Source organism: Clostridium sp. BL-8 (genome assembly GCF_002006495.1).
In the GTDB taxonomy this organism is placed as follows: Bacteria; Bacillota; Clostridia; order Clostridiales; family Clostridiaceae; genus Clostridium.
This window is the reverse complement of sequence record NZ_LZZL01000017.1, coordinates 1-57,671: the sequence shown is the minus strand read 5'-3', so window position 1 is coordinate 57,671 and position 57,671 is coordinate 1. Positions and strand designations below refer to the sequence as shown.

Below are 57,671 nucleotides of genomic sequence, written 5' to 3'. Positions count from 1 at the left end.
GATTGAATTAACAGAGCTTAATGGAAAAGGAAAACTTAAAGGTTATGATGTACTGTCATTAGTTCAATATGAGGTTTAGAAATTAAGATTATTTAAAGATTAGCAGAAGTCACACAATAGAGATGTTATTTCTTTTTAATGTCGTATTGAAAATAATTCTAAAATAATATATAATTATTAGAAAGTTAGGCTGGTTATTAGACCAGCCTTTGAATTTACTACTTTAATGAATATATAAAGGGGAGCAGTCCTTATGATTGATAAATTGCTGGAAAAAATCAATACAAACTGTAATAATGTCGATGTGGATATGGTAAAAAGAGCATATAATTTTGCTGAGAAAGCTCATAAGGAACAAAAACGTGAATCAGGAGAACCATATATAATTCATCCAATAGCAGTAGCGGAAATTTTGGCTGAACTAGGGATGGATACTAATACTATAGTAGCTGGTTTATTGCATGATGTAATAGAAGATACAGATTGTTCTTATGATGAGACAGTTAATCTTTTCAATGCGGAAGTGGCGGATCTTGTTGAAGGCGTTACAAAACTTACTAAATTGGGGGAAATGGAATATAAAACAAAAGAAGAGCAGCAGGCAGATAATGTTAGAAAAATGTTGCTTGCTATGGCAAAGGACATAAGGGTAATAATAATAAAATTGGCAGATAGACTTCATAATATGAGAACGCTTAAGTTTATGCCAGAGAAAAAGCAAAAAAACAAAGCTAAGGAAACCCTTGATATTTATGCACCTTTAGCCCATAGATTAGGTATGTCTAAAATTAAATGGGAACTTGAAGATTTATGTTTTAGATATTTACATGAAAAAGAATATTATGAATTAGTAGATAGTATTGCGGAAAAAAGAGTTGAAAGAGAAACTTATATAAAGGATATAGTAAGTGATTTAGAAGAAAAACTTGAAGCAGCAGGAATTCAATCAGATATTGATGGGAGACCAAAACATTTTTATAGTATTTATAAAAAGATGGTTAATAAAAATAAGAGTATAGAGCAGATTTTTGATTTGACTGCTATAAGGGTTTTGGTTAATTCTGTAAAGGATTGTTATGGTGTACTTGGAATTGTTCATACCATATACAGGCCAATTCCGGGCAGATTTAAAGATTACATTGCTATGCCTAAGCCTAATATGTATCAATCACTTCATACAACTGTAATCGGGCCACAAGGGAAAACTTTTGAAATTCAAATCAGAACTTTTGAGATGCATAAAACTGCAGAATATGGAATTGCAGCTCATTGGAAGTATAAAGAGGGCGATACAGCTAAAGGGGAACAAGACAAACAAAAGGATTTTGAAAAGAAGCTAGTATGGCTTAGAGACATGTTAGAGTGGCAAAAGGAAACATCAGATGCTGAAGAATTTATTGAAGGCTTTAAAATAGATTTATTTTCAGATGAAGTTTTTGTATTTACACCTAAAGGTGTTGTAATAAATTTATGCAGAGATGCAACTCCGATAGATTTTGCTTACAGAATACATACAGATATAGGAAATAAATGTGTTGGGGCAAAAGTAAATGGGAAAATAGTGCCTCTTGATTATAGTCTTAAGACTGGAGAAATTGTTGAGATATTAACTTCCCCTAATGCAAAAGGCCCTAACATGGATTGGTTAAATATTGCAAAAAGTAATCAATCTAAGAGTAAAATAAAACTTTGGTTTAAGAAGGCTAAAAGAGAAGAGAGTATATTAAAAGGTAAGGAACTTCTTGAAAAGGAATTAAAGAAGCAGGGAGTTAATTACGCAGATATAGCTAAAGGCGAAATTTATGAAAGATTAATGAAAAGATATAATATTCATTCAATGGATGATTTGTATGCTTTAATTGGTCTAGGTGGTTTTTCGGTATCCACTCTTATTTCAAGACTTAAAGAGAATAATGGCATAGGTGTGGATAAATCAAGTAAAGAAAATAAAGAAATCTTGAGTAAAAGCATTGAAGAGCAAATTGCTAAAACTTCAAGGCAGCCAGAACCTAACAGTTACGGAATAACTGTAAAAGGTGAGAGCAATCTTATGGTAAGATTTGCGAAATGTTGTAGTCCAGTTCCTGGAGATGATATTTTAGGATATATAACTAAAGGCAGAGGAGTATCAGTACATAGAAGAGATTGCAGTAATTTACAAAATCTTATTGATACAGATGGAGATAGAGTTGTTGAAGTTAACTGGGGCTCATCTAAAGGAACAGCTTATTTTGCAGAGATCCAAGTGCAGGCAGACGATAGGGAAGGGTTGCTTGCAGATATAATGAGTGTTATAACAGAGCTAAAGTTACAATTGAGTGCAGTGAATGCAAATTTATCCAAACAAGGTTCTGCGCTTATTAATGTTAAATTTAAGATTACATCAGTAGATGATTTGAAAGATTTAATGAAGAAAATAAAAAGATTAAAAGGTGTAACTGATGTATATAGAGTAAATAGTTAAAGTTAAGTGCATAAATATTTTTTGTGTTGTAAAAATATAAGGAAGGGGAGATATCATGAGAGCAGTAGTGCAAAGAGTATCCTCATCTAATGTCTGTGTAAATGGTAAAGTAATTGGAGAAATTGGAGCAGGTTTTAACGTATTAGTAGGGATATCTAAAGATGATACTTTAGAAGATTTAAAGTATATAAAGGATAAGATCATTAATTTAAGAGTATTTGAAGATGAAAATGAGAAAATGAACTTATCACTGCTAGATGTTAAAGGAGAATTACTTATTATATCTCAATTTACGCTATATGGAGATTGCAGAAAAGGCAGAAGGCCAAATTTCATGGAAGCTCAAGGCGGTGAAGAAGCCAGAAAGCTTTATGAGGAATTTCTGAGACTTATCAGAGAATCTAATTTAAAAGTCGAATGTGGAGAGTTTGGTGCTGATATGAAGGTTCAAATTAACAATGATGGACCAGTAACAATTCTATTGGATAGCAAGAGAAACTTTTAGTTAGATAGAACATAATTTCTAAATATATTATGGAGGGGTTTATATTGATTATAAAAACAATAGTAGCTGGTATGTATGAAGAAAATTGCTATTTAATCATGGATGAGGACAGTAAGGAACTTGCAATTATAGATCCAGGTGGACAGGCAAATTTATTGATAAAGGAAATTGAGAGATTAAGTGCAAAAACTAAATTTATCCTTTTGACTCATGGTCATATGGATCATGTAGGAGCTGTAGTTGATTTAATAAATAGATTTAATATTCCATTTTATATGAATGCAAAAGAAGAAGAATTTATGGGAGATAATTTTGTATTTGGTGAATTGCCAAAGTCTTCGGGTGACCTAAAAGAAGGAGATACCATAAGACTAGGAAAACACTTAATTAAAGTTATTGAAACACCAGGGCATACTGTAGGTGGAGTTTGTTTCTTAGTAGATGATAAGTTGTTTACAGGAGATACTCTTTTCCAAGGATCTATAGGAAGGAGCGATTTTTCAGGTGGAAATGGAATGTTGCTTGTTAAGAATATAAAAGAAAAACTACTTCCTCTTGGAGATAATATTAAGGTTTTTCCAGGCCATGGAGGAGCATCCAATATAGGCTATGAGAAAAGAAATAATCCGTTTTTATAGGAAAAAATTGTGCTATAAATATCTATAGCACATTCTTTAAGGAGCAATGATGAAAGTTAAAGTTTATTTAAATGATCTTAAATTTAGATATGAAGTATATCAATTATTTAATGTCTATTTTTCAATGACGGAAATTGATTTCATAGATAAAGATAATGCAGATTATATTTTTTATATTGATGATAAAGGTTTAAGATTTGAATATAAAGATTATTGCAGAGAAGAATCTTTAGGAGAGGATGTTAAGAACTCTCTGAGAAGATTTCTTTTTCTGTGTTTAAGAGATTTAACCAATGATATCTATCCATGGGGAATTTTAATTGGTATTAGGCCTTCAAAGATAGCCCTAAAGCTAATAAAAGAAGGGAAAAGTGAAGAAGAAGTTATTAAGATATTTAAAGAAAAATATTTGGCTCATGAAGATAAAGCAAAATTATGTATAGACGTTGCAAAAGCTGAAGAGAGAATAGTAAATAAAGATAAAAATAATATTGCTATCTATATAGGAATGGCATTTTGCCCAACTAAATGTCTTTATTGCTCATTTACTTCCAATCCAATAGGTGTCTATAAAAAGATGGTGATGCCATATGTAGAAGCTTTAATAAAAGAGATTAGAGGCATAAGTAAATATATAGATAAGAAAAATCTTAACATAGAATCTGTATATTTTGGAGGGGGAACTCCAACATCTGTAAGTGACGGCGAATTTATGATGGTTATGGATGAAATATATAATAGTTTTATTAAAGGACATAAAGTTAAAGAATTTACCGTGGAATGCGGAAGGCCGGATACTTTAAATAAAAATAAGTTAATAACTATGAAAGAGTGCAACGTAACTAGGATAAGTATTAATCCTCAAACTATGAATGATAAAACCTTAAAGCTTATAGGAAGAAGTCATTCCTCAGAAGATATAAAAGAAAAATTTATGATGGCAAGAGAATTGGGATTTGACGATATTAACATGGACATAATAATAGGGCTTCCAGGAGAAACTCATAAAGAAGTACTGCATACTAAAAATGAATTAATGAAATTAAAGCCAGATAGTGTTACAGTTCATGGCTTGGCTCTAAAAAGAGGGTCTAGAATGTATGAAGAATTTATTCTTAAAAAGGGAATAAGTTTAGTTTCTCAAGAAGAAATAATAAAAATGTATGAGGAAAGTAAAGATTTGGCGGAAAAGTTAGATATTTCACCATATTATATGTATAGACAAAAAAATATGGTTGGAAATATGGAGAATTTGGGGTATGCTAAAGAGGGGAAAGAATGTATATACAATATTCAGATGATCGAAGAAAGACAGACTACAATTGCACTTGGAGCTGCGGCAGTAAGTAAAGTTATATTTTTAGAAGAAGATAGGCTTGAAAGATTTCCAAATCTTAAAGATCTTCATGAGTATATTTCGAGAATAGATGAAATGATAGAAGGTAAAAAGAAATTATTAGATACTTTATATTAAGAATTAATAACTTTGAACTTTTAAAATTTATATAAATAATGTACAATTGTCTATGGATAATTATGCTTAAACTTACAAACTGTAATAAGTTTAAGCATAAGAATGGAAATTCTATTAGAATTTCGTGTTATAGCAGTTAACTGTATGCAGGATACCATAACAGGCAGAAGGTGTGTTAACTGTGAACTTAATAAATATCGTGATTTGGAGGAATTTAAATGGCAATGGAAATGCAAGCACCAAAGGGTACAAAGGATATGCTGCCTGAAGATGCGTATAAGTGGCAGTACATAGAAAATGTATTTAGAGATGTAGCTAAGACGTATGGAATTAGAGAAATTAGAACTCCAATGTTTGAACATACAGAATTATTTCTAAGAGGTGTTGGTGATACAACTGATATAGTTCAAAAAGAGATGTATACGTTCAATGATAAAGGGGATAGAAGTATAACTTTAAAGCCAGAAGGAACTGCGTCTGCAGTTAGGGCCTTTGTAGAAAACAGACTATTTAATGAAGCGCAGCCTACAAAGTTATATTACATAACACCAGCTTTTAGATATGAAAATGTTCAAAAAGGAAGACTTAGACAATTTCATCAATGTGGATTAGAAGTATTTGGATCAAGTGCAGCTTCAATGGATGCGGAAGTTATTGCTGTAGCTATGGATACTTTAAAGAAATTAGGATTAAAAAGCTTAAGCTTAAACATAAATAATTTAGGATGTCCTGAGTGTAGACCTAAGTATAATGAAGCTTTAAAGAAATTTTTGCAAGAAAATTATGATGGCCTATGTGATACATGCAAAACTAGATTTGAAAAAAATCCAATGAGAATATTGGATTGCAAGGAAAAGAAGTGCCATGAAATAACAAAAAATGCGCCAACAATTTTAGAGTATGTTTGTGAGGATTGTGCTACGCACTTTGATAAGGTTAAAGAATATTTAGATATTCTAGGATTACCATATACAATAGATCCAGGTATAGTAAGAGGATTGGATTATTATACAAAGACAATATTTGAGATCTTAACTTCTGATTTCACAGTATGTGGAGGAGGACGATATGATAAACTTATAGAAGAGCTTGGTGGACCAGATATGCCTGCAGTAGGTTTTGGCATGGGAGTTGAAAGGTTAATCATGACTCTAGAAAAAGAAGGTATAGAAATACCAAAGGAAAACTTGTTTGATTTATATATAGGTGCCAGAGGCGAAGAAGAAAGCAAATTTGCCTTTAAGCTTGCTAGCGATCTTAGAAATCTTGGAGTTAAATGTGAAATAAACCATATGGGTAGAAGCGTAAAAGCTGAAATGAAATATGCCAATAAGTTAGGTGCAGCATTTACAACTATTTTAGGTGAAGATGAATTAGCAAACAAAAAGGTTAATTTAAAGAGAATGAGTGATGGAGAAACTTTTGAAGTATCTCTAGAAAGCTTAGAAGAAATAGCTAAAGTAGTTAAATAGTAATATGACTATTATAAAGTAAGTGATGAATTGACAATTGATGATTAGTGCCGCATATAGGCTGTCGCATGCCAATTTATAATATAAATAAATGAAATCCTGTTGGGGATTTCATACAACTGTAAAGAGTTAACTGCCCACGGGGTAACCGAAGGGGCATAAACTGTTAACTGATTAAGTAGGGAGGATTTTAGTAATGGGTGAATCTTTAAATGGATTAAAGCGTACTATGATGTGCGGTGAACCTAGAGAAGAACATGTAGGTAAAAAAATAACTTTAATGGGATGGGTTCAAAGAAATAGAAAGCTTGGAGGACTTGAATTTATTGATTTAAGAGATAAAACAGGTATTATGCAGGTAGTTTTCGGAGAGGAAATAAATGTAGAAGCTTTTGAAAAAGCAAAATCAGTAAAACCGGAATACTGCATAGCTGTGACAGGTGAAGTAGTTAAAAGAGAAAGTGTTAATGAAAACATGCCAACTGGTTTTGTTGAATTAAAATGCGAAACTATAAAAATTCTTTCAGAATCAGAAACACCACCAATATATATTAAAGAAAACTTAGATGCAGCAGAAAATATAAGATTAAAATATAGATATTTAGACTTAAGAAGACCAGATATGCAAAAAATATTTGCAATTAGAAGTAAAACAACAAAAGCTATTCGTGATTACCTAGAAGAACATAATTTCTTAGATGTGGAAACTCCAATTTTAACAAAGAGTACTCCAGAAGGGGCTAGAGATTACTTAGTGCCTTCAAGAAATTATCCTGGGATGTTTTATGCTCTTCCACAATCACCACAAATATTTAAGCAATTATTAATGGTATCTGGATTTGATAGATATTATCAAATTGCTAAATGTTTTAGAGATGAAGATTTAAGAGCAAACAGACAGCCAGAATTTACTCAGGTAGATATGGAATTAAGCTTTGTAGAACAAGATGATATAATGGCCGTAAATGAAGGGTTAATTGCTCATGTGTTTAAAAAAGTAGCAGGTGTTGATGTTAAGCTTCCAATTAAGAGAATGACATTTAAAGATGCTATGGAAAAATACGGTTCAGATAAACCAGATTTAAGATTTGGAATGGAAATCACTAACATCACAGAGGATGTTAAAGATTTAGATTTTGTAGTATTTAAATCTGCAATAGAAGCTGGTGGATGTGTTAGAGCCTTATGCTTAAAAGGTGGAGCAGAACTAGGAAGAAAGCCATTAGATAAGTTAGGCGAGTTTATTAAAACTTATAAGGCAAAGGGTCTTGCTTGGATTCAACTTAAAGAAGATGGTGTTAAGTCATCAATTGCTAAGTTCTTGACTGATGATGTAACTAATTCTATAGTAAAGACTATGAATGCTGAGAATGGTGATGCAATTCTTATAGTGGCAGATAAAGATTCAGTTGTATTCCAAAGTTTGGGTGCTTTAAGATTAGAGCTTGCTAAACAATTTGATTTAATTAAAGATAAAAATGAATTTAACTTTACATGGATTACTGAATTCCCACTATTTGAATATAGTGAAGAAGAAGAAAGATATACAGCTTGTCACCATCCATTTACAGCACCAATGGATGAAGATTTAAATTTCATTGAATCTAATCCAGGAGCTGTTAGATCTAAGGCTTATGATTTAGTATTAAATGGTGAAGAATTAGGTGGAGGATCTATAAGAATTCATGATATGGCTCTTCAAGAAAGAATGTTTAAAGCTCTTGGATTTACACAAGAAGCAGCATGGGAAAGATTTGGATTCCTGCTTCAAGCATTTAAATTTGGACCACCACCACATGGCGGCTTAGCATTTGGTCTTGATAGAATGATAATGTTTTTAGCTGGAACAGAAAATATTAAGGATGTTATTGCATTCCCTAAGAACCAAAATGCGTATTGCTACTTAAGCGAGGCTCCAAATATAGCTGATGAAAAACAACTAACAGAGCTTGGAATTGGAATACTTCATAAGAAAGACGAAAATTAAAAAATATTAAAAATGCATTGAGGAGTACATTTATCTGGCACTTTAGGCTAACATAAATAAATACTCATTACTTGCTAAGGCATAGAGAATATTATTAGAAGAAGCTCCTATACTAATTAAAAGGTTTAGTATAGGAGCTTTTTTATAGAGAAATATAATTGAATTTTCATAACATAAAAATATAAATAATAAACATGTTATATTTATTAGGCGTATGACTATACTAATGTCTATATTTATCTAAAAATTACAATGAGCAATTAGAAAAGTATAGGAGCATTAGTATTTAATATGTCAATAAATCTTTTATTTAATAGAGGTTCTTCAATAGCATTGTCACAGGCGAATTTAAAGGCATCAAAGGTCATAGAAATATCTTCTTCAATTAAATCTTTTGAATCCTGCTCTATGGAATTTTTCACAAAACTAAAGGTATCTCTAGGATTATTAAAAATCTTTACAAATAGTTTTTGATTAGAATGATTATCCCAAGTATTATTGAAAGTATCACAAAAAATATTTAATTTTGAAATTAGTAAATCATAATCTACAGACCATAAGTCATTTAATAGGTCATATGTTTTCTTCATAGAATTTACAGATTCTAGATTTATGTTTGAATCATTAAATTTTAATGTTTTGTTAATTATAGTATCAAAGTTTAACATTGGAATATAAAGATTATCAGATTTACGATCAAACCAAATAAAGAAAGAGGTAGGCAGATACACATATTTCAAAAATCCGAGTAGGCTGTAAATACAAGGGTAAACTGCCCAACCGCATTGTAAGATATTTTTATTTACGTCTAAAATACCTGTATAAACTATTTTAGAGTCTTTAGATATTCCTTTATTATCAAAATATCCTTCCCATAAATTGTTGTTCTTAATAATTTCATTTTCCCAAAAGGATAAATTATTATAACGATTTTTTTTAAAAGTATTTAGCGTCATAGTAGCTTCCAATGATAAATTCCTCCTCTCAATAACTATATAATAATAAATTAAATCTAGATTATTGTGAATGAACTAATTCAGAATTAGTTTGCTCAATATATGTTATTTGACTCATTGTATTTTTTGGAATTAATTAAATAGTAAAAAATATTATACGGTTTAATTATATGTAATAGTAAATTACAGTTAAGAGGAAGTATGCTATAATTAATCAGTACATACTCTGATAGGCGAAATAAAAGTTTTGATATTTTTGTTTTGTATTTGGAACTAGAATTATTAAATGATTTTAATATAAATTAATTTGATTATTGAAAAATTATATAGATAGAGCATGGAGGAAGTAAAATGTTAGGAACAATAGTTAATTCGTTAGCAATAATAGGTGGATGTTTAATAGGACTTATTGTAAAAGGAAGGTTAACAGAAAAGATTAGCAAGACTATAATGAATGGATTGGCTTTATGTGTACTATATATAGGTATAGCAGGAGCACTTAAGGGACAAGATACATTGCAAATAATAATCTGCATAGCAATAGGCGCATTAATTGGCGAAATCATAGATATTGATAATAAGTTAAGCAATTTAGGGGAGTTTATAGAGAAAAAAATAAATAGTAAAAGAAAAGATGCTACAAAAGAAAAGATTTCTATAGCTGAAGGCTTTGTAACATCAAGTTTGCTATTTTGTGTCGGTGCAATGGCTGTAGTAGGATCGCTTCAAAGTGGTCTTCAAGGAAATAACAGTACTCTTTTTGCAAAATCAATATTAGATGGAGTATCTTCAATAATATTTGCATCATCTTTAGGTATAGGAGTAATGTTATCTTCGATAGCTATATTTATTTACCAAGGAAGCATTGCGCTTCTAGCAGGAGGACTTTCCACAGTGCTCACTGATAGTGTAATAGCCAATATGTCAGCAGTTGGAAGTCTTTTAATTGTGGGACTTGGATTTAATATGCTAGGGGTATCTAAGATAAAAGTTGCCAATTTACTTCCGGCTATATTTTTACCTATTGTATATGGATTATTTTGATTAAATATAATATTAATTAATTGATCATTATTATAAAAGAGTTACAATAAGAGTATATGTAAGGAGGTAGAAACAGTGAAAATACCAATGTATCAAGTTGATGCATTTACTGAACAATTATTTAAAGGAAATCCGGCATCAATATGTATATTAGATAAATGGATTGATGAGAAATCAATGCAAAATATAGCTATGGAAAATAATTTGTCTGAAACTGCTTTTTGCGTTATTAAGGATAATATATGTGAACTTAGATGGTTTACTCCAGAAGAAGAGATAGATTTGTGTGGACATGCCACTCTTGCTACAGCTTATGTATTATTTGAAATCTTACATTATCATTCAGATATAATAAAATTCACAACCCAAAGTGGTATATTAACGGTAGAAAAGCAAGGAGATAGTATGACTATGGAGTTCCCAAGTAGAGAGGGAATCAAGTCTGAAATAGAAGAACAGTTAGTGAAAGGTTTAGGAAAAGAACCCAAAGAAGTATATCAGTCAAGAGATTTAATGGCAGTATATGATAATGAAGAAGACATAAAAGAATTAACTCCTAACATGGAAGTTTTGAAATTAATAAATAACTTTGGAATTATAGTAACTTCAAAAGGTGAAAATTCAGATTTTGTATCAAGGTATTTTGCGCCATCCTGTGGAGTTTTAGAAGATCCAGTTACAGGTTCAGCTCATTGTACTCTAATTCCATATTGGTCAAAAATTTTAGGAAAGACAAAGATGACTGCCCACCAATTATCTAAAAGAAGTGGAGTGCTTGAATGCGAGTATGCGCATGATAAGGTTAGGATATCTGGAAAGGCTAGATTGTTTTTTTAGGGAGAAATTTATTTAACCTAATCCAAAAAAGTTATATAATAAAGATTTAAATAGATAAGACTATAAGAAAAAATTCCTAGAGTTAAGATATATAATATATAAAATAGGATAAACATTTCTCAAATTTAAAGTAAATGTTTATCCTATTATTTTTTTTGCTTTTTATGAGGAACTTATAATATAGAAAATCTATGGATAATTTATGAAACAAGCTACCAATTAGATTCCCTATAGAAAAAAACAAAAAAATTAAATGGATAGATATGGAATAAAAATTACTATGTAACATATTAATAATTTATATAGAGATAAAGTAAGTGAACTGCTAGTAATAATAAGGAGAATAATGTGTAAAATTATTTGACTTTTACTAATGAACAAATGGGAGAGAGCAGAATATATGAGTTTGAAGAAAGAACTATAACAAAAAAATATTTAGATGGAGAATGAAGCAGATGAATGAGGATGTCGTAAAAATTCAAGAACTAGTAACCGCATTGAAGAAAAGGTGGAAATTAATATGCCTTATAACAGTCATTATAACCATTCTATCCATAATTACAAGCATTTTTATAATTACTCCTAAATATGAGACCAAGACTAAAGTTTTCATAGGAAAAGAAGGGGCAATAAATAAAGGTGTAGCAGATGAGAATTATAGTGGGTATGATGTGGAAATGTATCAAAAATTATTAAAAACATATGCTGAGGTCATTCAAACTAATGACTTGATAGAAAAAGCAATTGATGCTGAAGGATTAGACTTAAAATCAAAGGATGTACTTAAAAATTTAAAAGTTACACCAACTACAGATACTCAAATTTTAGAAATCAACTATATAAATAAAGATAAGGTGGTAGCTAAAAATATCTTAGATTCAATAACAAGTGAATTTATGTCTGAATCAAAACAGCTTATACCAAATGGTAATGTAAAAATAATCGAAAGTGTAAGGATTCCTGAGGAGCCAGTAAGTCCTAATAAGAAAATAATTATAGTAATCTCATTTTTTACTGGATTAATGATAGGTATTGGATTAAGTCTCTTCTTAGAATTTTTAGATAATACTTTTGAAAATAAGGAAGAAATGGAACAAGAATTAGGTTTGCCAGTATTAGGTGCTATTCCTGATTTTATTAATCAATAGAGGAGGATATTATGCTGTTATTTAAGAAACATAATAAAAGAAAAAAGGTGTTAAAAAGGAAAAGAAATGTTATGTATACAGTAGAAGATAATCCAAAATCAATAGTTGCAGAAGCTTACAAAACCTTGAGGACTAATATACAATATTCTTCCTTTGATAATGAAATTAAAACCTTAGTAGTTACGAGTGCTGAAATGTCAGAAGGAAAATCAACTGTAGCCCAAAATATAGCATTAACATTTGCACAAAGCGAAAAAAAGGTTATTCTCCTAGATTGTGATTTGAGAAGACCATCAGTACACATTAATTTAAATGCATCAAACTTAATAGGAATTTCAGAAATATTATTAGGAAAGGTTCAGATTGAAGAAGCTGTACAGAAACATAATGACAATCTTTACTTTTTGACTTCAGGGAAAATACCACCAAATCCGTCAGAAATGTTAGCCTCATCTGCAATGTCATATTTAATAGAAAAATTAAAGCAAGATTATGATATTGTAATACTCGATACAGCACCGCTAAATTTAGTTACTGATGCTCAAATACTTTCAACAAAAGCTGATGGAACTGTTTTAGTAGTAAGAGCAGCTAAAACAAAGAAAGATGTAGTTATTGAAGCGAAGGGGTTATTAAACATGGTAGGTGCAAACATAATAGGAACTGTATTGTATGCAGTAGAAAACACACGCGATAAATATTGCAACTATTATGAAGGGGAAAAATGATGAAAGTATTGTCGGTAAATAAGTTTTATTATAAAAAAGGTGGAAGCGAAACATATTTTTTTGAGCTTAACGAATTATTAAAAGAAAATAATATAGAAGTGAGCCTGTTTTCTATGAAAGACGAAAAAAATTATAAGAACAATTATGAGAAATACTTTGTTGAAAATATAGATTATTCAAACATGAACTTACTGGAAAAAATAAAAAACGCTGTTAAAATTGTTTATTCAATTGAGGCGAAGAATAAAATAAATAAACTCATAAAAGATAAGAAGCCTGATATAGCTCATCTGAACATATTTCAACATCAGTTATCTCCATCTATTATTCATGCACTTAAAGATAATAATGTAAAGATTGTTAATACAGTACATGATTTAAAAGTTATTTGTCCAAATTATAAAATGTTAAATTCTAATGGAATTTGTGAAGAATGTAAGGGTGGTAGATATTACAATTGTGTAAAGCATAATTGTATAAAAGGCTCAAAATTGAATAGTATGGTTTGTGTTTTAGAGGCGTATGTGAATAAGTACCTTAAAAGTTATTCTTATGTAGATAAGTTTATTTGTCCAAGCAAATTTTATAAGCAGAAACTTATTGAATTTGGATTACCAAAAGAAAAGATTGAATATCTACCTAATTTTGTAGATGTAAATAAATTTACCCCAAACTTTAAAGTAACTAGCAATTATTTTGCATATATAGGAAGACTATCAGAGGAAAAAGGAATTAAAACACTCATAGAAGCTATGAAACATATAAAAAATATTGATTTATATATAGTTGGGGATGGACCACTTGGAGATGAACTAAAAGAGCAAGCTTATAACTTAAACATCAATAACATAAAATTTTTAGGCTTCAAGGACGGAAATGAGCTAGAGCACATAGTAAGGGAAGCTAAATTTATAGTTGTTCCTTCTGAATGGTATGAAAATTGTCCTATGACAATAATTGAATCAATGGCATATGGAAAAGGAGTATTGGGATCAGACTGTGGTGGTATACCAGAATTAATCAAAGATAAAGTGAATGGCCTTATTTTCAAAAATGGAGATAAAGAAGATTTAGCTGAGAAGATAAATTATTTAATAAATAATCCGGAAGAAACTAAAAAAATGGGAGTCATAGGAAGAAAAATTGCAGAAAATGAATATGATAAAAAATTTCATATAAATAGGTTAATAGAAATATATGATGAGGTGTTAAGTAAATAAGAGATTTAAATTATAAGATATTTCAAATAAAGAAATACATTATTAAATACCAAGCAATAAATCATTTATAGAAAGGAAGAAATAATGAGGATTGCAATGATTGGACAAAAAGGTATTGCAACAAGTGCTGGTGGAGTAGAAAAACATGTTGAAGAAATATCTATGAGATTAGTTAAGGAAGGTCATCAAGTTACAGTATATTATAGAGATACTTTCATGAAAAAAAATATGAAAGAATATAAAGGCATAAGATTAATAAAAATAAAGACATTTAAGTTCAAGTCACTAGATGCAATTGTGTATACATTAAAAGCTACAGCAAATGCTCTATATAATAACTATGAGGTTTACCATTATCATGCATTAGGTCCGGCATCGTTAAGTTTCATTCCTAAATTATTTCAGAAAAAAGTAATTGTAACAGTACATGGATTAGATTGGAAAAGAGATAAGTGGGGCAAATTTGGAAAAGCATATTTGAAGTTTGGAGAATTTATAGTAGGAAATTTTTCAGATAGGGTTATTTGTGTATCGGATAATATAAGGAAATATCTCGTGTGTAAGTATAAAAAGAGAGATGATTTAAATACAATTTTTATACCCAATGGAGTTAACATAGAAGAAGGTATAGGAGCGAGTTTAATTAAAAGATATAAATTAAAGGAAAATGATTATATATTGTTCTTAGCAAGGCTGGTTCCAGAAAAAGGAGCTCATTATTTAATTCAATCATATAATCAACTAAATATAGATGTAAAACTTGTTATAGCAGGAGGCGATAGTTTTACTAAAAAATATATGAAGTACTTAAGAAGTTTATCAAGAGGAAATGATAATATTATATTTACAGGAAATGTGTCTGGACAATTATTGAATGAACTATATACAAATTGCTTATTTTATGTGTTACCATCTGATATTGAAGGTATGCCATTAAGTCTGTTAGAAGCATTATCATATGGAAAATATTGCGTAACTAGCGATATAGACGAGAATAAAAGTGTTATAAATTATGATATTTTAGGAACTACTTTTATTAAAGGAAATGTAGATAGTCTAAAAAATAAGATTTTATTAACATTAAGCAGTGACTCATATAAAAAAAATAGTGAAGAAAGAAAAAAATATATTAAAGAAAGATATAACTGGAATGAGAGTACTTATAGTACAGAAGCAGTGTATAACAGCTTATTTTCTAAAACGGAAAAGATTAAATGTAATGAAGTTACTTGATAGTTCACATAGTTAATTTAACTGTATATATGTTAAGGGAGTATATAAATAACAAACTATTAATAGGAGAATAAATATGAACATATTATATGTTACATTTTCACTTACAATAGGAGGAATAGAAAAACTTTTGGTTGATATTGTAAATACAGCTGCAACCAGGAGAAATAGTAAAATATATTTATGTATAATTAATAAAAAATATGATGAGTATTTAATTAATAAAATTAAGCAAAATGTAAAAGTTATTATTTTAGATAGGCCGGTTGGGGGAAGTAAGCTTAAATATATTATAAAGTATACAAAATCAGTAATTAAAAATAATATTGATATTATACATTGTCAGTGTGAAAATTCAGTTAAGTTTTCATTACTTTGTAAAATTATAAAACCAAAAATAAAAATATTTACAACAGTACATGATACTCAGATTTATCTAAGATTAAAAAAATATGAAACTGTAATTGATAAATTTGTGTGTAAAAAAATTATTGCAATATCAGAAGCTGTAAGAAAAGAAATACTATCTAGAGGAATTCCAGAAAGTAAAGTAGTTAGAATATATAATGCTATTGATTTAAAAAAATTTAAAAGTGATAAAGAAGAAAAAAGAGTAGATAAAAATAAATTTATTATAGGAAATGTTTCGAGATTAATGCCGGAAAAAAAGGGTCAAGACATATTAATAAAGGCTATTAGTAAATTAAAAGAAGAAAATTATAATATAGAATGTTTATTTGCAGGAGAGGCGCCTATAGAAGAAAATGATAATTTAGAGAAACTAAAAAAGATATGTGAAGAATGGGGAGTAAAAGAGAATATTAAATTTTTAGGCAATGTATATGATATTCCTAAATTATTGAGTTCAATAGACATATTTGTTATGCCATCTAGATATGAAGGATTTGGAATAGCTTTAATTGAAGCTATGGCTAAAGGGGTGCCTTGTGTTGCAAGTAACATTGATGGACCAAAAGAGATAATTAGGAATAATGAATATGGAATGTTATTTGAAAGCGAAAATTATTATGATTTAGCAGATAAAATAAAATATATTATTAAAAATATAGACAAAATGAAGAGTGATGAGATTCAAAAATATGTGATATCGAATTTTAATATTGAATCAATGATGGAAAACTTATATAAAGTTTATGAAATCACAGCTAGTTAAAGTATCATTAATATAATTCTATTTTATGAGAAGAGTCTCTATAATACTAAAAAGTGGGATGAAAAAGTTTTTCATAGTAGTAACATTGAAAGAGAGGAATGAGCTTGGATAAAGCATGTATAAATGATATGAATAAACGTATATTCGCATGGATATGTTTTTCTATATTTTTATTCTCATTTTACATAAGGGAAGCTGTGTTTAAATCAGGTGCAAATATAAATGTAATATTCATTATAACTGTAATTATATATATATATATAAACAAAAAGTCTATAAATCCAACAATGCTTATTTTTCTACTTTTCATAATGATATACACATTTATAATAGATTATTTTATAAATTCTAATTCAATAACAATTATAATAGGAAATATTTGCATGGTATTTATCCCAATGCTGTTATTTACAATTAGAGTGGAAGAAAAGAATTTTGAAGAAATATTAATAACGTGTTTAAAGATAATTAATTTCTTTATTATTATTATTTTTAGTATTGGGATTGTAGATTCATTTATAAATTTCTCCATAATGAAATTTGTTGGCGAGTATATTGCGCCGGGGTTGAATGATTGGATTAGTGATAATACTAGTGAATTAATATTATATAGATATACTTCATTTATGGGACATCCTTTATTTACTAAAGAGTTATTCATATATTTTTTTTTACTAAATAGTATATGTGAAAAAAAGTTATTAAATAAGAATTTGGTAACATTAATATCATTAATAGGAGTGTTACTAACGGGAAGTAAAACTGGAATTGTACTAATTTTATCATGCATAGTAGGTCTAGAAATTAAGGATGCTAAATTTAAAAACATAATAATATCATTTATATTAATTCTTACTGCGTATTGTATAGGCTTCTTTGATACTGTCATATTAAGGTTTCAAAGTGAAAGCTTAACAACAGGTAGAAGTGAATCTATTCAATATATTAAAGAATTAAATTTTATAGATTATAAATTTTTTTCTGGATATGGAGAAAGAATTCATTCGATTTTTGCAGATATAGTGGGAGAAGTTTATGCAACTGCTTCATTAGAGTATCCATTTAGAATTTTATTGTATAAGTATGGAGTAGTTTGTTTATGTATGATAATTATTTATCTTATTATTTATCCTACTCTATATTTTTTAAAATATAAACAATTCTATTTACTATTTGCATTTATTATAAAGGTAATAGATATTAACACATATAATGGTTTGATTTTTAAAGCTGATAATATGATTTTATTTGTGTTATTTACCTATATATTATTAGGTATATGTAACAATAAAAATAAAGCTATAAAAAAATCAGGTTAGTCGGAAAGAATGAATTATATTGGTTGTATAAAAGGAGAAAATGTATGATTCAATTAAGTATAATAATTCCTGTATATAATGTTCAAGCCTATTTAGAAGAATGCTTAAATAGTATTGTAAATCAAAATATTGATAATTTCGAAATTATAGTAATAAATGACGGATCTACTGATGGAAGCGAAGATATAATAGATAAGTTTACTAGAAGGTATAAATTCATAAAAAAGGTAAATAAAAAAAATGGAGGGCCAGGAGCAGCTAGAAATATAGGAATAAAATTAGCAGCTGGTAAATACATTGGATTTATAGATAGTGATGATTATATAGAAAAGAACATGTTTAAAAATATGCTAGACATTGCAGAAAAAACTGATTCGGATATTGTAATGTGCGATGTAGAATTATTTAAAGATAATGAAAGAGAAAAGAAATGGTATTTAAGTACAAAAAAGAAAAATTACAATAAGATTATAAATAATGAAGAAGTGCTGAAATTATATTTGAGTGATAGGATTAAAGGATTTGCATGGAATAAAATATATAAAAGAAGCATTTTTATAGAAAATAATATTGTGTATGAAGAAGGAGTATATTATGAGGATATCTACATGAGCTTAATATTATTTACTTATGCAAAAAATATATATTTAGTAAATAAAGCTTACTATAAATATAGGCAAAGGGACGGAAATATAACAAGTGGAATTACAGAAAAACACTTAGAAGACTATAACAATAATACTAAAAAATCTATAAACTTTATGAATGAGAATAAATTATTCGAAGAACTAACAGACTATAAAAAAGCTTTTGAAGTGAGTTTTATGAATTCTATTTTAGAGTTATATTATAAACACTTCGATTTTAATACAAAGAAAATAAATGAAAATTATTATAAGTATTTCAATGAATATAATTATGATATAAGTTATAAAGATATATTTTTTAAAAGTGCTCTTAATTCTGAGCATAAAAAAAAGTATATATTAAATAAGTTTGGTATTTATGTATATATAATGAAATATAAATCCATGATTAAAAAATTATTAATAAATAAAAACTTAGAAAGTAAAGTTAATAAAGGCATCGGACTTTAGATGAGAAGGTTGAAAATTTATAAATTGTAATAGATTAGAAGGGTAAAGAATGAGAAATATAGCTATAACATTAATAATTCCAGTATACAATGGCGGAAAATATTTAGCACAAATGCTTGAGTCTGTTTATAATCAAACATTTAAAGACTTTGAAATAGTAATAGTTAACGATGGATCAAATGATAATTCAGAGGAAATAATATTTAATTATTTAGAAAAACATTCAAATATAAAATATTTAAAGCAGGAAAATAAAGGACAAGCCGAAGCAAGAAACAAAGCATTAGGTCAAATAAGAGGAAAGTACACTCTATTTTTAGATGCAGATGATTTTATTGAATTTGATATGTTGGAGAAGATGTATAATAAGTCTGAAATAAATTTTGCAGATATAGCTATTTGCGCATATAAAAAAGTATATGATTTTGAATGTAAAGATAGAGAAAAGATTGTTTTTGATTCGAATGAAAATAGAATATATACAAATGTTGAAGTTATGGAAATGATGTTAGACGGAAAAGTTCAGGGATATTTATGCAATAAAATGTTTTTAAGTAAAAATATTTTAGAAAATGAAATGCACTTTGAAAAAGGCAGAATAATAGAAGACTTATTACCTGTGTTTAAACTGGTAAGTACAGCACAGCGAATAATATTTATAAATGAACCTTTATATAATTATAGACAACATTTGGATTCTACACTTCATAAAAAGATTAAAACTTTGATAGATGATCGTTATTTTGCATGCACAGAAATTTATAAGTATGCAAGAAAAAATACTGATATCAAAGATAGCAAATGCTTTTTGTTTATGTTAAAATCACAAATTGCATTTATATATGATGCTTTAAGTTTAAAGGTTAAGTGTGGGAAAGAATTTTATAAAAAATATACAATAGAAGATTTTTCAATATACAAGATATTATTTGATTTAAATATATCATTTAAACATAAGATTAAATTTATTTTATTTAATATTAGGGTATTACATTTTTATTATAAAGTGAAGAAAGCGTTATTAGAGTAATTTATGGGGTAGTGTATATGAAGATAAATATAAGACATATAAGTAATACTTTTAATAATGGAAGTTTTATGATGGCAATAGTAACGATAAAGGCTATTAATAAAAGTATTCAAGATGTTAAATTTTATGTTGATGCAAGCAGTGATAAAGATTTAGAAAGGTTAAAAGATGAGACAGGAGTAGAGAATATTATTAGATATAATATAGAGTATAGAAAAGATTTCTTTAGAAGATGCATAAATAAATTAAAAAGAATGATTCTAAATAGAATTGTAAATAAAATAGATGACGTAATAATTATTGGAGGAGATGATATATCAGAATACTATTCAATCAAAGGGTTAGAGAAAGAATTAGCCAAGCTAAAAGAAGAAAGTAAAAATAAAAATATAATTTTACTCGGGCAAACTCTTGGTCCATTTACACAAGGTAGAGGAGAGCTTGCCAGATTAAGTCTTAAAAATGCTAAAATTTATACTCGAGATGATAAATGTTTAGAATATTTATTAGATTTAGGTTTTAAAAATGCAAAATTTGGTAGGGATTTAGCATTTAGTGAATTACCTATGCAATATAAGGCTAAGAATATATTAGATAAGTATGAGCTTGAAGCAAATGGATATGTTACAATAGTCACTTCTGGATTAATTGAATGTTATACAAATGAATTTGATAAATATATTGAAGAACAAGTAAATATAATAAAAAAGGTTTTGATTAATGATAAGTTGAAAGATAAAAAGGTAGTTTTATTACCACATGTAACAAGACCAAAAGATAATGATGACAGGGGAGTTATAAAGGAGATATTAAATAGGCTGGAGATTATATATCAAAAAAGAATTACTGCTATATATGATGAGTTGTTGGCATCAGCGGCAAGAGAAATTTTGGGGAATGGATTGTTTACTATAACTGGAAGGATGCATGCTGCAATATCAACGTTATACATGAGAAAGCCAACAATTACTCTGTCATATAGTGTTAAATATGAAGGTGTTATTAGCAGAGGTATGGATATGAAAGAATTGGTGATTGAATGTACAGATGAGGAATTGTGGGGAAGTGGCAAAATAAGTGAACTTGTAGATGAGAAGGTTAACTATATTTTAGAAAACTACGACAATTTAATAAAAAAAATAGATATTAAGGTGTCAGAAGCAAGTAAAATAGTACAAGATCAGTTAAATGAAGTGTCAGATAATATAAAATTCAGAAAAAATCAAAAATCTAAGGCTAATATTAATAATAGTGAATTTAGTGTAGAGTAAACTTGTTAATATCTATGGGAGATAAGAAATGAAAAGAAATCAATCAATGGATTTGTTAAAATTAGTATCAATTTTTTCTGTAGTTATAATTCACAATCCGTTTAGTATGCACTTAGGCTTTATAATGGATACAATTTTTAGATTTAGTGTACCAATATTTTTTATGATTACAGGCTATTTTATTGCAAAATCAGTTAATATAACAAGAGCTTTAAATCATCAGATGATAAAATTAGCAAGATACTACTTAAAGTACGAAGCAGTTTATATATTTTATGAATTTATTATTGCAATACTTAAGAGGGATTTCTCAACTTTTAATGATAACCTATTAATGAATATAAAGTATATTTTAATTGCACCTACCATAGGGGTTCACTTATGGTATGTAATTAATATAATTTGGGTAATGATGATTGTTTATATTTTTAATAAATTAAATAAATTTAATATCTTGTTTATTGCAAGTAGTATATTATATTTAATTGGGATAATTCTTTCTAATCTGGCACAACAAGTATTTCAACAAGAATTACCTTTATATGTAACTCGAAACTTTCTTTTCTATGGATTATTTTATGTTATGCTTGGAATATATATATCAAAAATAAACATAAATAAAATCAAATTTAATAATAATTTTATTTTACTTATTTCTATTGGATTTTGTTCAGCACAAGTTATGGAAAAACATTTATGGAAATTATTATTAGGATCAAATTTTGGAGAGTATTTTTTAACTACTATATTTGCATCCGTAGGAATATTCATATTCACATTACGGACAAACGTTAATAATAAATATATAAAAAAAATTACCAGTTACTCTATGCCTATATATTTTCTTCATCCATTGATTATAAGAATATTAAAATTAGTATTTTCACATATTTCTAAATTTAGTATAAGCGCAATGACAAATACTATAGTAGGAAATTTTGTATTTATTTTGTTAGTATGCATGTTTTCATGCTTGTTATATGATTCTTTTAAAAAAATGAAACTAGTAACAACCCAAAAACTTCTAAACCCTATTAAAGAAATGGGGTATAAATAATAGTTAATCGTATGTGATTTAGTATATTATTTCTTATAAACCTGCAGTGTAAATATTTTATATCATTTTGAATTTCGAAGTGTATTAAGAATTTTGAAAACTGTGGTACGGATATGAAGGGGAGGATAATTAGTGCTTAAAAATTATAATTATAAATTAATTAGCATATATCGCACTCAACTAATGGGAATTGCGATTTTGTTTGTTGTATTTTATCATTCAACTAATGACATATCATCAATACCTATTTTATCTATAATAAGAAAAATTAGTATTGGATCAGTGGATTTATTTTTAATGCTATCTGGATTAGGATTATATTATTCAAATCAAAGATGTAGAAATACGTTACATTTTTATAAGAAACGATTATTAAGAATTATACCAATATATTTGCCAGTAGTATTTATGATGGGGATATTTTATTTGGTAATTGGGAAAATGTCAATAAGTGAATTAATTATGAATTTAACTACATTAAGTTTTTGGTTTGATACAAGAAATCGATTTGATTGGTTCATACCAGCTATTATAATGTTATATTTCATGACACCAATATTTTTATATTTTTTCAAACATAAAAATAAGTATATTACAACAGGTATTGCCATTAGCTGTGCAATACTGCTAAGTGTGATGATTAGTTCTTCACCAATGCAATATTTGTTGATTTTCACCACAAGAATTCCAATATTCCTAATTGGAATTTTAGTGGGGTATTGGATTAACATAGGTAAAGAGTGTAATAGAGCATCTATAATATTAAGTTTTTCTGGTTTAATTCTAGGATTAATTATTATTTTTATAACTTCAATTTATTTAAAGGAGTATGGAGCGAGTTATGGATTATGGTGGTATCCGTTTATGCTGATAACATTACCTGTATGTATGGGTACAACAATTATTTTGCAGTATATTATAAACTTAAAAGTGTTAAAGTTAACATTTTTAACGTTTTTAGGAACACATAGCTTTGAAATATATTTATTTCATGAAAGGATTTTAGATTTAGCGAATAATCTATCTAAGTATCTACATTTAGTTAGATACAAATTGTTATTTCATTTAATATGCTTTATAACTACATTAATCATGGCATATATATGGAAGAAAATTATTAGTTATTTCTTAAGAATAGGTAGGAATAAATTAAAAAATTTATCTATAGAAACTGTATAATGTATATTAACTAGGTATTTAGAGCTGCAACAATTTTGTAAGGAATAGATTAAAGTTTATACTTTAAATGGCAAGCAGTTAATAGCGAACAATGTAACTCACTATTAACTGCTTACTTTTAAATTATATTGATTTATTTGCAGAAGACGTACCATCGAATACTTTTAATTTAAAAAAGCTACGGCCTTTTAGCAGACCTAACGATGACTTGAACTCATTTTCTGCCGTAAAATATATTCTGATTTCATCATCTACTTTAAGCACACAGCTTCTATATAAATTACAACTATAGAATTCATTTATTGATATTTTAGATGGATGTAATAATTCTTTTACAAATTTGAAGTTAATACCATCAATACTTTCATAATAATTAATGCCACGGTGTCCTGTATTGTTAGTATAGTTAATTAAGTGATATTTATTATCGAAATAATTAACATCAATATGCCATGGATCTATATAACTGCACATAGTTATTAAGGTTCTATTGAACCATATCTTTCCGTCATTGCTTTCAGCATATACTATATTTCTATTACAAATAGTTGGAAGAGAATCTACAAACCACATTCTATATATTTGTTTTTTATTATCCCAAATAATAGATGGACTTCGAATCATATTCCCAATCGTATTATTTGAATCTTGAAGATCTATCATAATTTCTCTGTCACTCCAATTTAAACCGTCATAACTTGTTTTCTTTATGACAATAGTAGGATATTGTAATCTTTTATCAGAATTATTAATATTCATATGAGTTATTCGATACCAACATTCTAATATATTGATATCTTTTTTATATACTAAATGGGGATCAGAAAGGAAATCTCCATTTTTAATTTCTTTAGGAGTAAGATCATCTATTGGATTTACTTTGGAATCTGTATGCCATTTTATGCCATCATTTGACCAATATATGCATGGACATTCCCAGCGATCTCTATAGGGCAATCCGCCTATAGGGTATGGTGTTTGAACCATCCAATATTTGTAGTTATTAAATTTATCTTTAAAATATAAAACCGAAGGGTGGTAAGGTTGATTATATCCACTAAAATCATTTATCATTAACGGTTTTTTAGAAAGTTTTTTTATAAAGGATAAATTTAAGATGAAGTATCTAATTTGCTTTAATATACTTTTTATCATTTTTTTCATTATGATTTTCTCCTATCTTTAATTTTAAATACAAACTCATGGACTTTTTCTTTTTTAGTTTCATCAAATACATAATATTTTTGTATCAATAATAATAAAAGTATATGTGTGATTTGATTAAATATGTAAAATTAAACCAATGTGGTTAAAAGTATTTTGGTATTATTCACATAAGTGTGAGAATACAATATAAGTATAAAATGAACACTTTTGATGTTATTAATAATTATTAGGTATTCATTTAGGAGGGAAAATTGTGTCAAGAACAGAATATGCAGCAAAAAATTTTATTTGGGCAACAATTAGTACTATATTATCTACTGCTTTAGGATTTATATCACGAACTATTTTTATTTACATATTGGGAACAACATATCTTGGAGTAAATGGACTATTTATAAATATATTATCTATGTTATCACTAACGGAATTAGGCATTGGTGAAGCAATAAACTTTAGTCTGTATAAACCACTTGCAGATAAAGATGAAAAAAAGTTATGTGGTCTTATGATGTTTTATAGAAATTCATACAGGGTGATTGCGCTAGTTGTTGCCACATTAGGAATTTCTATATTTCCTTTTTTAAATATTTTAATAAAAAATGACAATGGAATAGCTCATATTCATCTTATTTATTTAATATTTCTATTTAATACAGTAACATCCTATTTATTATCATATAAGGCAACATTGTTAGCAGCTGATCAAAAATCATATTTATTAACTAATATTAATATGGTAACTAGTGTTATTACATTAATTGTTCAAATGGTTATATTATTAGGTTTTAGAAATTATATTTTATATTTAATTTCAGCATCTATTATTGGATTATTGAAAAACTTTTATATTAATAATTATATTAACAACAGATACACATATTTGCTGGAGAAAAAATGTAAAAGACTGTCTAAAAAGGAAACTTTAAATATAATAAGTAAAGTTAAAGCCATGATGTTTCATAAGGTTGGAGATGTGTGCATATATCAAACAGATAATATTATAACATCTGTATTTATTAATATTACTACTGTTGGATTAGTTTCTAACTTTACCATGATTATTGATATGATTAATAGGTTTGTCATGGGATTTTTTAATGCTGCAAGTGCGGGATTAGGAAATTTAATAGCAACTGAAGAAGAAAAAAAAAGATTAGATGTGTTTAACAAGTATGATTTTTTTGCATTTTGGTTCTTTGGATGGACAAGTATATGCTTATATTTTTTGCTAACCCCTTTTATAACAATTTGGATTGGTTCTGATAAGCTAATTGATAATATAACAGTTGCACTATTATGTATAAATTATTATTTAACCGGTATGAGAGTTCCATTAGCTAATGTTAAGTCAGCAGCAGGAGTATTTGAGCAGGATAAATGGGCTCCAATCATTCAATCTATTCTTAATTTACTAGTATCAATAGCAGGAGCAGTAAAGTTAGGCCTTCCTGGTATTTATATAGGGACACTTATAAGTAGTTTAGTGCCTAATATATATCGTCCCATAATAGTATATAAACTCATTTTTAAAACAAGCAGTATGGATTATTTTAAGCTATATATAAAGAGGATATTTTCAATTATGATTTGTGTATGCATGATTAAGCTTATAATTAATCAAGTATTTATAAATATGAATGTTTTGTTTTATTTAATAAGTACATCTGTTATTTGTTTGTTGCTGCCTAATATATTACTTATAATTTTTTTTAGAAAAACGCAAGAATTTCAATATGCAATATATGTAAAGACAAAATTATTAAATAAAATTATAAGAAAGTTGATAATTAATTAATAGGAAGGAATATGATGACTATGAGCGAAAAGTTGGTTTCAATAATAACACCATGCTATAATGGTGAAAAATTTATACGTAGATATCTTAATTCAGTATTAGAACAAACATATTCTAATATCGAATTTATTTTTATAAATGATGGATCTACAGATAAAACAGAAGAAATAGTCTTTAGTTACACAGATAGCTTTAAGAAAAAGGGAATTAATTTCATATATATATATCAAAAAAATAGTGGACAGTCATCTGCAATAAATAAGGGATTAAAAATTTTCAAAGGAGATTATTTAACCTGGCCAGATTCAGATGATATATTAGATAAAAATAATATTAAGCATAAAGTAGAATATTTAGAAAAGCATCTTGATGTAGATATATTAATTTGTAAAACACGTATGCTTGATTCAGAAGATCTATCTAAAGAAATAGGTATGTATTCTAGAATTCCACCTAAAGAGAATGATAATCTATTTATGGATTTGATTTTAGAAAAGAACGTTTATTTTGCTCCAGGTGCATATATGCTTAGAAGCAATACTTTTCTAAATTTGAATCCACAAAGACACATATACGATGAATGGGCAGGACAGAATTATCAATTACTATTACCTATATCATATTATGGTAAATGTGGTTATTTAGATGAGTATTTATATTATTATTTAGTAAGAAGCGATAGCCATTCAAGAAAGGATACTGAATTTGAAAAGCTATTGTCTACTATATATGCTCACGAAAAATTATTAAAAACAGTAGTAAAAGAATTGAATTTAAAAGAGGAAAAACAATTATTTCAAATTATAGAACTGAAGTATATACAGCGTAGATTGGATTTAGCTTATAAATTTAAGAATAAACGTATTGGAAAAGAACAGTATGATGCGTTAAAGAAATATAATTCGTTATCTCTAAAAGACAAAATAATGTATCACCGAATTAATTTTAAAATACTAGATATCTCATTGAAATCAACAATGAGAGTTCTAAGGAGTTTACTAGGAAAAGATTATTATATACTGAAGTAATGATTATGAATAATTTTAATAAATAAAATATCTAAGTATAAATACTATTATGTAGTCCTTTAAGGATGGTGGATTTATGAAAGAAAATGTCAATGAACTTATATCAGATATAGAATGTTGCGGTTGTTATACTTGTAAGTTGGCATGTCCGGTTAATGCCATAAGAATTGAACCTAATCAAGAAGGATTTGATATGCCAATTGTTGAGGAAACATGCATTCATTGCGGTGCATGTGTAAAGAAATGTCCTGTATTTAATTTTAAGTGTGAAAATAAAGAAAATCCTCAAGTTTATGCAGGATGGTCTAAGGATTCAAATGTTCGCTTGGATAGCACATCAGGAGGAATATTTTCTGAATTAGCTAATGTAATTATGAAAAGTGGTGGATATGTATGTGGAGCGGTTTATGATGAGAAATGGAATGTGAGGCATATTGTTACCAATAATGTTAATGATATCTATTTATTAAGAAGCTCAAAATATGTTCAAAGTAGAATTGAAAATTGTTTTCTTTTAATAAAAGAAAAATTGAAATTAAATAAAGTTGTTATGATTGTAGCTACACCGTGTCAGATAGCAGGACTTTATAATTACCTTGATAAAAAATATGAAAATTTGTATACTGTAGATTTTATTTGTAGAGGCGTAAATTCACCTAAGGTTTTCCGAAAGTTTCTTGATTTACTAGAAGACAAATATAACAGCAAGGTTTCTTATGTAAAATTTAAAAATAAGAGATATGGATGGAATAGATTCTCTACAAAAATAAAATTTGAAAATGGAAAAACTTATATAAAGGATAGATATACGGATAGATTTATGAAAGGATATCTTGAATATAACTGTTTTATGAGAGATTCGTGTCACGATTGTAAGTATAATGGTTTTCCTAGAGTTGCAGATATCACTTTGGCTGACTTTTGGGGTGTGGAAAATTATCTTATAGATATGAGAAGCTCTGATGGAGTTTCAATGATAATGACGAATTCAGTTAAGGGAGAAAGGTTATTAAAACATATTTCTAACAATATTTACAAAGAACAACTAGGTTTGGATAAATTTATAAAAGGTGATCCTACAATGTTAGAAAGCCCTAAAAAGACTAAAAATAGAGAAAAGTTTTTATCTAGATTAGACAATGAGGATTTTGAGCATCTGCTTGATAGCTGTATTCCCAAGAACAGCTTAAAAAAACAAATTAAAATTAACATACTTAATGCATACTATTGTATTAGACTAATAATAAAAAGAAGGATGTATAATAGATGAGATTATTAGATGTTGAGCTTCTAAATACATTGTGGCTTAGAGGAGTTAAGAAACAAAATAAGATAATTTGCTATAAAGGTACGAGGTTAATTCTTAATAAAACAAGCAAAATAAAAGTCGATGAAAAGTTAAAATTAAATTATAATATGATAAAAGATAATGGGCGTACAACTATTTTAAGAATGGATGAAAACTCAGAATTTGTTGTTGGAAATTTTTCGGTATATTATGGCGGAGATATTATTTGCTTTAAAAATTCTAAACTTGAGATAGGGAGTGGTTTTGTAAATTCAAATGTAAAAATAAGGTGTACTGAATCAATAAAAATAGGAGAAGATGTTGCTATTTCACATAATGTAACAATTATGGATTCGGACGCACATGAGATTATAAATGAAGGATACAAAAAAACTAAACCAATTGTTATAGGCAATCATGTTTGGATTGGTAGCGGAGCAATGATTCTAAAAGGGGTTAGGATTGGTGATGGTACAGTAATAGCAGCAGGATCTATTGTGACTCACGATTTTCCTAATAATTGTATAGCAGCAGGAATACCGGCTAAAATAATTAAAAAAGATGTTACCTGGAAATGATCTGGAGAAGTATTAAGTCAGTATTTATAATTACTTTACGACAAATCAAAATTAACTTCATATATAAAATAACGTCTGTGAACAAATATTACAGACGTTATTTCAGTAGTATTATTAGTTATATTAAAGTTTATTAATGTGCTTTGCTGAATATAAAAAATAAAGTATTCTCTATTCTATTCAAATATAAACGAATGTATTTTCTGAGTGGTAGATTCTTCATTAAACACATAATAATAAATCCCATCTATAAGTTTTCCATTTCCATCCTCATCATATGGAAATCTATCTTCCAATAAAGGTTGATTTTTTAGTGAATTCAAATTCTTTATCAGAGAAAAGATTTCAGTTTTTCCTAAATTAGTATTAATAATAGGAAGTATTTCATCTAAAAGTGATGGATATTGAGTTATAGAAATAGCTTTAGATTTCTGTAGCAATTGATTTAGTACGTTTCTATTTCTTTGACTCCTCTCAAAATCTCCGCCGTCTGTATACCTTATTCTACAATAAGCCAAAGCTTGTGTTCCGTCAACTTTTTGAGAACCTGAAGTCGTAATATATGGAGAACTAGTACCGTTCATATTATTTAACTCGTATATATAATAATTTATATATTTTAATTCATCATTAGTTATATCTAATGTAATTCCTCCAATGTCATCAACTATTTTAGGTAATGATGAAAAATTAACGGTAATGAATTTGTCTATGTTTAAATTAAAGTTTTCATTAAGAGTTTCAATTGCAAGTTTAGGTCCACCAAAAGCATAAGCATGGTTGATTTTGTCTTTATTATTTTTAGTAGGGATGGTTACATAAGAATCTCTTACTATAGAGCTTAATTTTAATTCTTTATGCTTGTTATCAATTGTTAAAATCATGATACAATCTGAACGTCCAGCAATTCCTTCAGTTTCATCTATTCCGAATAAAGCTATATTAGTTATGTCAGAACTAGTTTTTTGAACAAAATTCCCTTCATTGCTTGAAGGGGTATCTCCCTGATTAGAAAAAGTTTCGTTAATGTCAATATCGGTTTTATTTATTTTGTTTAGATATGTGTTTAATATAATTATAAATCCTATGCTAATAAAGCAAAGTATTAGGATTATAGAAAGAAAAAGCTTTTTTAAGAACCTTGTTTTATTTCTAGTATCCTTATTAATTTTTCTGTTAAGCTTTAAATAGTTAAATTTTTTAAACACAAAATCACACTCCTAAAGTATGGATATAAAATTATATGCTTCAATTGAAATAAAATGCGATTTGACATAAAAATGTTTTAATTACTTCGTATTACCTTCAAATTATCGATAAGTTCTAAGGTGATTTTTGCCTAAATGTAGAATGAAAAATAAAAAAATATAGCCAAAAATTAATATAGGAATTATAATTAATAGGTATACTATTATTGATAATAGATAGACTTAAGGGGGGCACAAAATGAAAAAAGTAAAAATAGCACTACTAGGATTGGGGAATGTTGGTCGTGGTGTTTGGATGATTTTAAATTCTAATAAAGAAGAAATCATGAAAAGATGTGGATACGAAGTAGAAGTAGCAAAAGTCCTTGTAAGAGATAAGAATAAGCAAAGAGGAGTAGATATTCCAGATGAACTTGTGACTACAAATTTCTATGAGATATTAGAAGATGACAGTATCAAGATTGTTGTGGAAGTAATGGGAGGAATTGAGCCGGCAAGAGGTTATATGCTTAAATGTATGGAGAAGAAGAAGCATATAGTAACTGCAAATAAAATGCTGCTTGCAACTGGTGGAGATGAGCTTTTTGAAAAAGCTGATGATGAAGGAATAATGTTCAGCTATGAAGCAAGTGTAGCTGGAGGTATACCAATAATAAAAGGAATAGATGAAAGTTTAACTGCTAACAAAATAGAAACCTTATATGGAATTGTCAATGGCACAACGAATTATATTTTAAGCAAAATGGAGCTTGAAGGCGCTGATTTTGATGATGTTTTAAAAGAAGCACAAGAAAAAGGCTATGCAGAGGCTGATCCAACATCGGATATAGAAGGATACGATGCACAATATAAATTAGCTATACTTGCATCATTAGCATTTGGATCAAAAATAGATGTAAAAAATGTATATAGAGAAGGCATCACTAAAATTGAAGCTGTTGATATGAAATATGCAAGAGAATTTAAAATGGGAATTAAATTGCTTGCAATTGCAAAAGAAACTGATGGTAAAGTAGAGCTTAGAGTTCATCCAACAATGATTCCTAAGAAGCATCCACTTTCAAATGTTTATGATTCATATAATGCAGTGTTCATACGAGGAAATGCGGTTGGAGACTTAATGTTTTATGGAAGAGGCGCTGGTGATCTTCCAACAGGTAGTGCTGTAGTAAGTGATATTGTTTCTATAGTAAGAAATAATGTTGAAACAGAAAACCCTAATCCTGTAGTAAAGAATAACTTATGGAAAAGAGAAATCCTAGATATGGGTTATGTAGAGAGTAAGTATTATATTAGGGCTACTGTATTAGATGAATCAGGGGTTCTTGGAGAAATAACAGCAATTCTTGGAAAGAACAATGTAAGTATACGTTCGGTAATTCAAAAAGGTGATGAAGAAGATGGGCAAGTAACAATAGTTTTAGTAACTCATAGGACATTTGAAAATTTAATTAATAATGCTATCACAGAAATAAAAAAATTAAAGTCGGTTAATAAAATAGATAATATAATAAGAATAGAGGATTTTAAATAGAAAAAATATTAAATTCTTATTGTAGTAACAAAAAATGAAATAAAAAGTACCAATTTCTATAATCCATTAAGAAATTGGTACTTTATTTTGTGTCAATTTATGTAATAAATTGAATAAAATAATTCTTGTTGAAAATTAAGTTATATTAAGTTGCAATATGTTATAATTGGAATATAAAGGCACAATATTAATGAAATTGCAATTTTTTGATATGATGGGAAATTGTTTTTAATCAATAGGTAGCTATATTTTTGAAAATCCAATTAAAATATATTGAAATGAGGTCATGGCTAATGGAAAATGAGAGATTTCATTTAAATCAAACTAACATAGTTATTGTTAATCAGACTCATAGTAACATCAATGAATTAATTAATATTTTGAAAATACATGGATATGATAATGTGAATATGATTTTTGGATATAGATTAGCAATAGAGAATATAAAAAAAGAGATACCTGATTTGATTCTAATTTATATTGATTCACATGATTTGAGTGTATATGAGTTATGCGAAAATATAAAAAAAAATAATAAACTTAAGGAAGTCCCAATTATCTTTATTAGTGAATATGAGAAGTTAGACAAAAATAAAGTATTTGCTTCAGGGGGAAGTGATTATTTAGTAATTCCATTCAATGAGAGTGAAGTTGTTAAACGTATCGGAATATATCTAAGAGTGAAGTTTATGACTAATCAATTGGAAAAGTACGGGAATAAATCAATATATGATAAATTAATTAATCTGAATGAAGAACTAAAAAGGGAAAATAAGAAATTGGAAAGAAATGTTCTAGAAAAGAAGCAACAATTAGAAGATATTACATTGGAATTGAAGAAATTCAATGTATTGTTAGAAGAAGAAATTAATGAGAGAACAAAAGTGGAAGAAGCTCTAAAAGAAAATGAGAAACAATTTCGTTATTCTATAGAAGGAGCACCAGTTCCGATAATGCTGTATGATGAAGAGGGAGGGATAAAGAAAATTAACAAGGCCTGGACGAATATTACAGGGTATACAATTGATGATATGACGGTAATATCAAAATGGATAAATGTATCAGATATATTTAAAACTAATTTATTTTGTACAGATATGGCTGATTTAAAAACTGGAGAAGATAAGGGGAAATTTTTTGTAAAAACTAAAGAGGGAGATATACGCATATGGAATTTTTATTTAGCGTGTATAGGAGAATTTCGGAATGGATACAAGTTGTTTATAATGATTGCTATAGATATAACTGAAAGAACACATATGGATGAACTTGAAAAAAGCGTTAAAGAAGAAAGACAAAAAATATATGAGCTTAAAGAGTATGATAAAATTAGAACGGAATTTTTTTCTAATATATCTCATGAATTAAGAACTCCAATTAATGTAATTTTTTCAGCGTTGCAAATGTTTGAATTGAGTTTAAGGAATTATGAATTAAAAAGTAAAAATGTGAATAAAACAAAATATATTAAAATAATGAAGCAAAACTGTTATCGAATTTTAAGGCTTATAAATAATTTAATAGATATAACTAAAATAGACTCTGGATATTTTGATATTAGCAAACAGAATGTCAATATAGTTAGCATTGTAGAAGATATAACTTTATCTGTTGCAGATTACATTGAAAATAAAGGAATATCTCTTATTTTTGATACGGACACAGAAGAAAAAGTTATTGCTTGTGATCCTGAAAAAATGGAAAGGGTTATTTTGAATCTATTATCAAATGCTGTAAAGTTTACTTCTACTGGTGGAGAAATTACTGTTAACATTGAAGATTGTTTTGAAAATATATGTATTAGAGTAAAGGATACTGGAAGGGGTATTCCAAAGGAAAAATTAAATTCAATCTTTGAGCGCTTTGTGCAGGTAGATAAATCTCTTACAAGAGATCATGAAGGAAGTGGAATAGGTCTTTCACTAGTAAAGTCATTGGTAGAATTGCATGGAGGAACTATTTCAGTAGAAAGTAATGTTAAACAAGGAACTGAATTTACTATAAGCATTCCATGTGAATTAGTGGATGAGCCCGAGAAAGAATCTTTGTTTAATGATTCGGTAAATAAAAGTTATGTTGAAAAAATTAATATAGAATTTTCGGATATATACAATTAAGAAGACTTCGCCTGAAGTAATAGAGCTAAAATATTAACTTTTAATAAGTATAGTAAAAATTAAGAGTTAATATAATAAAGTAAAAAATGATTATACTTTCATTTTTTAAAAGTTTTAAGTAATTGTTGAATGTGCATTAAACATTTGATATCATATTAATATGTTTAAGAGCAGAGATGATGAGGTCTCAAAGATTTATTAAGGCCTTATTATCTCATTTTTTATTTTAAAATAAATGATTTTTTGTACTAAGACTAAGCCCCCAAAAGGATTATTTCAAGTTGCGAAGATGGCTTTGCCATTGCTGTCTCAAGCATCTATGTAATGTAGTTTCCACATTTAAATGCTATATTATTATGAAATATTACCTTTTAATAATATATGAACCTCTGTATTTAAATAGCTTCAAAATACAGAGGTTTTTCATATATTTTAAATTTAAGTTTAAAGAATAGGTATTTATATATTAAATTATAATGTTAAAACTTTTCTTGTTTCGATCAGAAATTTTTGAGACACTGTATAGAATATAACTGAGACTAGAGCAGATATTGAATTTAACAAGAGTGTAGATAATGCAAGCTCATTTTATGTTTTATTCTTTTGAAATTTAGAAAATTAAGGGAAATAATTGAGAAAAATAGCTAAAGTTTTATGTTGTATTTTAAAAGCGTGTGTGTTATACTTAAGGAGTTCCATGAGGAACGAAATATATAAAAGATTTAATTATATTAAAATTTCTCCTTATGAGAAAATATTAGTTAACTAAGTCTTTGAATTTGGAGGAATTGAAAATGGAAGATAAAACATTAGTATGTAAAGATTGTGGAAAAGAATTTGTATTCACAGTTGGAGAACAAGAATTCTACAAAGAAAAAGGTTTTGAAAATGAACCAGTAAGATGTGCTGATTGTAGAAGAGCTAGAAAGCAACAAAACAACAGAAGATAGTTTCTGTTTTAAGATTAAGTCATAAGAGTTTACTCTTATGGCTTTTTTAATTTTATAATCATTTTTTGAAAGAGTGAATGTTTTAAAGTAGTAAAAATATATAGTGAGTTTCTTATATGAGATATAAGAAAAAAGCTGGGATATTAAGCTATCTAATAATATAAAATTAATATCATTAGGCAGCTTAAGTTTAAGTTAAGAAAAATGGTAATTTAAGATCTATGAAATCAATTAATTGAAACTTAATTTAAGAAAATCTGTGGCTTCGCTTTGAGTAATATTTTTAATTTGAGAGACCTCTTCAACTAAGAATTTATGAGCAGTATTATATAGCTGCTTTTCACTTGTATTTAATGTTTTCTCTTTATTCATGAGTATTAAATCATAGACTACTTCAGCGCTATCTTTAAGTGAACCAGATTTGATTTTATCCATATTAATCTTATATCTTTCTTTTGTAGGTACACTTTTTAATTCACAATTATTATTAGTAAGATTAAACAATACATTCTCTAAGGTAGAACTATCACTAATTTTACGTAAATTTGAATTTGATATTCTATCAGTAGGAATCATTATTTCAAGATTGTTTGATAGAATTTTAACTATTGTGTACTCTTTACCCTTACCAGAAAACATTTTATTTTCTATCCTCTCAATTACACCAATACCCTGCATTGGATAAACGACTTTTTCTCCAATTGAAAACAAAATATCCACCTCCTTATATGTAATACTTAAAGTATATCATATAAAAGTATTAAAGTAAAAAATTTTAATATATCATATGATTTTAGAGATGTCAATGAGACTTTCAGAAATTAATATAAATTTCTGAAAGTAATGTAAATTATGTCAAGATAAATAATTAAGAAAATGTTGCAATGAAAATAGACATATTTTGAATTGATACGATAAAGAAATAAAGAATAATTAAAAGAACTTTAAGAAAAAATGAAAAAAAACATAAATATTTAAATCATATAAGAGCTTGATAATAAATAATATGTGATGTAAAATTAAGGAAATAATTACAATAATAGGAGGAGGGCGTATGATAAGACATAAAAATAGATTTGTTAAAAGTGATAGAAAGATAAATCAAAAAAATAAGAAATTAATGATAGATACAATCTTTTCTTACAATCCTATGTTAATCAAAGGAATTGAGGTATATGAGGATGCGAGTAGAAATTTTACATTTTTAATACTTCTAGGAGTACTATTAATTAATTTTCCATTAGTTTCAGTACCTTGCTGTCTATTATCTATGTTCTTCGTTATAAAAATGCTCAAATTCATAAGATATCGAAGCATAAATAATATAGTAAAAAAATTAGCCAAGGATTTATCTTACAAAGGGATATATGATAAAGATAAAGCCATGGATATGCTTGACGATTTTAAAAATAAATACGGACAAGATGTCTATGAGTATAGAGAATTACTAAATATGATAAATAAATATGAAGCACTAGTAACTAAGATTGAAAGTGTTTTGCAAAATAAAAATATTAAAGAAAAAAAATCCTCTTATAAAGAAAAAAATATTATAAATGATCAAGAACTGAATAATTTGAGTTATGGAGAAATTCAAGAAAAACGACTTGAAGGAAGAAGAATTGATACTTATAGAGAAGGCGTTGACGAAAAGTTATCTGTTCTGTATAAAAATGATTATGGAGAACTAAAAAGGGTTAATAAAGCTATAGAATTTTTTGAAACAGAAAATAATGAATCTTATAGAAAAGAGAATGCAGTTGTATTAAATAACGTAAATAAAGAAAATAAAAATTTGACAGTATATTTATATAAAAAATCTTCAGATTTGCAAAAAAATGCATTGTGATTATAAAGAAATAAAATGATTGAACTAAAGCTCTTATGTAGATTAATATTATTAAGAATATTAAATTACATAAGAGTTGTCTTTTTTTAGGTTTTATAATAAAATTTAATAGGCACTAGATGAGGATTTACTAAAAGATGAAACAGAAATCCTATATTGTGGTTTAGTTCTAAAGTCGTTAATAGTTGATTTTATGAAATCATAAGAGAAATAGATAAATAAAAGCTGGTGGTTAGCGGACAAACTTTTTTTCTTTGACTTTAATTATTAATTGTTAAGTGAAATATATATTAAGTTATTTTGGAGGAAAATATGCAAGATATAATGATAATAGGTATAGCTGGAGGGAGTGGATCAGGAAAAACTACTTTGGCACAAAACATAAAGGAAGTTTTTAATGAGGAAGTAGTAATTCTTTGCCATGATTATTACTACAAATCAAATGAAGGAATTCCTTTTGAAGAAAGAAAAAAACTTAATTATGATCATCCAGATTCTTTTGATACGGATCTTTTAATAGATCAGTTAAAAGAATTGAAGGAAGGGAAAATAATATATCATCCAGTATATTCATTTGTTGAACATACAAGATTAAATCAAACTGTTGAAGTGAAACCAACAAAAGTTATTATAGTTGAAGGAATATTAATATTTGAAAATAAAGAACTTTGTGATTTAATGGATATTAAAGTATTTGTAGATACAGATGGTGATGTACGAATAATAAGAAGATTGTTAAGAGATGTTAAGGAAAGAGGAAGAGATTTAGATTCAGTAATAAATCAATATTTAAGCACAGTAAAACCTATGCATGAGGAATTTGTGGATCCTAGTAAGAAAAGAGCAGATATAATAATTCCAGAGGGTGGGGAAAATACTGTTGCATTAAGCATGCTTTTAGAGAGAATAAGAAATTTTATAAATGGGGATTAAGTACATATAGACTATAGAATTTTAATATAAGAATTAAGTATGATTAGTATGTTTTATAAATGTAAAATATATAGTAAAAATAAATAAATTATTAATTTTAGGAGGAGAATATTATGAAGGCTTATGAACGTTTATTAAAATATGTAAAGGTATATACAACATCGGATGAAAGTTCTGAGACACATCCAACAACAAAAAGGCAATTTGATTTAGCTAACATTCTAGTTGAAGAAATGAAAGATATTGGTCTTGAAGAATGCAGAGTTGATGAGCATAGCTATGTGTATGGAGTAATCCCTGCAACAAAAGGTTATGAGAATAAACCAAGTATAGGTTTAATTGCTCATTTAGATACTGCGCCAGCAGCTTGTGGAGAAAATGTAAAGCCACAAATAATTGAAAATTATGATGGTAATGATATTATTTTAAAAGGAAACAATAGTATATTATCACCTGAAAAGTTTCCTCATTTAAAAAATTTAAAAGGAAGAACTTTAATTACAACAGATGGAACCACACTTTTAGGTGCTGACGATAAAGCTGGTATTGCGGAAATACTAACAGCTTGTGAGACTATTCTAAAAGAAAATATTCCTCATGGGAAAATATGTGTTGGATTTACTCCAGATGAAGAAGTAGGTCTTGGAGCTCATTTATTTGATGTGAAAAACTTTGGTGCAGATTTTGCTTATACAATTGATGGTGGGATAGAAGGTGAGATTTCTTATGAAAACTTCAATGCAGCGGCAGCGACAGTAAATATTCATGGAGTATCAGTTCATCCAGGTTCTGCAAAAAATACAATGATAAATGCAACAAATGTTGGGATTGAATTTAATTCAATGTTACCTGCATGTGAAAGACCAGAACATACAGAAGGATACGAAGGCTTTTATTATTTAGAAAGCTTTAATGGAAGTACAGACCATGCAACTTTAAAGTATATTTTAAGAGATCATAATAGTGAAAAATTCGAAAATAAAAAATCTACTATGTTGTTGGTAGAAAAATTATTAAACGAGAAATATGGTGAAGGAACAGTAAAAGTAAATTTAAAAGATCAATATAAAAACATGCTTGAAAATATAAAACCTTGCATGCATTTAATCGATAATGCAACAGATGCGATGAAAGCTTTAAATGTTACACCACTAATAGAACCAATTCGTGGTGGTACTGATGGAGCAACATTAAGTTATATGGGATTGCCTTGTCCAAATCTTGGCACAGGAGGATTTGCGTATCATGGGGAATTTGAACATATAACAGTTGAAGGTATGGATATTTGTACACAAATTATAATTGAGATTTTAAAGAGATATGCAAAATAATAAATAGTAAGTTAAAATATTATTATCTAAAAGTTAAGCCGCATTATTCAAAAAATTGAATTTGCGGCTTAATTTTTAGATTTTATAAGTATCTTTGATGCAAGTTGCATTGGAGAGTAAAGCTTATTTCATAAGATGGAAGTATCATTTATGAATTTTTTTGCTTGTTTCGAAGGTAGTTTTTGTGTATAGCATCTAAGAAAAAATTTGTAATTTCATCATTAATTATATCGCTGAAGTTAGAAGAAGATTTTGTTTGAGGGGCAGCAATATAAGAAGTATGTTTGTTTTCCTTAATTTTCTTTAGAGAATCAAAATTTAATATCTTTGAATTAGTCATAGTAATATTTCCGCCTTTCTTTATATATAGTTGCTTTTATCAACTTATCGTATATGCATTCGTTATAGCTGTGAAAATAGTAACAATTTATATAAAATTTTATTTAATATATAATATTAGTTATTGTTGTTAAATTTATATTGATGATTAATTATATGAATTAAACTTATGAAATATTACATAATGATTTATAGTTAATATGAGGGTATGGTATAATTTTCTTGTAATTATATAAAATAATAAATAGATTGTTTCTTAACTGTTAATTGGATAAAGAGGGGAGCTTTGATAAATGAAAAATAATGCAGCACAAAGAGAATTTAAGAAATACAAAAGTCAGATAAATCAAATAGCAGAAATAGTAGAACATTCAAAAACAGGAGCTCTTATAGAACATGAAAGTTCAATAAGAAAAAAGCTAAGAAAACTTAAGGAATTAGAAAATCAAAGCTTAAAAGATTTTGAGGAAGTCTATGAGAGGTATGAAGAATTATTAGAAGATGTGTCAAAGAAAATGCTTGATAATTATAATAACAATAATAATACAGAATTTGATTTTTATGAAGTAGTACGTGGAAATTATAATAGTTATTTGAATCAAGGACTAATGACAATACTTACAAAATTACATATACCAAAGCTCGTTGCAAAGGAATTTGAAGAAAATTTTCCAGGGAATCCTAAAGATGAATATCTTAAAGCTAGAGGAATGAAGAGAAAATTCTATATACATCTAGGAGATACCAATACAGGTAAAACTTATAATGCACTACAACGCCTTAAAAAGGCTAAAAAGGGTGTTTATTTATCTCCACTTAGAATTTTAGCCTTAGAAAATTTTGAAAGGCTAAATAAAGAAGGAGTCATTTGTGATTTATTGACTGGAGAAGAGGAAATAGTAAATCCTAGTGCTACTCACACTTCATGTACTATAGAAAAAGTGAACTTAAAAGAGCATTATGACATAGCAGTAATAGATGAAATTCAAATGATTAGTGATCCGTTTCGTGGAATGGCATGGAGTAAGGCAGTACTAGGTCTTAAGTGTGATGAAATACATATATGTGGAGCTGCTAATGCAAGATTTATATTAGAAACGATAATAAAGGACTGTAAGGATGATTACGAAATAAAGGAATACACACGAGCTATACCTTTAGAAATTGAATATAAGAATTTTAGTTACAATGATGCTGTGGAGGGAGATGCTATTGTAGTATTTTCTAAAAAAAGAGTGTTAGAAATAGCTCAGGAATATTCAAGCAGAGGTATTAGAACAAGTGTGATTTATGGAGATCTGCCGCCTGAAGTTAGAAAAATGCAGTATGAGCAGTTTATAAACAAAGAAAATAAAATACTAGTAACTACTGATGCAATTGGAATGGGAGTAAATTTACCAATTAGAAGAATAATTTTTATGAGCATAAGAAAATTTGATGGAGAAGAAGTACGGGAATTAACATCTCAGGAAGTAAAGCAGGTTGGAGGACGTGCAGGAAGAATTGGAATTTATGATGTAGGATACATTGCTAGTGTTGGAGGCAATGCGGATGTAATCAAAGCTAAACTTGAAACAGAAGATGAAATTATAAAGCAAGCAGTTATAGGTCCATCAGAAGCCATACTTAAGATTAGAAGTCTGCCTTTAAATGAAAAGCTTGCACTTTGGAGCACTAGAGAGGAGAAATTGGATTACTATAAAAAGATGGATATTAGCGAATATCTTATAATCCTAGATAGAGTAAAGAAATATAAGCTTAGGGAAGAGGTTCAATGGGACTTATTAAAAGTTCCGTTTGATGTAAGCAGAGATGAGTTAATGGATGCATTTTTAAATTATGTAGATGAGCTGTTTATAAATAAGCAGGAAGAATTATTTAAGCCAGAGTGCTTTAAAGGAGGTTTGGACGATTTAGAAATATACTACCAAAAGGTAAACATGTATTATTCATTTTCTAAGATATTTAATTTAAAGTTTGATGCAAAGTGGGTTTATGATGAAAGAATAAGAATAAGTGAAGATATAAATGACATACTATTAAGAATTTAAAAATTTTAAGAAATATAAATACTGATAAGTGTTTTGGCTAATAATTATAATAAATTATTTCAAATTAAGAATTATAAACAACTATTGATACTAGAAATCAATATGTTGTTTTTTTATTTACACCAATGAAAATATTTACATTGAATTGATACTTATAAGATGATAATATAAAGGAAAGAAAAGGAAAACGGGATATAAAATTAGCGACCTAATATATTTTTACAGCTAGTAACAAAATATTGCTAAACTAAGTAATATAAAATTGAAAACTAGTGTATTACATTGGATGAATATAGTGGGATTATTTACTATGTTAATGTGATATGGAGGGGAGTTAATTGGAAAAAGGTATAATAGAAATGGAAGATATCACAAAAAGCTTTTTCATAGGAAAACCTAATCAGTTGGATATTCTAAAAAATATTAATCTCAATGTGAAAAAGGGGGAATTTGTAGCTATTATTGGTGCATCAGGATCTGGAAAGAGTACACTGATGAATATAATAGGAGCTCTTGATAGACAAACTTCAGGAAGATACATTCTGGATGGGATAGATATTAGTCAAATAAGCGACAATAAATTATCTGAAATAAGGAATAAAAAAATAGGATTTGTATTTCAAACCTCAAACTTAATACCTAGGACAGATTCATTAAAAAATGTTGAATTACCAATGCTTTATTATGGATTAGACAGGAAAACAAGAATAGGCAGAGCAAAAGAATTATTAGAACTAGTAGGTATGGAGGATCGATTAAATCATCTTCCAAGCGAATTGTCAGGAGGACAGAAACAAAGAGTTGCAATTGCTAGGGCTCTTGCAAATGATCCAGATATTATACTAGCAGATGAACCAACAGGAGCACTTGATTCTCAAACAGGAAGAATAGTAATGAATATATTTCATAAGATTCATGAAAAACAAGGAAGGACTATAGTGTTAATTACTCATGATAAAGAATTAGCAGATGAAACACAGAGAATAATAACAATAAAAGATGGAAAAATAATAGGTGAATAAGGTAATACCACTAATAACATATACTCTTTAAGTTAAAAATTCATTCCATTATATTAATTATTAGGTGTTATGTTTAGATGTTTTTATGCGTTTTTACATACACCTTATTTTTTATAGGGTTCGTTATATAAGCAATTAGTGTATATTTTATTAATAATTATAGAGATTTATAGTAGCATATTAAGGATAATAATTATATCATTAAGTAATAATTGAAAGAAGATTCATAATTGGAGCTAATATTGTTTATATTATTAAATTTTTTATTAAATTTATAATAAGTATTTATAAACATATAAATTTAAGGTATACTTAATTTGTTTGAGTTTTTTTATAATAATAAGCACTTATACAAAATAATTAAAAAAAGGGGAACGCAAATGAATCAGTTAAATCATGAACTTGGAATAATAGCACTAGAAAGCTGCAAAGAACTAGGTAATGCTATAGACGAGTATATTAGAAAAAGCAGAAATTCTACAGAATCATACTTAATACCAATTGATGAAATTAGATTTTCTAACGGAGAAGGAAAAGTTAAAATTTCAGAAACTGTTAGAGGAAAGGATATTTATATCTTATGTGATGTAGGAAACTACAGCTGTACATATAAAATGTTTGGAATTGAAAATCATAAAGGGCCTGACGAGCATTTTCAAGATATAAAGAGAACTGTTGCCGCAATTAGAGGAAAAGCAGCAAGAATAAGTGTAATAATGCCGCTGCTATATGAATCAAGACAACATAGACGTAAAGGAAGAGAATCTTTAGATTGTGCGTTAGCACTTCAAGAACTTGAAAGATTAGGTGTTGAGGAAATCATTACTTTTGATGTTCACGATCCTAATATTCAAAATGCTGTTCCATTATTGTCTTTTGAAAATATATATCCAACTTATGACATAGTAAAAGGAATACTATCTAATGAAGAGTCATTAGAATTAGATAAAGAAAAATTACTTGTAATAAGTCCAGATACTGGAGCAATGGATAGAGCTATTTATTACTCAAGTGCACTAGGTGTTGATGTTGGTTTATTCTACAAGAGAAGAGATCATTCTACAATAGTTAATGGTAAGAATCCAATCGTTCAACATGAATATATGGGAAGAGATGTTGAAGGGAAAGATGTATTAATTGTTGATGATATGATAGCATCTGGAGAATCAGTTCTTGATATCGCTAAAGAATTAAAGAAGAGAAATGTTAGAAATATATTTGTAGCAGCAACTTTTGCCTTTTTTACAGAAGGATTTGAAAAGTTCAATGAAGCTCATAAAGAAGGATTAATATCAAGAATATATTCTACTAATTTAACATATATACCACAAGATTTAACAGATGTTGAATGGTATAAATCTGTAGATATGTCAGAACTTACAGCTAGAATAATAAATAGATTGAATTATGATAAATCTATTGCAAAATATATGGATGCAACAAGGGTAATACATACTCTATTAAATAAATAAATAAAGTGAATCTAAGTAAGAAAATAAAAATTACATAGTTATAGACCATCAAATTTAATTTTTTATTAAAAAACAACAAGAGTGAAAGTAAAACTCTTGTTGTTTTTTTTGTAAATTGATAAATGAAAAACAGTTAACACCTTAACTGGATAATTGTATATGTAAGATGTTTGATTATAAGGGCTTGATTTATTTAAAGAGGAACGGTAATCATAATCTTAATATTTTTTTAATATATATAGTTAAGATAAATAAATGATATTCAATGGAACAGGTGCTAAAGGAGGATAAGATGAAGAAGAATTATAAAATTGCGGTTGTCGCAACTTTACTATTTTTTATTACGTCAATAATTAATACTTTACCAGCACTAGCGGAACCAAAAGAATTATCAACTGAACAAGCTATACAAAATATACAGGAATGTGACAATAAAATTGAATACAATATGAATAAATTAACTGAATTAAAAGAGCAAATTATTGAAAAAGAGAATGATATAAAAGATAATGAAAAGGAAGTTGAAGCTGCGCAGAAAAAGGTTGATGAAAGAGATGATAAATTGGCAGAGAGATTAAGAGGAATTCAGTTAAACGGAGGAATTGAGGTTACATCTATGCAATATTTAGATGCAGTATTTTCTTCTGGGAACATATTAGATGCTTTGAAGAAGTTTTCATTAGTATCTCAAATTTGTGATAGTGATAAAAAGCTTATATCAGAAGCAAAAGAATCTCAAAAAAGACTAATGGATATACAGGCTGGTATAGAGAAAGAGCATGAGGAGCTACAAAAAAATGAGGAGGATGTCGGAAAACAAATTAAAGAATTAGAAGATCAAAAATTAAACCTTTTAAAATATGTTCATGATAATAATGGAGTGCTAAATTATGATATGAGTATTACTATACCAGTAACTCTATCAGATGATATTACAGGTGAAGCTAGGGCATTAATAGAGGAAGCTGAAAAAAACTTAAAAGTTCCATATTTATGGGGAGGAGATTCACCGAAGGGATTTGACTGCTCTGGGCTTATGCAGTATGTTTTTAAATCACAAGGAATAAATATGCCGAGAATGTCACAAGAACAACAAAGCTTTGCAAAAACTATTAGTATCAATGAAATTAAGCCAGGTGACTTAGTTTTTAATAAGCCATCAGAGTCAACACACGTAGGAATGTATATTGGAGACGGAATGTATATACAGGCACCTCATACAGGAGATGTTGTTAAAATCTCTGGGCTTTTAAACTCAAATATGAAGTACGCAGGAAGAGTGTTAAATTAGATTTTATTACATCAGAATAATTTTAGAGAAGACAGTATAAATCATTACAGATAAGCTTATAGGAATATTAAAAAATATTCTATTAATGCACCTTTAAGGGATAGAGATATAAATGTTTAGATTGGATATGTATTATTTATCAAGAAGTATGTTAATAATAAGTAAAATATTTCATGATTTGATTTAAAGGAAGATTAATACACTCAAAAGTTATGCTACTACAATAATAAAAAAATAAACTAAGCGGGACTAGGATAATGGAGATGATTATTTATTCTGCATCATATGTAAAAAGCAAATAATTAGAATGAGTATGCATAGGTATTGCATTAAAGAATATAACAAGCACAGAGGTATGTCAAATGCAGATATACACATTGCGACATACATTTGCTAAAAGTGAATAATAATAATATTATTTTAGCGTAAGGAAATAGGACAAGTGTCCTTCAATATAAATTAGAAATATTTGAATTTCTTAGTTGTAGACCTCGACAATGAAGTTGATAGATATGATATTTTAGATAAATTCAATATTGATATGATATAAATTAATAAAATCAGATTAGTATTTGAGCAGGAAAAATATGAAAATTAGTTTAACAATTAGGGTTCTATTTTGTAGTATTGTAAAAATACTACAAAATAGAACCCTAATTTAGAAATTTCATTAGTCACAGGATAAAAATATTTACCTGGCCTTAAATTATATATAATTAATTCTTGCTCTTAAGTTAATTATCAGTTTTACATATTATAAAAAAGTTCTTTGAGAAGCTTTTAGCTTTAGATCAGTAATATCTCTAAAGTAATATCTGTCATTATAAGATTTAAAAGTGTCAGAAGCATCATCATATACATAGCTTGTAGGAGCAAAAAGAAAGTTTAAAAAGGATTTACATCTATTGACAAAATGCTTTGAGATATTTAATAAATTTTTTGAAACTAAGTCATGAATAATATTTTTATTAAAATTATAATTAATTAAATCTAATTTTGAAGTTTTATGAGTTCTATAGTTCATAACGATCCCTCCAAATAAAATTTATTTAATAATGCTATTCTTTGTATATTAATAATATAAATCATTTAAACTAAAATTACACTAAGGTAAAAATGATAGTTTGTCAAAAAAAGACACATAGATCTTAAGTTAATTATGAAAATATGTTTGCTTTTGCATTTATAATAAAGAAGGCTTGCTAAAGTTAAATTATTTATAAAAATAGCAGAATTTTCAGAAAAATTATGTGTATAATAATCAATAAAGAAAAAAGTAAGGAGAGGGAAGGATGAATATTTTATTTATGAAGGTTACTTTAAGAGCAGAATGGGTACATTCATTAAAAGAAAAAAGGATGATTATAAGGAGCATAACTCAAAAATTAAAAAATAAGTTTAATGTATCAGTATGTGAGGCAGATGCACAGGATATACATAAGATTATAGTTATTGGAATTGCAGGCATATATGCCAATATAGCGCAATCAGATTCTATTATGGAAAATATTTTGAGATTTATAGAGATTAGTACAGACGCGGAATTAATTGATATTCAAAATGAGAACATAAGAACAAACTAAACTCAGAGCATATATTACTGCTATCTGAATTTAGTAAAACACTACAAAAGTCTGTCATTAAGTTTTCTATTATCATAAGTAAATACATATTTAAAACCTAAGTTTTTTATGAGATCATATGTATAATTTATTTTATCACCAACTCTATTTGAAGTATGAGCGTCAGAGCCTACCGTTAAAATTTCGCCTTTGAGATCTTTGTACATTTGTAATATCTCAAGTTTAGGAAAAAGCAAATTATTACATAAGCCGGAAGTATTCACTTCTATTCCTTTTCCTCTTGAAACTATTGCTTTTAAAATAGAATAGATGTAATCCCTATAGTCGTTTAGGTTGTAAACACCGCCTCCTTTAAAAGCATAACGCTGAATGACATCAAGATGTCCTAACACATCGAAATCTCCAACTTGTACAAATTTTAAGACTTCTTTAAAATAAGTCTCATAAGAATAATTGAGACCATTTTCTAAAATATTTACTCTCAGGCTTTCTCCGTTAAGATTATGTATTGAGCCTATTATAAAATCTAAATTATGTTCTTTGAAAAAATTATCAAACTTTTTTTTATAAAGATGATATTCTCCAATTTCTAATCCCTTTTTTATCTTAATTTTTTTAAAATATTTACTTGAAAGCTTTTTTATTTCATCTTCATAGTCTGCAAAATTAAAAAATTTATAACTTTTATCATTAGGGTCAAAACTGATATGCTCTGTAAGACATATTTCGCTTAGATTCATTGAGATAGCTTTAATTATAATTTCTTCAATAGTCTGACTAGAATCAAAAGAATATTTTGAATGTAAATGATAGTCACTTAAGTATCTCATTTTTTTATTTATAACTCCTCTGGTGTATTTATAGTTGTGGAGAAAGTAATCTAATAAACAACAGAACTTAGATTAAAAAAGGTGATATTTTTTCCACAACTATTAATTCTATTTATTGATTTCTGGATTAATTAAACTTGCTCGGCAATGTAATAAAGTAACTGTTCAGTAGCCTCCCAACCTAAGCATGGGTCTGTAATTGATTTACCATAAATATGTTCATCAATTTTTTGGGAACCTTCTTCTATGTAGCTTTCAATCATAACACCTTTAACTAGTTTTTTAATATCGTTGTTGTAATTTCTACTATAAAGAATTTCTTTTACTATACGAGGTTGCTCTGCAAACTTCTTCATAGAATTAGCATGATTTGAATCTACAATTACTGCTGGGTAAGGAAAATCGTACTCACCATATAATTCTGCAACTCTCATTAAATCTTCATAATGGTAATTTGGAATGTTGTTTCCATGTTTATTTACGGAACCACGCATAATTGCATGTGCATATGGATTTCCAGTTGTGTTTACTTCATTATGCCTGTATAAGAAATTATGCTTAGCATGTGCTGCTTGAATTGAATTAAACATTACTGATATATCACCGCTCGTTGGATTCTTCATACCAACAGGAACATCAATTCCACTAGCAGTTAGTCTATGTTGCTGATTTTCAACACTTCGCGCCCCAACAGCTACATATGTTAATAAATCATCACAGTACATGTAATTCGAAGGATAAAGCATTTCATCGGCAGGAGTAAGATGTGATTCCTCTATTGCACGAATGAACATTTTTCTGATAGAAATTAACCCTTCAAGAATATTAGGTGATTTTTCCGGATCAGGCTGATGAAACATTCCTTTATATCCTTCACCTGTAGTCCTAGGTTTATTTGTGTAAATTCTGGGTACGATAAATAACTTATCTTTTACCTTTTCATTTACTTTGGCAAGTCTGCTTACATAATCACAAACTGAATTTTCATCATCTGCTGAGCAAGGCCCAATGATAACAATGAATTTATCACTATGTCCAGCAAATATTTTTTTAATTTCTTCATCTCTTTCAGTTTTAATTTTCATTAAATCAGCGTTTAGAGGTGTAATAGCTTTTATTTCCTCTGGAGATGGTATTTTCCTTACATTAATAAAACTCATTATAATGCCCCCTTAATAATTTATTTACTCAAGTTAGAAAGTTACGGTTAAGTATATAGAATAAGTATATTGTTTTTTCTACTATATAAAAGAAAAAACATATGTAAAAATCAAATTTGAGTACTTATATAACTATATAATTATTAAAAAATCTAGTCAAGTTAGTATGGATTAAAAATAGAAAAAGTTATAATTATTGATAGATATATTAGAGTGATGGGCGAAGTATTAAGTGTGAGATATAAATAACACATGCAAGCTTGCATTAGAGAGAAAGGAAAAGAGATGAAAATTGGAGAAGGAAATTTTGTTAAACAATTAAGAAAGAAGAATGAGAAGGCCTTAGATTATGTTATTGATAATTATGGATGGATCATTAAATCAATAGTGAAGAGACATCTCTATAATTTATCAAATATTCAAGATGAATGTATTAATGACATACTACTTGGAATTTGGAATAACATTAATAGTTTTGATGAAAATAAAAGTGAATTCAAAAATTGGGTAGCAGGAATATCAAAATTTAAGTCTATTGATTATAAGAGAAAGTATTTAAAAGGATTGAAATATGAAAATATAGATGATTTAAACATAAGTATTTCAGACAATGCACATGAAGATATTATAAAAGATGAGCTGGATGATGAAATCAAGGATATGCTTAATTGCCTAAAAGAAAAAGATAGGGATTTGTTTTATAAATTATATGTTGAGGAAAAGGAAATAGATATTATAACTAAAGAAACAGGTCTCAAAAGAGATGTTATTTATAATAGAATCTCTAGAGGAAAGAAAAAAATAAAAAACTTATTTAAAGTTCTGGAAAGTTGAGGATAGTAATATGAAAAACTATATATATAATATGTTAAATGAAGCGAGTATAGATTTACAAGAGTATAAAGAAGAATATTTTAATGATATAGAAAAGAAAAATATTAAGGATAGATTTAGAAAATCAATTTCAAAAAAGAAATCTTATAAAAGAAATATTATAGCAGCAGGAGTAGTTTTAGCATTAACTGTTACATTCGTGGGAACAAATGTTGGAGTAAAAGCATTAACAATGGCATTGGAAATAGCAGGAGTAGAGGATATCAGTAGTTTTTTAAGAATACAAAATAATCTAGATGATTATAAAACTGTTATAAATAAAGTTATAACTAACAATGGGGTAACAGTACAATTAAACGAAGTCATATTAGATGGAGATGAATTTACGGTTTCATATAATGTGACTTATGATAAAAAACTGAGTGAAATTTATGGTGAAAAACGAAATGAAATTGATGATGCTTGGCATGGGTTTAATGGTATTTCAATAAATGGAAAAGCACTAAATACTGGAGGGGGTGGAAGTAGTAGAAGTATTGATGATTATACAATTCAATCAGTACTGACTTATGATATAGGAGATTTAGGGTTAAGTGGAGATTTGGATATAAAACTCTCATGTTCCCCTGTGGAAGAAACCGGAAATGTTAATAAAAATAGTGATGATTGGGGTTTTGAATTTAAGACTAATGGTGATCAATTAAAAATAGATACTAAGGAAATAGCACTTGATAATAAATTTACTCTTGAAAATGGAACGGAGTTTAGTTTGAAAAAGTACACAAGTAACGCATTAGGTCAAAAAATTTATGCTTCAATATTAAATTTTAAAATGGAACCAATGTATGATGTGAATTTAAAAGGAACTGATGATTTGGGAAATAAAGTTGAATTTTACGCATCTCATAGTGGAAAAGAGAATGCATTATTTAAAATAGAAAATATTAATGGGAATCTAAATGAAAATGCAAAAATGTTGACATTAACACCTTATGCAGCTAAATATCCAGAGCAAAGTGGAAAAATGGATGTAGAATATAAACAAGTAGGAGAGACGTTTACCATAGATTTAACGCAATTAAAATAATGGAAGATATAATTTCAATTGATAAATATATAATAAATTAAATTTTAGGCTATATTATAGGAAATTAAAATAATTAATGAACTTTTTTCTAAATGAATTCATATATTTTATAGGTAGAAATATTTAAGAGGTACTTATGTCAATTTATTTTGATTTTGAAACTATTAATGAGCTTACAGGAGAGAGTTATAATTATTATAGGCAACAAAAAGAATTTACATTAGATGAGTTATCTCAATATAACGGTAGAAATGGCAATCCGGCATATGTGGCTATAGAAGGTATAGTTTACGATGTTAGTAATGAAACGGTGTGGAATGAAAGAAAGAATAAAGGCATTACGGCTGGTGAAGATTTGACTGAACAATTTAATTATTATCATGGTATGGATGAAATTCTTAATAATGCACCTAAGATTGGAGTGTTAACTGATGATAATTACATGAATTCCAGATTCAATTCATATGGAAATAGACTGATAAAACAAAATACATCTAAGTTTAAACCTGATGATTGGATTAGATATATAGATCCATTAGTCAGCTATGCTATGCGTGAAAGCAATCAACAAGGAAGTGCTTCAAGACGAGCATATCAAAAATACATGCTATTAGGTGTACTTGTAGGACTTGGAAAAACACCTCAAGATGCAATTAGACAAGTTCAAGAATGGCAAACAACAGGTGCATCACAAATATTAAAAGGAACCGGAACAACAGGAACAACAGGAACAACAGGAACATCAGGAACAGGAGCAACAGGTGGTGGAGGAACAGGAACAACAGGTACCGGAGGCACTATGGGAACTGGAAGTACAATGGGAACAGGAACAACAACAGGAACCGGAACAACTGGAGGAATCACAGGTGGAACAAGTAGTGGATTCGGAGGCTTTGGAGGGAATATGGGACCTGGTATGGGGAACATCTTTGGAGGTTTCACACCGGGAACAGGAACCGGCAACCCATATGGAGGCAGTACAATAGGAACAGGGACTGGAACAGGAGTATTAGGAGGAGCAGCAGGTGGAGCTGGTGGTGGATTTGGCGGAATAGGCGGAAATGCCGGATCAACTAGTGGAGGAGCAGGCCGTGAAATAGAAACAACGGATGATACAGATAGAAGAGATAGGCTTTATTTTGATTGAATAAAATAATATATATGCTATGAAGGATGTGATTTGTTTTCATATCCTTTAAATTTACATTAATGTAATAAAACATAAGTATTTATATATCTATTAAAATTGGATTTTTGTGATAAAATTATGGAAGAGTTATAGTTTAAGTATATGCTTATTATACTAGTTAAAGGAAAATCAACTATACTAAAATGAGAAAAGAAATTTTATAGAAGGTGAGAAGAATTATGAATTGGATTAAGTCAATAGAAATATATGAACCTTGTAATGAACAGGAAAAGAAAGATAAAGAAATAATATTAAGGTATTCAAAGATATTTAACGATATATTAACTAGGGATAATGAAATTATACATATTACAAGTTCGGGATTTGTAGTAAATAGAAATAGAGATAAGGTTTTAATGATTCATCATAATATATACAATTCTTGGGCATGGACAGGCGGCCATGCTGATGGGGATAATGATTTATTAAATGTTGCAATGCGTGAAGTTAAAGAAGAAACTGGAGTAGAGAATATTAAACCTGTAACTAAAGATATTATTTCAATAGATATATTGACAGTCTTTGGACATATAAAAAATAGCAAATATATAGCATCACATTTGCATGCATCAGTAGCTTACTTAATAGAGGCAGACGAAAAAGATTTACTGAAAGTTAAACCAGATGAAAATAGTGGAGTTAAATGGATTCCAATAAATGAGATAGAATTGTACTCGAGTGAGGAACATATGAAAAAAGTATATAGAAAAATAGTAAATAAGCTTTAAAAGTGTACATTAACATAAGTCATTATATATAAGAAAGACTAAAATCTCATAAAGGGGGAAGTAATGAATACCTTAATAGAAGAAGCATTATGTAATTATAAAATCAGATATCCTCAAGTTGAATTTATAAGACATAATGAGAATGAGATATTTAAAGTCACTGATATGTTGTCGAATAAACAATATATTATTAGAATACACAAATCAAGCAAAAGATTTTCTTCAGACATTTTAAGGGATAATGAAAATTCTTTTAATCTTCATATGAGTGAAATAAACATAATACGTAGTATAAATAAATATACGGATATATGCTCTCAGATTCCAGTAAAAAATAAATATGGTGATTTTATAACAAAACTGAGTGATGGAACCTTAGTGACCATGTTAACTTGGATAAATGGAAAGACTATAGATGAGATAGAATTAACTGATAAAATCTTATTTGAGCTTGGAAAAATGGTTGGCAAGTTCCATAAGTTATCAAAAATTTGGGTTGAGAATGAAAAAATGGATCGTTATTGTTATGATAGGAAATTATTAAAGAAAATATCATTTAAGCTTGTAAGAGGGATAAAATTGAAGTTTATTTCAAATGAGCAGTTTAGAATAATAAAAGATGCTATTGGTAGAATTTATGAGGTTATGGATGAATTGGAACTACGAAAATATTCAAAAGGAATAGTTCACTGTGATCTTGCAAAATCTAATTTAATTGTAAATGAAAATGGACATGTAATTCCAATTGATTTCGGATTAAGCGGTATTAGTTATTATTATATGGATCTAGGTTCCTTGTTTAGTCATTTTAATAAGCCTAATCAACAAAAATGGATAGTTAATGGATATAAAAGTGTTATTAATGAAACAATAGAAATAAAGTACATAGAAGCATTTATGGTGTTTCAAATAATTTTCTTCATATCAACACACATAGAAGATGCAAAAGAATATAAATGGTTTAATACTGCAATAAATAAATGGAGCAGAGATTATTTTATTCCGTTTGCAAAAAAAGAAAAAATTATAGAAAGGAGTGTGTAATGGGATTTAGCTGTTATAATACACATTCCCATTTAAGATAAAATATGAGGTATGTAATAGTTTGTGTAGTAAAGGGAGAAGCAGGAGAATTTAATAATAACTTAAGAAAAGAACTTTTTAAGAAATTCAGTGTAAAATCATCTAAGCTTCCAGCTCATTTTACTATAAAAGCACCTTTTGAATATGATAAAGAAATTACAGATTTAAGTAGAATTATTGAGGAATTTTGTGAGAATGAAAGAGCTAGGGAATTTACAATAGATGGATATGATCATTTTGATGATAGAGTTATTTATATGAAAGTAAACATGTTAAAGGAAACAAAGGAACTCCATGATAGATTAATTGATAAAATGAGTGAAATCTCGTACATTAAATTCGATAAAAAAGATGGAAAAAATAAAGTTGTTCATATAACTTTAGCATCGAAGAAATTAAAGCCAATATATTCTAAGGTATGGGAATATGTTCAGCAATATCCTTGCGAATTCCAATGTTATTTTGATAATATAACAATTTATAAATGGGATGAAGGAAACTGGAAGGTATACCAGGAATTTGTACTTGAAGACAATTAATACATGGGGTTGTAACAGAACTTATAGTATTAATCATGAAAATCTATTTTGTTTTAAGAGTTTATTTAAGGATAAACAAGATAACAAAATAGATTTTTCATTTATTAACAAAACAGTTGATTTGAATTTTTACTGTATATCAGCAATTTTATTTGAGTTAGTTTTAAAAAAGAAAATTCTTGAAGAAATAAAGGCTGTTATAGGAATAATAAGAATAATTCCTACACCGCAGCTTAAGCCTTGAAATACTTCAGAACAAAAGAATTTTTCATTAAAAATAGCTGAAAGAGTATAATTAAGTTCACTAAAGTATATTATTAAGGTCATGAAACTACTTATGTATGCAAAAAGCAATGTATTAGTCATAGTTCCTAAAATATCTTTGCCAATATTCATACCAGATTTAAATAAATTATTTCTTGATATGTGAGGATCATTTTTGTAAAGTTCGTTCATAGAGGAAGATATTGATATGGAAACATCAATAATAGCCCCCAGCAATCCAATTAGTATTTCGCATATAACTAACTTAGAAAAATTTAATTGAACATACAGAGAAAGATATGCAACAGTTTCAGTCTGCTCATTACTAAAGCCTTGTATGTTAGCATTTTGACTCAAGTTATATGTAACAAACATAACTAAAAATATAACAATCATAACAGAAAACAAGGATGAAAGTGTTTTTTTATTAAATCCATTGATACAGAATAAGCTGAAAAAACTAATAAATATAGCACCTATAAAAGTTATCTTAATTGGATCAATTTTGCAGCCTATTAAGATAAGCATAAAAAACAGCGTAAAGAAATTTAATATTAAGGTGAAGAAGGATTTTAATCCTCTTGAACCACCAATAATAGTCATAAGAATTAATAAAGTAATAAGTAGTAAAAGTATTATATTCATAGCCTTATATTTTCTCCAATCATATGTTTTTTTAGAATAAGAATAGAAGTAAATATTGTTATCGGTATACTTAATACAATGCCTATACTTCCAATAAGTGCTCTCATGAATTCTAAAGAAAGATTAATATTAATTATATATGTAATCGGAATTTCATTTCTAAGAAGAAGCAATATAGTTGGGATACTGCCACTTAGATAAGCAAAAACTAATGTATTTGCCATTGTTCCCATAATGTCTTGACCAATTTCTCTTGCGGATTTAATAATAGTTTTTGTGTCTATATTTGGATTTTTGTTATATAATTCGTCTATGGCTGAAGAAATGGATATAGCAATGTCCATTATTCCTCCTAATGTACCTATTACTAATTCGATGAAAAATATTTTTTCAGGTGGATGAGTGAGAAATTCCATTTCCTCAAAGTGAATTCCGTTCCAGTTATTTGAACTTATTATTATTCCTGCAATTAGGAGTGAAATAAAAGTTCCAATTAAAGTTCCAACAATAGCTGATATAGATTTTTTGTTTTTTCCAGACACAATTAGGATAGAAAATATAACAAAAAATAAGCTTGCTATTATGGAAAGCATCATTAAATCGTATCCCATTGAAAATAAACTGATTACAGTAAACAAGATTATGATATTTATAATTACGCTTAGTAAAGATTTAAAACCTTTAAATCCTCCAACTAGCAAAATTAAAGCAATAAATATACTCAATATATATACAAGATATTTGTCTCTCTTTAAGTCAAGTATTTTAGCAGAGGTTATTTCTTTATTATCATTATCTACAATTGATATAAAAACCTCATCATTCACTTTTAAATCTATGTCATTAACTTGTGAAAAGGAGGAGAGATTATTAAGTTCAATGCTTTTGCCTTTATAGGTTCCATTCATTATAATAGCTTTAGCTTTTTGATTTTTAATTGGCTCAATTTTACCATTATCTGTTTCTTTATTTGAGCCATCTTCAACTATTGAAGTGATTTTTGCTATTGGTTTGTTGTATAGAGTATCATTCGTGGATATAAAATAAAGAGCAAATAAAAATATAATTATTAATCCTGCCCCAATATAGAAAAATTTCTTATTAATTTTATTGTTTTTAATATTTTTAAGCTTCCCTATGTATGTATTAAACAATTTTTTCATCATCTTATATAGAGCTCCTTTGTCAGCTTTCTTTGTAGTAAGGTTGTGACATATTACAATATAAGTTTGAATTGTATTCTAGGAAATTATACTATTTTAAACAAATATAATCAATTAAGATTATATTACGATTCTTGTAAATTAAGTTACATTAATGATAAGCCATAGAGGAATTTGCATAATATGATGAATATTCATAAATTTGTAACATTATTGATTGATTATTGTGACAAAGCTGTAACAATAATTTCCTATAATTAAAACGAAGAAAAGATAATACATTTAATTTCTAATAAAGAAGAGTTTGAAAGGCAGGAATTGAGATGAAAAATAAAAGTATTAAAAGTAAAGTTATGACTGGTGTAATTTTAGCAAGTTTAATGGTAGGAGCAAGTACGGGTGTATTTGCGGCAGATTCAACAAGTAATACAAGTAGTACAGGAGTAGTTCAGCATCAAGGGCGAAATAATGGATTTCAAACTAAACTAGATTCATTAGTAAGTGCAGGAACAATAAATTCAGATCAAGAGTCAGCTATTAAAAGTGCTTTAGTTCCACAAGGTGCTTTTAAAGGTGGAGAACATAAGAAGATGTTTGAAAACAAGTTAGCAGGGTTAGTAAGTGCGGGAACAATAACTTCCGATGAACAAACAGCAATAGAAAACGCGTTAACCAATGCAAAAGGAAACTTTAAAACAGTTCTAGATAGTTTAGTAAGTGCAGGAACAATAACATCAGACAAAGAAACAGCAATAGAAACAGCATTGAAACCACAAGGTG

Annotated in this window: 51 protein-coding genes and 1 pseudogene (1 of these 52 running past the window's edge); 42 read left to right on the top strand and 10 right to left on the bottom strand. The window is 27.8% G+C overall.

Going from position 1 to position 57,671, the window contains the following annotated elements:
- The 7 genes from CLOBL_RS08055 to aspS all read left to right on the top strand — a co-directional run.
- Positions 1–79: the 3' end of an adenine phosphoribosyltransferase gene (locus CLOBL_RS08055; RefSeq protein ID WP_077858550.1), read on the top strand. The gene continues 440 nt to the left of window position 1, outside the view; the window shows 79 of its 519 coding nt (coding positions 441–519); its start codon lies beyond the left edge, outside the window; its stop codon occupies positions 77–79.
- Positions 80–253: 174 nt separating this feature from the next.
- Entirely contained in the window at positions 254–2,464 is a 2,211-nt protein-coding gene (locus CLOBL_RS08050; RefSeq protein ID WP_077858549.1) for a bifunctional (p)ppGpp synthetase/guanosine-3',5'-bis(diphosphate) 3'-pyrophosphohydrolase, read from the top strand.
- A gap of 55 nt (positions 2,465–2,519) precedes the next feature.
- Positions 2,520–2,969: a D-aminoacyl-tRNA deacylase gene (dtd, locus tag CLOBL_RS08045; protein WP_077858548.1), complete on the top strand. Its 450-nt coding sequence runs from the start codon at positions 2,520–2,522 to the stop codon at positions 2,967–2,969.
- A 44-nt stretch (positions 2,970–3,013) separates the two neighbouring features.
- Positions 3,014–3,607 carry an MBL fold metallo-hydrolase gene (locus tag CLOBL_RS08040; protein WP_077858547.1) on the top strand — a complete coding sequence of 198 codons (594 nt, stop codon included), beginning with the start codon at positions 3,014–3,016 and terminating at the stop codon, positions 3,605–3,607.
- Between the two features lie 49 nt (positions 3,608–3,656).
- Positions 3,657–5,081, top strand: coding sequence for a coproporphyrinogen III oxidase (locus CLOBL_RS08035; protein ID WP_077858546.1), 1,425 nt, complete (start codon positions 3,657–3,659; stop codon positions 5,079–5,081).
- A gap of 218 nt (positions 5,082–5,299) precedes the next feature.
- Positions 5,300–6,553, top strand: a complete 1,254-nt coding sequence (gene hisS / locus CLOBL_RS08030) for a histidine--tRNA ligase (RefSeq protein WP_077858545.1) — start codon at positions 5,300–5,302, stop codon at positions 6,551–6,553.
- A gap of 196 nt (positions 6,554–6,749) precedes the next feature.
- Entirely contained in the window at positions 6,750–8,540 is a 1,791-nt protein-coding gene (gene aspS / locus CLOBL_RS08025) for an aspartate--tRNA ligase (protein WP_077858544.1), read from the top strand.
- A 260-nt stretch (positions 8,541–8,800) separates the two neighbouring features.
- Here aspS and CLOBL_RS08020 read toward each other — a convergent pair whose 3' ends face one another.
- Positions 8,801–9,508: a hypothetical protein gene (locus CLOBL_RS08020; protein ID WP_077858543.1), complete on the bottom strand. Its 708-nt coding sequence runs from the start codon at positions 9,506–9,508 to the stop codon at positions 8,801–8,803.
- Between the two features lie 339 nt (positions 9,509–9,847).
- On the opposite strand from CLOBL_RS08020, the gene CLOBL_RS08015 reads away from it, so the two are divergent.
- From CLOBL_RS08015 to CLOBL_RS07955, 13 genes are all read left to right on the top strand, one after another.
- A complete protein-coding gene (locus tag CLOBL_RS08015; protein ID WP_077858542.1) occupies positions 9,848–10,540 on the top strand; it encodes a DUF554 domain-containing protein in 693 nt (230 codons plus the stop codon).
- Positions 10,541–10,615: 75 nt separating this feature from the next.
- Complete coding sequence (locus CLOBL_RS08010) at positions 10,616–11,377, top strand: PhzF family phenazine biosynthesis protein (protein WP_077858541.1); 762 nt, start codon at positions 10,616–10,618, stop codon at positions 11,375–11,377.
- Positions 11,378–11,832: 455 nt separating this feature from the next.
- Complete coding sequence (locus CLOBL_RS08005; protein ID WP_077858540.1) at positions 11,833–12,525, top strand: Wzz/FepE/Etk N-terminal domain-containing protein; 693 nt, start codon at positions 11,833–11,835, stop codon at positions 12,523–12,525.
- A gap of 71 nt (positions 12,526–12,596) precedes the next feature.
- Positions 12,597–13,253 carry a CpsD/CapB family tyrosine-protein kinase gene (locus CLOBL_RS08000; RefSeq protein WP_242953802.1) on the top strand — a complete coding sequence of 219 codons (657 nt, stop codon included), beginning with the start codon at positions 12,597–12,599 and terminating at the stop codon, positions 13,251–13,253.
- Entirely contained in the window at positions 13,250–14,473 is a 1,224-nt protein-coding gene (locus tag CLOBL_RS07995) for a glycosyltransferase family 4 protein (protein ID WP_242953801.1), read from the top strand. The genes CLOBL_RS08000 and CLOBL_RS07995 overlap by 4 nt, the downstream gene beginning before the upstream one ends.
- Before the next feature lie 96 nt (positions 14,474–14,569).
- A complete protein-coding gene (locus tag CLOBL_RS07990; protein ID WP_179117704.1) occupies positions 14,570–15,706 on the top strand; it encodes a glycosyltransferase family 4 protein in 1,137 nt (378 codons plus the stop codon).
- A gap of 76 nt (positions 15,707–15,782) precedes the next feature.
- Entirely contained in the window at positions 15,783–16,880 is a 1,098-nt protein-coding gene (locus tag CLOBL_RS07985) for a glycosyltransferase (protein ID WP_077858536.1), read from the top strand.
- A 104-nt stretch (positions 16,881–16,984) separates the two neighbouring features.
- Positions 16,985–18,199, top strand: coding sequence for a hypothetical protein (locus CLOBL_RS07980; protein ID WP_077858535.1), 1,215 nt, complete (start codon positions 16,985–16,987; stop codon positions 18,197–18,199).
- Between the two features lie 44 nt (positions 18,200–18,243).
- A complete protein-coding gene (locus CLOBL_RS07975; protein ID WP_077858534.1) occupies positions 18,244–19,296 on the top strand; it encodes a glycosyltransferase in 1,053 nt (350 codons plus the stop codon).
- Between the two features lie 49 nt (positions 19,297–19,345).
- Positions 19,346–20,326 carry a glycosyltransferase gene (locus CLOBL_RS07970; protein WP_077858533.1) on the top strand — a complete coding sequence of 327 codons (981 nt, stop codon included), beginning with the start codon at positions 19,346–19,348 and terminating at the stop codon, positions 20,324–20,326.
- Between the two features lie 17 nt (positions 20,327–20,343).
- A complete protein-coding gene (locus tag CLOBL_RS07965; protein ID WP_077858532.1) occupies positions 20,344–21,597 on the top strand; it encodes a polysaccharide pyruvyl transferase family protein in 1,254 nt (417 codons plus the stop codon).
- A gap of 28 nt (positions 21,598–21,625) precedes the next feature.
- A complete protein-coding gene (locus CLOBL_RS07960) occupies positions 21,626–22,654 on the top strand; it encodes an acyltransferase family protein (protein WP_077858531.1) in 1,029 nt (342 codons plus the stop codon).
- A 132-nt stretch (positions 22,655–22,786) separates the two neighbouring features.
- A complete protein-coding gene (locus CLOBL_RS07955; RefSeq protein WP_077858530.1) occupies positions 22,787–23,833 on the top strand; it encodes an acyltransferase in 1,047 nt (348 codons plus the stop codon).
- A gap of 123 nt (positions 23,834–23,956) precedes the next feature.
- Here the strand turns inward: CLOBL_RS07955 and CLOBL_RS07950 are convergent, their stop codons facing one another.
- A complete protein-coding gene (locus CLOBL_RS07950; RefSeq protein WP_077858529.1) occupies positions 23,957–24,997 on the bottom strand; it encodes a hypothetical protein in 1,041 nt (346 codons plus the stop codon).
- Positions 24,998–25,253: 256 nt separating this feature from the next.
- Here CLOBL_RS07950 and CLOBL_RS07945 point away from each other — a divergent pair, with 256 nt between their 5' ends.
- The 4 genes from CLOBL_RS07945 (at position 25,254) to CLOBL_RS28925 (ending at position 29,689) form a co-directional block, all read left to right on the top strand.
- The gene (locus CLOBL_RS07945; RefSeq protein ID WP_077858528.1) at positions 25,254–26,795 is read left to right on the top strand and encodes an oligosaccharide flippase family protein; all 1,542 of its coding nucleotides are present in this window, start codon (positions 25,254–25,256) and stop codon (positions 26,793–26,795) included.
- A gap of 20 nt (positions 26,796–26,815) precedes the next feature.
- Positions 26,816–27,823 carry a glycosyltransferase family A protein gene (locus CLOBL_RS07940; RefSeq protein ID WP_179117703.1) on the top strand — a complete coding sequence of 336 codons (1,008 nt, stop codon included), beginning with the start codon at positions 26,816–26,818 and terminating at the stop codon, positions 27,821–27,823.
- A 76-nt stretch (positions 27,824–27,899) separates the two neighbouring features.
- Entirely contained in the window at positions 27,900–29,093 is a 1,194-nt protein-coding gene (locus tag CLOBL_RS07935) for a Coenzyme F420 hydrogenase/dehydrogenase, beta subunit C-terminal domain (RefSeq protein WP_077858526.1), read from the top strand.
- Complete coding sequence (locus CLOBL_RS28925) at positions 29,090–29,689, top strand: acyltransferase (RefSeq protein ID WP_077858525.1); 600 nt, start codon at positions 29,090–29,092, stop codon at positions 29,687–29,689. The genes CLOBL_RS07935 and CLOBL_RS28925 overlap by 4 nt, the downstream gene beginning before the upstream one ends.
- A 176-nt stretch (positions 29,690–29,865) precedes the next feature.
- Here the strand turns inward: CLOBL_RS28925 and CLOBL_RS07925 are convergent, their stop codons facing one another.
- A complete protein-coding gene (locus CLOBL_RS07925; protein WP_077858524.1) occupies positions 29,866–30,897 on the bottom strand; it encodes an LCP family protein in 1,032 nt (343 codons plus the stop codon).
- Between the two features lie 238 nt (positions 30,898–31,135).
- Between CLOBL_RS07925 and CLOBL_RS07920 the strand changes: the two genes are divergently transcribed.
- The 3 genes from CLOBL_RS07920 to CLOBL_RS07910 all read left to right on the top strand — a co-directional run bounded on the left by CLOBL_RS07920 (position 31,136) and on the right by CLOBL_RS07910 (position 35,498).
- Positions 31,136–32,431 (top strand): homoserine dehydrogenase, encoded by a 1,296-nt coding sequence (locus CLOBL_RS07920; protein WP_077858523.1) that lies wholly within the window; start codon positions 31,136–31,138, stop codon positions 32,429–32,431.
- 293 nt (positions 32,432–32,724) lie between these two features.
- Entirely contained in the window at positions 32,725–34,548 is a 1,824-nt protein-coding gene (locus tag CLOBL_RS07915) for an ATP-binding protein (RefSeq protein ID WP_077858522.1), read from the top strand.
- Positions 34,549–35,342: 794 nt separating this feature from the next.
- Entirely contained in the window at positions 35,343–35,498 is a 156-nt protein-coding gene (locus CLOBL_RS07910) for a zinc-ribbon domain-containing protein (RefSeq protein WP_008420855.1), read from the top strand.
- Between the two features lie 231 nt (positions 35,499–35,729).
- Here the strand turns inward: CLOBL_RS07910 and CLOBL_RS07905 are convergent, their stop codons facing one another.
- Positions 35,730–36,218 carry a CarD family transcriptional regulator gene (locus CLOBL_RS07905; protein ID WP_242953800.1) on the bottom strand — a complete coding sequence of 163 codons (489 nt, stop codon included), beginning with the start codon at positions 36,216–36,218 and terminating at the stop codon, positions 35,730–35,732.
- Positions 36,219–36,552: 334 nt separating this feature from the next.
- Here CLOBL_RS07905 and CLOBL_RS07900 point away from each other — a divergent pair, with 334 nt between their 5' ends.
- From CLOBL_RS07900 to pepT, 3 genes are all read left to right on the top strand, one after another.
- Complete coding sequence (locus CLOBL_RS07900) at positions 36,553–37,347, top strand: hypothetical protein (protein WP_077858521.1); 795 nt, start codon at positions 36,553–36,555, stop codon at positions 37,345–37,347.
- Between the two features lie 312 nt (positions 37,348–37,659).
- Positions 37,660–38,280 (top strand): uridine kinase, encoded by a 621-nt coding sequence (udk, locus tag CLOBL_RS07895; RefSeq protein WP_009170009.1) that lies wholly within the window; start codon positions 37,660–37,662, stop codon positions 38,278–38,280.
- Positions 38,281–38,393: 113 nt separating this feature from the next.
- Complete coding sequence (gene pepT, locus CLOBL_RS07890) at positions 38,394–39,611, top strand: peptidase T (RefSeq protein WP_077858520.1); 1,218 nt, start codon at positions 38,394–38,396, stop codon at positions 39,609–39,611.
- A 148-nt stretch (positions 39,612–39,759) separates the two neighbouring features.
- Here pepT and CLOBL_RS07885 read toward each other — a convergent pair whose 3' ends face one another.
- Entirely contained in the window at positions 39,760–39,951 is a 192-nt protein-coding gene (locus tag CLOBL_RS07885; RefSeq protein WP_242953799.1) for a hypothetical protein, read from the bottom strand.
- Between the two features lie 292 nt (positions 39,952–40,243).
- Between CLOBL_RS07885 and CLOBL_RS07880 the strand changes: the two genes are divergently transcribed.
- The 4 genes from CLOBL_RS07880 (at position 40,244) to CLOBL_RS07865 (ending at position 45,786) form a co-directional block, all read left to right on the top strand.
- Positions 40,244–42,001 (top strand): helicase-related protein, encoded by a 1,758-nt coding sequence (locus tag CLOBL_RS07880; RefSeq protein ID WP_077858518.1) that lies wholly within the window; start codon positions 40,244–40,246, stop codon positions 41,999–42,001.
- A 338-nt stretch (positions 42,002–42,339) separates the two neighbouring features.
- Positions 42,340–43,023: an ABC transporter ATP-binding protein gene (locus CLOBL_RS07875; protein ID WP_143323849.1), complete on the top strand. Its 684-nt coding sequence runs from the start codon at positions 42,340–42,342 to the stop codon at positions 43,021–43,023.
- Between the two features lie 380 nt (positions 43,024–43,403).
- Positions 43,404–44,495, top strand: coding sequence for a ribose-phosphate pyrophosphokinase (locus CLOBL_RS07870; RefSeq protein WP_077858517.1), 1,092 nt, complete (start codon positions 43,404–43,406; stop codon positions 44,493–44,495).
- 292 nt (positions 44,496–44,787) lie between these two features.
- Positions 44,788–45,786, top strand: a complete 999-nt coding sequence (locus CLOBL_RS07865) for a C40 family peptidase (RefSeq protein WP_077858516.1) — start codon at positions 44,788–44,790, stop codon at positions 45,784–45,786.
- Positions 45,787–46,540: 754 nt separating this feature from the next.
- On the opposite strand, the gene CLOBL_RS07860 is transcribed toward CLOBL_RS07865, so the two are convergent.
- Positions 46,541–46,810, bottom strand: a complete 270-nt coding sequence (locus CLOBL_RS07860; protein ID WP_077858515.1) for a hypothetical protein — start codon at positions 46,808–46,810, stop codon at positions 46,541–46,543.
- A gap of 268 nt (positions 46,811–47,078) precedes the next feature.
- Here CLOBL_RS07860 and CLOBL_RS07855 point away from each other — a divergent pair, with 268 nt between their 5' ends.
- The gene (locus CLOBL_RS07855; protein ID WP_077858514.1) at positions 47,079–47,369 is read left to right on the top strand and encodes a DUF503 domain-containing protein; all 291 of its coding nucleotides are present in this window, start codon (positions 47,079–47,081) and stop codon (positions 47,367–47,369) included.
- A 41-nt stretch (positions 47,370–47,410) separates the two neighbouring features.
- Here CLOBL_RS07855 and CLOBL_RS07850 read toward each other — a convergent pair whose 3' ends face one another.
- Both CLOBL_RS07850 and CLOBL_RS07845 read right to left on the bottom strand, forming a co-directional pair.
- Positions 47,411–48,199, bottom strand: coding sequence for a histidinol-phosphatase HisJ family protein (locus tag CLOBL_RS07850; RefSeq protein ID WP_077858513.1), 789 nt, complete (start codon positions 48,197–48,199; stop codon positions 47,411–47,413).
- A 131-nt stretch (positions 48,200–48,330) separates the two neighbouring features.
- On the bottom strand, positions 48,331–49,359 hold the full coding sequence (locus CLOBL_RS07845; protein ID WP_009170019.1) for a 3-deoxy-7-phosphoheptulonate synthase: 1,029 nt from the start codon (positions 49,357–49,359) through the stop codon (positions 48,331–48,333).
- A 285-nt stretch (positions 49,360–49,644) separates the two neighbouring features.
- On the opposite strand from CLOBL_RS07845, the gene CLOBL_RS07840 reads away from it, so the two are divergent.
- The 6 genes from CLOBL_RS07840 to CLOBL_RS07815 all read left to right on the top strand — a co-directional run bounded on the left by CLOBL_RS07840 (position 49,645) and on the right by CLOBL_RS07815 (position 54,819).
- Entirely contained in the window at positions 49,645–50,193 is a 549-nt protein-coding gene (locus CLOBL_RS07840; protein ID WP_077858564.1) for a sigma-70 family RNA polymerase sigma factor, read from the top strand.
- Positions 50,194–50,203: 10 nt separating this feature from the next.
- The gene (locus tag CLOBL_RS07835) at positions 50,204–51,280 is read left to right on the top strand and encodes a DUF4179 domain-containing protein (protein ID WP_077858512.1); all 1,077 of its coding nucleotides are present in this window, start codon (positions 50,204–50,206) and stop codon (positions 51,278–51,280) included.
- Positions 51,281–51,416: 136 nt separating this feature from the next.
- On the top strand, positions 51,417–52,427 hold the full coding sequence (locus tag CLOBL_RS07830) for a cytochrome b5 domain-containing protein (protein ID WP_077858511.1): 1,011 nt from the start codon (positions 51,417–51,419) through the stop codon (positions 52,425–52,427).
- Positions 52,428–52,648: 221 nt separating this feature from the next.
- Positions 52,649–53,197: an NUDIX hydrolase gene (locus CLOBL_RS07825; RefSeq protein WP_077858510.1), complete on the top strand. Its 549-nt coding sequence runs from the start codon at positions 52,649–52,651 to the stop codon at positions 53,195–53,197.
- A 63-nt stretch (positions 53,198–53,260) separates the two neighbouring features.
- Positions 53,261–54,241, top strand: a complete 981-nt coding sequence (locus CLOBL_RS07820) for a phosphotransferase (protein WP_077858509.1) — start codon at positions 53,261–53,263, stop codon at positions 54,239–54,241.
- Positions 54,242–54,285: 44 nt separating this feature from the next.
- Positions 54,286–54,819, top strand: a complete 534-nt coding sequence (locus tag CLOBL_RS07815; protein ID WP_077858508.1) for a 2'-5' RNA ligase family protein — start codon at positions 54,286–54,288, stop codon at positions 54,817–54,819.
- Between the two features lie 129 nt (positions 54,820–54,948).
- Here the strand turns inward: CLOBL_RS07815 and CLOBL_RS07810 are convergent, their stop codons facing one another.
- Both CLOBL_RS07810 and CLOBL_RS07805 read right to left on the bottom strand, forming a co-directional pair.
- On the bottom strand, positions 54,949–55,728 hold the full coding sequence (locus CLOBL_RS07810) for a YibE/F family protein (protein WP_077858507.1): 780 nt from the start codon (positions 55,726–55,728) through the stop codon (positions 54,949–54,951).
- The gene (locus CLOBL_RS07805) at positions 55,725–56,894 is read right to left on the bottom strand and encodes a YibE/F family protein (protein WP_077858506.1); all 1,170 of its coding nucleotides are present in this window, start codon (positions 56,892–56,894) and stop codon (positions 55,725–55,727) included. The genes CLOBL_RS07810 and CLOBL_RS07805 overlap by 4 nt, the downstream gene beginning before the upstream one ends.
- A gap of 320 nt (positions 56,895–57,214) precedes the next feature.
- Here CLOBL_RS07805 and CLOBL_RS07800 point away from each other — a divergent pair.
- A pseudogene (locus tag CLOBL_RS07800) lies at positions 57,215–57,671 on the top strand (hypothetical protein); the annotation flags it as partial.

What these genes read in the sequence shown, in the direction of transcription:
- CLOBL_RS08050 (WP_077858549.1), top strand. Translation starts at nt 254, where the DNA reads ATGATTGATAAATTGCTGGAAAAAATCAATACAAACTGTAATAATGTC.
- dtd (WP_077858548.1), top strand. Translation starts at nt 2,520, where the DNA reads ATGAGAGCAGTAGTGCAAAGAGTATCCTCATCTAATGTCTGTGTAAAT.
- CLOBL_RS08035 (WP_077858546.1), top strand. Translation starts at nt 3,657, where the DNA reads ATGAAAGTTAAAGTTTATTTAAATGATCTTAAATTTAGATATGAAGTA.
- hisS (WP_077858545.1), top strand. Translation starts at nt 5,300, where the DNA reads ATGGCAATGGAAATGCAAGCACCAAAGGGTACAAAGGATATGCTGCCT.
- aspS (WP_077858544.1), top strand. Translation starts at nt 6,750, where the DNA reads ATGGGTGAATCTTTAAATGGATTAAAGCGTACTATGATGTGCGGTGAA.
- CLOBL_RS08015 (WP_077858542.1), top strand. Translation starts at nt 9,848, where the DNA reads ATGTTAGGAACAATAGTTAATTCGTTAGCAATAATAGGTGGATGTTTA.
- CLOBL_RS08005 (WP_077858540.1), top strand. Translation starts at nt 11,833, where the DNA reads ATGAATGAGGATGTCGTAAAAATTCAAGAACTAGTAACCGCATTGAAG.
- CLOBL_RS08000 (WP_242953802.1), top strand. Translation starts at nt 12,597, where the DNA reads ATGTATACAGTAGAAGATAATCCAAAATCAATAGTTGCAGAAGCTTAC.
- CLOBL_RS07995 (WP_242953801.1), top strand. Translation starts at nt 13,250, where the DNA reads ATGATGAAAGTATTGTCGGTAAATAAGTTTTATTATAAAAAAGGTGGA.
- CLOBL_RS07990 (WP_179117704.1), top strand. Translation starts at nt 14,570, where the DNA reads ATGATTGGACAAAAAGGTATTGCAACAAGTGCTGGTGGAGTAGAAAAA.
- CLOBL_RS07985 (WP_077858536.1), top strand. Translation starts at nt 15,783, where the DNA reads ATGAACATATTATATGTTACATTTTCACTTACAATAGGAGGAATAGAA.
- CLOBL_RS07975 (WP_077858534.1), top strand. Translation starts at nt 18,244, where the DNA reads ATGATTCAATTAAGTATAATAATTCCTGTATATAATGTTCAAGCCTAT.
- CLOBL_RS07970 (WP_077858533.1), top strand. Translation starts at nt 19,346, where the DNA reads ATGAGAAATATAGCTATAACATTAATAATTCCAGTATACAATGGCGGA.
- CLOBL_RS07965 (WP_077858532.1), top strand. Translation starts at nt 20,344, where the DNA reads ATGAAGATAAATATAAGACATATAAGTAATACTTTTAATAATGGAAGT.
- CLOBL_RS07960 (WP_077858531.1), top strand. Translation starts at nt 21,626, where the DNA reads ATGAAAAGAAATCAATCAATGGATTTGTTAAAATTAGTATCAATTTTT.
- CLOBL_RS07950 (WP_077858529.1), bottom strand. Translation starts at nt 24,997, where the DNA reads ATGAAAAAAATGATAAAAAGTATATTAAAGCAAATTAGATACTTCATC.
- CLOBL_RS07940 (WP_179117703.1), top strand. Translation starts at nt 26,816, where the DNA reads ATGAGCGAAAAGTTGGTTTCAATAATAACACCATGCTATAATGGTGAA.
- CLOBL_RS07935 (WP_077858526.1), top strand. Translation starts at nt 27,900, where the DNA reads ATGAAAGAAAATGTCAATGAACTTATATCAGATATAGAATGTTGCGGT.
- CLOBL_RS28925 (WP_077858525.1), top strand. Translation starts at nt 29,090, where the DNA reads ATGAGATTATTAGATGTTGAGCTTCTAAATACATTGTGGCTTAGAGGA.
- CLOBL_RS07920 (WP_077858523.1), top strand. Translation starts at nt 31,136, where the DNA reads ATGAAAAAAGTAAAAATAGCACTACTAGGATTGGGGAATGTTGGTCGT.
- CLOBL_RS07915 (WP_077858522.1), top strand. Translation starts at nt 32,725, where the DNA reads ATGGAAAATGAGAGATTTCATTTAAATCAAACTAACATAGTTATTGTT.
- CLOBL_RS07910 (WP_008420855.1), top strand. Translation starts at nt 35,343, where the DNA reads ATGGAAGATAAAACATTAGTATGTAAAGATTGTGGAAAAGAATTTGTA.
- CLOBL_RS07900 (WP_077858521.1), top strand. Translation starts at nt 36,553, where the DNA reads ATGATAAGACATAAAAATAGATTTGTTAAAAGTGATAGAAAGATAAAT.
- udk (WP_009170009.1), top strand. Translation starts at nt 37,660, where the DNA reads ATGCAAGATATAATGATAATAGGTATAGCTGGAGGGAGTGGATCAGGA.
- pepT (WP_077858520.1), top strand. Translation starts at nt 38,394, where the DNA reads ATGAAGGCTTATGAACGTTTATTAAAATATGTAAAGGTATATACAACA.
- CLOBL_RS07885 (WP_242953799.1), bottom strand. Translation starts at nt 39,951, where the DNA reads ATGACTAATTCAAAGATATTAAATTTTGATTCTCTAAAGAAAATTAAG.
- CLOBL_RS07880 (WP_077858518.1), top strand. Translation starts at nt 40,244, where the DNA reads ATGAAAAATAATGCAGCACAAAGAGAATTTAAGAAATACAAAAGTCAG.
- CLOBL_RS07870 (WP_077858517.1), top strand. Translation starts at nt 43,404, where the DNA reads ATGAATCAGTTAAATCATGAACTTGGAATAATAGCACTAGAAAGCTGC.
- CLOBL_RS07865 (WP_077858516.1), top strand. Translation starts at nt 44,788, where the DNA reads ATGAAGAAGAATTATAAAATTGCGGTTGTCGCAACTTTACTATTTTTT.
- CLOBL_RS07860 (WP_077858515.1), bottom strand. Translation starts at nt 46,810, where the DNA reads ATGAACTATAGAACTCATAAAACTTCAAAATTAGATTTAATTAATTAT.
- CLOBL_RS07855 (WP_077858514.1), top strand. Translation starts at nt 47,079, where the DNA reads ATGAATATTTTATTTATGAAGGTTACTTTAAGAGCAGAATGGGTACAT.
- CLOBL_RS07850 (WP_077858513.1), bottom strand. Translation starts at nt 48,199, where the DNA reads ATGAGATACTTAAGTGACTATCATTTACATTCAAAATATTCTTTTGAT.
- CLOBL_RS07845 (WP_009170019.1), bottom strand. Translation starts at nt 49,359, where the DNA reads ATGAGTTTTATTAATGTAAGGAAAATACCATCTCCAGAGGAAATAAAA.
- CLOBL_RS07840 (WP_077858564.1), top strand. Translation starts at nt 49,645, where the DNA reads ATGAAAATTGGAGAAGGAAATTTTGTTAAACAATTAAGAAAGAAGAAT.
- CLOBL_RS07835 (WP_077858512.1), top strand. Translation starts at nt 50,204, where the DNA reads ATGAAAAACTATATATATAATATGTTAAATGAAGCGAGTATAGATTTA.
- CLOBL_RS07830 (WP_077858511.1), top strand. Translation starts at nt 51,417, where the DNA reads ATGTCAATTTATTTTGATTTTGAAACTATTAATGAGCTTACAGGAGAG.
- CLOBL_RS07825 (WP_077858510.1), top strand. Translation starts at nt 52,649, where the DNA reads ATGAATTGGATTAAGTCAATAGAAATATATGAACCTTGTAATGAACAG.
- CLOBL_RS07820 (WP_077858509.1), top strand. Translation starts at nt 53,261, where the DNA reads ATGAATACCTTAATAGAAGAAGCATTATGTAATTATAAAATCAGATAT.
- CLOBL_RS07815 (WP_077858508.1), top strand. Translation starts at nt 54,286, where the DNA reads ATGAGGTATGTAATAGTTTGTGTAGTAAAGGGAGAAGCAGGAGAATTT.
- CLOBL_RS07810 (WP_077858507.1), bottom strand. Translation starts at nt 55,728, where the DNA reads ATGAATATAATACTTTTACTACTTATTACTTTATTAATTCTTATGACT.
- CLOBL_RS07805 (WP_077858506.1), bottom strand. Translation starts at nt 56,894, where the DNA reads ATGATGAAAAAATTGTTTAATACATACATAGGGAAGCTTAAAAATATT.